Source organism: Fredinandcohnia quinoae (assembly GCF_022427965.1).
Lineage (GTDB): Bacteria > Bacillota > Bacilli > Bacillales > Bacillaceae_L > Ferdinandcohnia > Ferdinandcohnia quinoae.
Window position 1 is genome coordinate 1 of sequence record NZ_JAKTTI010000024.1, and the last position, 57,671, is coordinate 57,671.

60 protein-coding genes and 1 other annotated feature (1 of these 61 running past the window's edge) are annotated in these 57,671 nt (G+C 35.0%); of the genes, 9 read left to right on the forward strand and 51 right to left on the reverse strand.

Annotated features, from left to right (window positions below):
- Window positions 1–93: 93 nt before the first annotated feature.
- Window positions 94–2,355, reverse strand: coding sequence for a protein translocase subunit SecDF (secDF, locus tag MJG50_RS14440; protein ID WP_240256453.1), 2,262 nt, complete (start codon window positions 2,353–2,355; stop codon window positions 94–96).
- A gap of 123 nt (window positions 2,356–2,478) precedes the next feature.
- A complete protein-coding gene (locus tag MJG50_RS14445) occupies window positions 2,479–2,781 on the reverse strand; it encodes a post-transcriptional regulator (RefSeq protein WP_240256454.1) in 303 nt (100 codons plus the stop codon).
- Window positions 2,782–2,934: 153 nt separating this feature from the next.
- Between MJG50_RS14445 and spoVB the strand changes: the two genes are divergently transcribed.
- On the forward strand, window positions 2,935–4,509 hold the full coding sequence (gene spoVB, locus MJG50_RS14450) for a stage V sporulation protein B (RefSeq protein ID WP_240256455.1): 1,575 nt from the start codon (window positions 2,935–2,937) through the stop codon (window positions 4,507–4,509).
- Window positions 4,510–4,532: 23 nt separating this feature from the next.
- On the opposite strand, the gene MJG50_RS14455 is transcribed toward spoVB, so the two are convergent.
- Window positions 4,533–5,225 (reverse strand): DUF421 domain-containing protein, encoded by a 693-nt coding sequence (locus MJG50_RS14455; RefSeq protein WP_431307294.1) that lies wholly within the window; start codon window positions 5,223–5,225, stop codon window positions 4,533–4,535.
- Between the two features lie 155 nt (window positions 5,226–5,380).
- Here MJG50_RS14455 and MJG50_RS14460 point away from each other — a divergent pair, with 155 nt between their 5' ends.
- Window positions 5,381–5,755 (forward strand): TIGR04086 family membrane protein, encoded by a 375-nt coding sequence (locus MJG50_RS14460; protein ID WP_240256518.1) that lies wholly within the window; start codon window positions 5,381–5,383, stop codon window positions 5,753–5,755.
- Between the two features lie 41 nt (window positions 5,756–5,796).
- On the opposite strand, the gene yajC is transcribed toward MJG50_RS14460, so the two are convergent.
- From yajC to MJG50_RS14545, 17 genes are all read right to left on the reverse strand, one after another.
- Window positions 5,797–6,054 carry a preprotein translocase subunit YajC gene (gene yajC, locus MJG50_RS14465; protein ID WP_240256457.1) on the reverse strand — a complete coding sequence of 86 codons (258 nt, stop codon included), beginning with the start codon at window positions 6,052–6,054 and terminating at the stop codon, window positions 5,797–5,799.
- A gap of 45 nt (window positions 6,055–6,099) precedes the next feature.
- Window positions 6,100–7,290, reverse strand: coding sequence for a tRNA guanosine(34) transglycosylase Tgt (gene tgt / locus MJG50_RS14470; RefSeq protein ID WP_240256458.1), 1,191 nt, complete (start codon window positions 7,288–7,290; stop codon window positions 6,100–6,102).
- A gap of 11 nt (window positions 7,291–7,301) precedes the next feature.
- Window positions 7,302–8,330, reverse strand: coding sequence for a tRNA preQ1(34) S-adenosylmethionine ribosyltransferase-isomerase QueA (queA, locus tag MJG50_RS14475; RefSeq protein ID WP_240256459.1), 1,029 nt, complete (start codon window positions 8,328–8,330; stop codon window positions 7,302–7,304).
- A 26-nt stretch (window positions 8,331–8,356) separates the two neighbouring features.
- The gene (locus MJG50_RS14480) at window positions 8,357–8,548 is read right to left on the reverse strand and encodes a DUF2905 domain-containing protein (protein ID WP_240256460.1); all 192 of its coding nucleotides are present in this window, start codon (window positions 8,546–8,548) and stop codon (window positions 8,357–8,359) included.
- Window positions 8,549–8,557: 9 nt separating this feature from the next.
- Window positions 8,558–9,559: a Holliday junction branch migration DNA helicase RuvB gene (gene ruvB, locus MJG50_RS14485; RefSeq protein ID WP_240256461.1), complete on the reverse strand. Its 1,002-nt coding sequence runs from the start codon at window positions 9,557–9,559 to the stop codon at window positions 8,558–8,560.
- A 13-nt stretch (window positions 9,560–9,572) separates the two neighbouring features.
- Window positions 9,573–10,187, reverse strand: a complete 615-nt coding sequence (gene ruvA / locus MJG50_RS14490) for a Holliday junction branch migration protein RuvA (RefSeq protein ID WP_240256462.1) — start codon at window positions 10,185–10,187, stop codon at window positions 9,573–9,575.
- A gap of 98 nt (window positions 10,188–10,285) precedes the next feature.
- A complete protein-coding gene (locus MJG50_RS14495) occupies window positions 10,286–10,813 on the reverse strand; it encodes an intercompartmental signaling factor BofC (protein ID WP_240256463.1) in 528 nt (175 codons plus the stop codon).
- 112 nt (window positions 10,814–10,925) lie between these two features.
- On the reverse strand, window positions 10,926–11,672 hold the full coding sequence (locus MJG50_RS14500; RefSeq protein WP_240256464.1) for a YhcN/YlaJ family sporulation lipoprotein: 747 nt from the start codon (window positions 11,670–11,672) through the stop codon (window positions 10,926–10,928).
- 160 nt (window positions 11,673–11,832) lie between these two features.
- On the reverse strand, window positions 11,833–13,167 hold the full coding sequence (gene safA / locus MJG50_RS14505) for a SafA/ExsA family spore coat assembly protein (protein ID WP_240256465.1): 1,335 nt from the start codon (window positions 13,165–13,167) through the stop codon (window positions 11,833–11,835).
- Between the two features lie 171 nt (window positions 13,168–13,338).
- Entirely contained in the window at window positions 13,339–14,196 is an 858-nt protein-coding gene (gene pheA / locus MJG50_RS14510; RefSeq protein WP_240256466.1) for a prephenate dehydratase, read from the reverse strand.
- A gap of 18 nt (window positions 14,197–14,214) precedes the next feature.
- Window positions 14,215–14,655 carry an ACT domain-containing protein gene (locus MJG50_RS14515; RefSeq protein ID WP_240256519.1) on the reverse strand — a complete coding sequence of 147 codons (441 nt, stop codon included), beginning with the start codon at window positions 14,653–14,655 and terminating at the stop codon, window positions 14,215–14,217.
- 38 nt (window positions 14,656–14,693) lie between these two features.
- On the reverse strand, window positions 14,694–15,983 hold the full coding sequence (obgE, locus tag MJG50_RS14520) for a GTPase ObgE (protein WP_240256467.1): 1,290 nt from the start codon (window positions 15,981–15,983) through the stop codon (window positions 14,694–14,696).
- A 36-nt stretch (window positions 15,984–16,019) separates the two neighbouring features.
- Window positions 16,020–16,559, reverse strand: coding sequence for a sporulation initiation phosphotransferase B (locus MJG50_RS14525; RefSeq protein ID WP_240256468.1), 540 nt, complete (start codon window positions 16,557–16,559; stop codon window positions 16,020–16,022).
- A gap of 156 nt (window positions 16,560–16,715) precedes the next feature.
- Window positions 16,716–17,009, reverse strand: a complete 294-nt coding sequence (gene rpmA, locus MJG50_RS14530; RefSeq protein WP_240256469.1) for a 50S ribosomal protein L27 — start codon at window positions 17,007–17,009, stop codon at window positions 16,716–16,718.
- Window positions 17,010–17,037: 28 nt separating this feature from the next.
- The gene (locus MJG50_RS14535; protein WP_240256470.1) at window positions 17,038–17,364 is read right to left on the reverse strand and encodes a ribosomal-processing cysteine protease Prp; all 327 of its coding nucleotides are present in this window, start codon (window positions 17,362–17,364) and stop codon (window positions 17,038–17,040) included.
- Between the two features lie 12 nt (window positions 17,365–17,376).
- Window positions 17,377–17,685 carry a 50S ribosomal protein L21 gene (gene rplU / locus MJG50_RS14540; protein ID WP_240256471.1) on the reverse strand — a complete coding sequence of 103 codons (309 nt, stop codon included), beginning with the start codon at window positions 17,683–17,685 and terminating at the stop codon, window positions 17,377–17,379.
- A 17-nt stretch (window positions 17,686–17,702) separates the two neighbouring features.
- Window positions 17,703–17,779 (reverse strand) — a sequence feature (ribosomal protein L21 leader region).
- A 69-nt stretch (window positions 17,780–17,848) separates the two neighbouring features.
- Entirely contained in the window at window positions 17,849–19,096 is a 1,248-nt protein-coding gene (locus MJG50_RS14545; protein WP_240256472.1) for a helix-turn-helix domain-containing protein, read from the reverse strand.
- Between the two features lie 113 nt (window positions 19,097–19,209).
- Here MJG50_RS14545 and MJG50_RS14550 point away from each other — a divergent pair, with 113 nt between their 5' ends.
- Entirely contained in the window at window positions 19,210–20,514 is a 1,305-nt protein-coding gene (locus tag MJG50_RS14550) for an MFS transporter (RefSeq protein WP_240256473.1), read from the forward strand.
- Window positions 20,515–20,571: 57 nt separating this feature from the next.
- Here MJG50_RS14550 and MJG50_RS14555 read toward each other — a convergent pair whose 3' ends face one another.
- From MJG50_RS14555 to MJG50_RS22340, 20 genes are all read right to left on the reverse strand, one after another.
- Window positions 20,572–22,053, reverse strand: coding sequence for an Rne/Rng family ribonuclease (locus MJG50_RS14555; RefSeq protein WP_240256474.1), 1,482 nt, complete (start codon window positions 22,051–22,053; stop codon window positions 20,572–20,574).
- Window positions 22,054–22,112: 59 nt separating this feature from the next.
- Window positions 22,113–22,979 (reverse strand): M50 family metallopeptidase, encoded by an 867-nt coding sequence (locus MJG50_RS14560; protein ID WP_240256475.1) that lies wholly within the window; start codon window positions 22,977–22,979, stop codon window positions 22,113–22,115.
- Window positions 22,972–23,745, reverse strand: a complete 774-nt coding sequence (locus MJG50_RS14565; protein ID WP_240256520.1) for a M23 family metallopeptidase — start codon at window positions 23,743–23,745, stop codon at window positions 22,972–22,974. Before MJG50_RS14565 ends, MJG50_RS14560 begins: the two co-directional genes overlap by 8 nt.
- Before the next feature lie 101 nt (window positions 23,746–23,846).
- A complete protein-coding gene (gene minD, locus MJG50_RS14570) occupies window positions 23,847–24,647 on the reverse strand; it encodes a septum site-determining protein MinD (protein ID WP_240256476.1) in 801 nt (266 codons plus the stop codon).
- Window positions 24,648–24,649: 2 nt separating this feature from the next.
- A complete protein-coding gene (minC, locus tag MJG50_RS14575) occupies window positions 24,650–25,342 on the reverse strand; it encodes a septum site-determining protein MinC (RefSeq protein WP_431307295.1) in 693 nt (230 codons plus the stop codon).
- Window positions 25,343–25,404: 62 nt separating this feature from the next.
- The gene (gene mreD / locus MJG50_RS14580) at window positions 25,405–25,914 is read right to left on the reverse strand and encodes a rod shape-determining protein MreD (protein WP_240256478.1); all 510 of its coding nucleotides are present in this window, start codon (window positions 25,912–25,914) and stop codon (window positions 25,405–25,407) included.
- A complete protein-coding gene (mreC, locus tag MJG50_RS14585) occupies window positions 25,914–26,780 on the reverse strand; it encodes a rod shape-determining protein MreC (protein WP_240256479.1) in 867 nt (288 codons plus the stop codon). The genes mreD and mreC overlap by 1 nt, the downstream gene beginning before the upstream one ends.
- A 32-nt stretch (window positions 26,781–26,812) precedes the next feature.
- A complete protein-coding gene (locus tag MJG50_RS14590; RefSeq protein WP_240256480.1) occupies window positions 26,813–27,835 on the reverse strand; it encodes a rod shape-determining protein in 1,023 nt (340 codons plus the stop codon).
- 264 nt (window positions 27,836–28,099) lie between these two features.
- Complete coding sequence (gene radC, locus MJG50_RS14595) at window positions 28,100–28,771, reverse strand: RadC family protein (RefSeq protein WP_240256521.1); 672 nt, start codon at window positions 28,769–28,771, stop codon at window positions 28,100–28,102.
- 110 nt (window positions 28,772–28,881) lie between these two features.
- Window positions 28,882–29,448 (reverse strand): Maf family protein, encoded by a 567-nt coding sequence (locus tag MJG50_RS14600; RefSeq protein WP_240256481.1) that lies wholly within the window; start codon window positions 29,446–29,448, stop codon window positions 28,882–28,884.
- Window positions 29,449–29,649: 201 nt separating this feature from the next.
- Window positions 29,650–30,264, reverse strand: a complete 615-nt coding sequence (locus tag MJG50_RS14605) for a hypothetical protein (protein WP_240256482.1) — start codon at window positions 30,262–30,264, stop codon at window positions 29,650–29,652.
- 39 nt (window positions 30,265–30,303) lie between these two features.
- Window positions 30,304–31,074, reverse strand: coding sequence for a hypothetical protein (locus tag MJG50_RS14610; protein WP_240256483.1), 771 nt, complete (start codon window positions 31,072–31,074; stop codon window positions 30,304–30,306).
- A complete protein-coding gene (locus MJG50_RS14615; protein ID WP_240256484.1) occupies window positions 31,075–31,767 on the reverse strand; it encodes a PilN domain-containing protein in 693 nt (230 codons plus the stop codon). It lies immediately after the preceding gene.
- Complete coding sequence (gene pilM / locus MJG50_RS14620) at window positions 31,767–32,741, reverse strand: type IV pilus biogenesis protein PilM (protein ID WP_240256485.1); 975 nt, start codon at window positions 32,739–32,741, stop codon at window positions 31,767–31,769. The genes MJG50_RS14615 and pilM (MJG50_RS14620) overlap by 1 nt, the downstream gene beginning before the upstream one ends.
- Window positions 32,742–32,769: 28 nt before the next feature.
- A complete protein-coding gene (locus MJG50_RS14625; RefSeq protein WP_240256486.1) occupies window positions 32,770–33,528 on the reverse strand; it encodes a prepilin peptidase in 759 nt (252 codons plus the stop codon).
- A gap of 56 nt (window positions 33,529–33,584) precedes the next feature.
- Complete coding sequence (locus tag MJG50_RS14630) at window positions 33,585–34,067, reverse strand: type II secretion system protein (RefSeq protein WP_431307296.1); 483 nt, start codon at window positions 34,065–34,067, stop codon at window positions 33,585–33,587.
- A 162-nt stretch (window positions 34,068–34,229) separates the two neighbouring features.
- Window positions 34,230–35,435: a type II secretion system F family protein gene (locus tag MJG50_RS14635; RefSeq protein WP_240256488.1), complete on the reverse strand. Its 1,206-nt coding sequence runs from the start codon at window positions 35,433–35,435 to the stop codon at window positions 34,230–34,232.
- Window positions 35,436–35,437: 2 nt separating this feature from the next.
- Window positions 35,438–36,478, reverse strand: coding sequence for a type IV pilus twitching motility protein PilT (locus MJG50_RS14640; RefSeq protein WP_240256489.1), 1,041 nt, complete (start codon window positions 36,476–36,478; stop codon window positions 35,438–35,440).
- An 11-nt stretch (window positions 36,479–36,489) separates the two neighbouring features.
- Window positions 36,490–38,145, reverse strand: a complete 1,656-nt coding sequence (locus MJG50_RS14645) for a GspE/PulE family protein (RefSeq protein WP_240256490.1) — start codon at window positions 38,143–38,145, stop codon at window positions 36,490–36,492.
- Window positions 38,146–38,170: 25 nt separating this feature from the next.
- Complete coding sequence (locus MJG50_RS22340; RefSeq protein WP_240256491.1) at window positions 38,171–39,439, reverse strand: VanW family protein; 1,269 nt, start codon at window positions 39,437–39,439, stop codon at window positions 38,171–38,173.
- Between the two features lie 331 nt (window positions 39,440–39,770).
- Here MJG50_RS22340 and MJG50_RS14655 point away from each other — a divergent pair, with 331 nt between their 5' ends.
- Genes MJG50_RS14655 through MJG50_RS14665 form a run of 3 tightly spaced genes read left to right on the forward strand, consistent with a single transcriptional unit; the run spans window position 39,771 to window position 42,253 of the window.
- A complete protein-coding gene (locus MJG50_RS14655) occupies window positions 39,771–40,241 on the forward strand; it encodes a type IV pilus modification PilV family protein (protein ID WP_240256492.1) in 471 nt (156 codons plus the stop codon).
- The gene (locus MJG50_RS14660) at window positions 40,228–40,644 is read left to right on the forward strand and encodes a prepilin-type N-terminal cleavage/methylation domain-containing protein (protein WP_240256493.1); all 417 of its coding nucleotides are present in this window, start codon (window positions 40,228–40,230) and stop codon (window positions 40,642–40,644) included. Before MJG50_RS14655 ends, MJG50_RS14660 begins: the two co-directional genes overlap by 14 nt.
- 4 nt (window positions 40,645–40,648) lie before the next feature.
- Window positions 40,649–42,253 (forward strand): pilus assembly PilX N-terminal domain-containing protein, encoded by a 1,605-nt coding sequence (locus MJG50_RS14665; protein WP_240256494.1) that lies wholly within the window; start codon window positions 40,649–40,651, stop codon window positions 42,251–42,253.
- Between the two features lie 82 nt (window positions 42,254–42,335).
- Here MJG50_RS14665 and MJG50_RS14670 read toward each other — a convergent pair whose 3' ends face one another.
- The 8 genes from MJG50_RS14670 to MJG50_RS14705 form a co-directional block, all read right to left on the reverse strand.
- Window positions 42,336–43,391: an SPOR domain-containing protein gene (locus MJG50_RS14670; protein ID WP_240256495.1), complete on the reverse strand. Its 1,056-nt coding sequence runs from the start codon at window positions 43,389–43,391 to the stop codon at window positions 42,336–42,338.
- Window positions 43,392–43,525: 134 nt separating this feature from the next.
- The gene (locus MJG50_RS14675; RefSeq protein WP_240256496.1) at window positions 43,526–44,233 is read right to left on the reverse strand and encodes a pilus assembly protein PilO; all 708 of its coding nucleotides are present in this window, start codon (window positions 44,231–44,233) and stop codon (window positions 43,526–43,528) included.
- Window positions 44,234–44,235: 2 nt separating this feature from the next.
- Window positions 44,236–44,913, reverse strand: coding sequence for a PilN domain-containing protein (locus tag MJG50_RS14680; protein ID WP_240256497.1), 678 nt, complete (start codon window positions 44,911–44,913; stop codon window positions 44,236–44,238).
- 2 nt (window positions 44,914–44,915) lie between these two features.
- Complete coding sequence (gene pilM / locus MJG50_RS14685; RefSeq protein ID WP_240256498.1) at window positions 44,916–45,887, reverse strand: type IV pilus biogenesis protein PilM; 972 nt, start codon at window positions 45,885–45,887, stop codon at window positions 44,916–44,918.
- 73 nt (window positions 45,888–45,960) lie between these two features.
- A complete protein-coding gene (locus tag MJG50_RS14690; protein WP_240256499.1) occupies window positions 45,961–46,449 on the reverse strand; it encodes a competence type IV pilus major pilin ComGC in 489 nt (162 codons plus the stop codon).
- Between the two features lie 23 nt (window positions 46,450–46,472).
- The gene (locus tag MJG50_RS14695; protein WP_240256500.1) at window positions 46,473–47,678 is read right to left on the reverse strand and encodes a type II secretion system F family protein; all 1,206 of its coding nucleotides are present in this window, start codon (window positions 47,676–47,678) and stop codon (window positions 46,473–46,475) included.
- A 2-nt stretch (window positions 47,679–47,680) separates the two neighbouring features.
- Window positions 47,681–48,721, reverse strand: a complete 1,041-nt coding sequence (locus MJG50_RS14700) for a type IV pilus twitching motility protein PilT (protein ID WP_240256501.1) — start codon at window positions 48,719–48,721, stop codon at window positions 47,681–47,683.
- Window positions 48,722–48,732: 11 nt separating this feature from the next.
- Window positions 48,733–50,388 (reverse strand): GspE/PulE family protein, encoded by a 1,656-nt coding sequence (locus tag MJG50_RS14705; RefSeq protein ID WP_240256502.1) that lies wholly within the window; start codon window positions 50,386–50,388, stop codon window positions 48,733–48,735.
- A gap of 192 nt (window positions 50,389–50,580) precedes the next feature.
- On the opposite strand from MJG50_RS14705, the gene MJG50_RS14710 reads away from it, so the two are divergent.
- The 3 genes from MJG50_RS14710 to MJG50_RS14720 are packed head-to-tail and all read left to right on the forward strand — an operon-like array spanning window position 50,581 to window position 52,975.
- On the forward strand, window positions 50,581–51,060 hold the full coding sequence (locus tag MJG50_RS14710; protein WP_240256503.1) for a hypothetical protein: 480 nt from the start codon (window positions 50,581–50,583) through the stop codon (window positions 51,058–51,060).
- Window positions 51,047–51,484: a prepilin-type N-terminal cleavage/methylation domain-containing protein gene (locus MJG50_RS14715; RefSeq protein WP_240256504.1), complete on the forward strand. Its 438-nt coding sequence runs from the start codon at window positions 51,047–51,049 to the stop codon at window positions 51,482–51,484. The genes MJG50_RS14710 and MJG50_RS14715 overlap by 14 nt, the downstream gene beginning before the upstream one ends.
- A 6-nt stretch (window positions 51,485–51,490) precedes the next feature.
- On the forward strand, window positions 51,491–52,975 hold the full coding sequence (locus MJG50_RS14720) for a DUF7305 domain-containing protein (RefSeq protein WP_240256505.1): 1,485 nt from the start codon (window positions 51,491–51,493) through the stop codon (window positions 52,973–52,975).
- A gap of 245 nt (window positions 52,976–53,220) precedes the next feature.
- Here the strand turns inward: MJG50_RS14720 and MJG50_RS14725 are convergent, their stop codons facing one another.
- From MJG50_RS14725 to MJG50_RS14735, 3 genes are all read right to left on the reverse strand, one after another.
- Window positions 53,221–54,939: a sensor domain-containing diguanylate cyclase gene (locus MJG50_RS14725; RefSeq protein WP_240256506.1), complete on the reverse strand. Its 1,719-nt coding sequence runs from the start codon at window positions 54,937–54,939 to the stop codon at window positions 53,221–53,223.
- A 108-nt stretch (window positions 54,940–55,047) separates the two neighbouring features.
- A complete protein-coding gene (locus tag MJG50_RS14730; RefSeq protein ID WP_240256507.1) occupies window positions 55,048–56,367 on the reverse strand; it encodes a bifunctional folylpolyglutamate synthase/dihydrofolate synthase in 1,320 nt (439 codons plus the stop codon).
- Window positions 56,368–56,426: 59 nt separating this feature from the next.
- A protein-coding gene (locus MJG50_RS14735; RefSeq protein WP_240256508.1) for a valine--tRNA ligase crosses the window boundary here: on the reverse strand, window positions 56,427–57,671 show its end. The gene runs 1,398 nt beyond the window's last position; 1,245 of the gene's 2,643 nt are visible here — the last part of the coding sequence; its start codon lies beyond the right edge, outside the window; its stop codon occupies window positions 56,427–56,429.

Below are 57,671 nucleotides of genomic sequence, written 5' to 3' on the forward strand. Positions count from 1 at the left end.
CAAGCCTGTAGTGGACTTTCACCACCGAGTATTCGCCCATGCAGGGCGCACAAAGTAAAAAGTCGTGAAAGTTACTTCCACGACTTTTTATTCTTAAATTTGTGGTTCTGGTTGAGATTTTGCTTCTCTTTTTCTTGTTAACTGCTTATGCTTCCATACTAACCATAGCTGTGCTGCGATAAAGATGGATGAATACATACCAGCAATCAATCCTACTAAAAGACCAAATGAGAAATTAAAGATTGATTCACTTCCAAAAATCAATAATGCGACTACAGTAATAATAACTGTAAGAACAGTATTAATTGAACGTGTAAGTGTTTGTCTTAGTGCCATATTAACAATTTTCGCAAGGTCCTCATATGTCTTAATCTTTTTCTTCTTCTTATAAAGTTCTCTCATCCTATCAAATGTAACAATTGTATCATTTATCGAATAACCTATTATCGTTAAAATTGCAGCGATAAAGGTTAAATCAACTTCAAGACGAGTTACACTGAATAGTGCAATGATAAAGAATGCATCATGAATAAGAGCGACTACTGCCGCAACCCCCATTATCCACTCAAAACGTATTGCCACGTAAATAATGATCCCTATTGAAGCAATTAGAGAAGCATACAATGCATTACGTGCTAATTCCTTCCCTACCGTAGGTGAAACTGTACTAACATTAGGATCAGAACCATAAAGATCTTTAAAGTGGTTTTTCACCTTATGAATTTGATCTTGATTGAACTCACCAATAAATCTAGCAACACCAATTTCACTTTCATTACCTGAGATAACCACCTCATCAGGTTTTAAATTCAATTTTTTAAATTCATCGGTCATTTCCTCTTTTGTTAAAGCCTCATTTGCAAGAATCTCAACACGAGTCCCAGATGCAAAATCGATACCTAGATTTAATCTAAATGTCGCTAATACTCCTATACCAATAATAATCATAATAGAAGATGCAATGAAAAACTTCTTATGGTGTTTTACAAAATCAAACTTATCGAATTTAGTAGGTATATATCCTTCCTCATCCGCGTCAGCTAGATTTCGTATTTCACTTTCCTTAACACCAAAATATCCTGGCTTTTTATTTAGAAATCGACTATTCACCCATAAACCTAATAATAAACGACTTCCATAGACTGCTGTTAAAAAGCTTAACAGAATACTGACAATTAACATTACTGCAAACCCTCTAACAGAGCTTGTACCAAAGACAAACAATACTCCAGCAGCTAATAATGTTGTGATATTTGCATCAAAAATTGTCCAAAATGAGTTCTTATTACCTGATTTATATGCAGATAAAATGGATTTTCCTGATTTGAGTTCTTCTTTAATCCGTTCGTACGTTATAATATTGGCATCTACAGCCATTCCGACCCCGAGGATAAGTGCCGCTATTCCTGGCAGAGTCAATACTGCATTCATCCAATCAAAAATGAGTAATGTTAAATAAATAAAAGTACTTAATGTAACAACTGCTATCATACCAGGGAAACGGTAGAAGACAAGCATGAATAAAAATATAATTCCAATCCCAACAAAACCAGCAAAGATTGTCTTTTGTAGTGCTTGTTCACCAAATTTTGCACCAACAGATGTTGAATATGTCTCTTTCAAATCAACTGGTAATGAACCAGCATTTAGAAGTGATGCTAATTCATTAGCAGATTCAACAGTAAAATTTCCTCCAGTAATGGATACTGACTTCCGATTGAATACTTGGTCAACTGTAGCAGCAGAAAGATATTTCGGGTTCTCACCGGCTTGTGCCTTAGCAGCCTCTGCTTTATATGAATCTTTACCTTCTTCAAAGTCTAACCAAATAACCATAAGGTTACGGCCAGCACCCTTATTGAGTACAGTTTGGGTTGCATTTTTCAAGTCATCAGAATCTTTTACAGTTAATGAAACACTTGGTCGACCTGCTTCATCAAAGGATTGGTTGGCACCACCTTGTGCCAATCTAGACCCATCTAGGACAATATTATCATCCACATCTCTAAAGGTTAATTTTGCTTGAGTTGATAAAATTTCGCGGACTTTTTCCTGATCCGTAACACCGGCTAGTTGAACGCGAATTCGATCCTTTCCTTCAATTTGAATATTAGGTTCACTAACACCCAAGACATTGACACGTTTATTTAATGCATTAACCGTGCTTACTAATGCATCTTTATCAATAACATCGCCTTTTTTAGCAGGTAGTACCTCATATAGGACTTCAAATCCACCTTGAAGGTCGAGCCCAAGTTTAATATCCTTAACAATATCCTTAGTTGTAACTCCCATTACACTTGCGATTAGAAGTAGTACTAAGAAAAACGCAACAATGCGGCCTCTTTTAACCATAAATATGTATATCCTCCTTTTTCTAGCTGAAAAAACCTATCAATAAAACTATCAACACTCAATAAACCAATTATGAAACATTGATTTATACATGTCAATTTGAAATAGTATAAGCAACTATGCTTACAATAATTTTTCCAATACTTCCTTCCCTTCCTCATCAAACCAACTTGGGGATTTAAAAGCTTCAACAGTTGCATAATTCATATAATCTCCAATTTTTACGGCTAAAATGTCATTCACAATTTGGTACAGCATTTTTTCGTCTTGAACCCGTTTCCAAGTCTTTTTTTTGAGATATTCCCAAATTTCATCTTCCTTCACCTGATCATATCCATATAGGATAAATTCTTCTAATTTACTTTTTAACGCAGGTCCAACTGTTTCACGATATTTCTCATGAATATGAACGTCTTGATTATCCAATGTACTCTCCCCTTCTAATGAATCATAATCTATTTTCGATTAGACATCCCAAAATTAATTACGGCTATGTAATACTTGTCATGCTTGGCCACCTATCTTGCATATAGTTAATTGTAAATGATATCACCTTTTTTGAGAAGGTAGGGAACTCAGATGTCGAAGCAAACATTTTTAAAAGGAACCTTAATCTTAATCGTAGCAGGTTTTATTACTAGGATTTTAGGTTTTATTAATAGAATTGTCGTTGCTAGGTTAATTGGTGAAGAGGGAGTAGGCTTATACATGATGGCAGTTCCTACAATGGCTCTCACAATTACAATTACCCAATTGGGCTTGCCTGTTGCAATTTCTAAGCTAGTTGCAGAAGCTGAAGCAAAAGGGGACAAAAGAAGGATTAAAAAAATCTTAGTTGTTTCTCTTGCAACAACAGGTGTTCTATCGATTTTATTTACACCTGCGATGATATTCCTTGCACCGATCTTATCTGAAACATTATTAACAGATTCAAGGACATATTATCCATTGCTAGCCATCTCTCCTATTGTACCAATCGTTGCGTTGTCATCGGTGCTGCGAGGTTATTTTCAAGGCAGACAAAATATGAAACCTGCTGCCATTTCACAGGTTATTGAGCAAGTAGTCCGTATCACATTAGTTGCTGTTTTTACAAAAGCTTTTCTTCCTTATGGAATTGAATATGCAGCTGCCGGTGCTATGCTTTCTGCTGTAGTTGGTGAACTAATGTCACTACTCTATATGTTGTATATGTTTAAAATGAACAAACATATTAAAGTACGAAGAAACTTTTTCAAAGCTGCTAAATCTGGAAAGCAAACCTATCATGATTTGATGAGGATTGCATTACCAACAACGGGGAGCCGCCTAATTGGTTCGATTAGTTGGTTTTTCGAACCAATTGTCGTCGCTAACAGCTTACTTATTGCCGGAGTCGCAACCCAAATTGCGACACGACAATACGGGGAGTTAACAGGCTTTGCGATGCCACTACTTATGCTTCCCTCTTTTATCACGTTTTCACTTTCAACTTCACTTGTTCCTGCAATAAGTGAAGCTGCAGCAAAAAGGCAAACATTGTTAATCGAACACCGATTACAGCAAGCATTACGTTTATCACTTGTCGCTGGAGGTATTTCGATTGTCATCTTATATATTTTCGCAACACCACTCATGCAATTAATGTACGGAAATAGTAATTCAGCCATTTATGTAAAAGTAATGGCTCCGTTTTTTATCTTTTATTATTTTCAAGGCCCACTTCAAGCGACGTTACAAGCACTTGATTTAGCAAAAGCCGCGATGATCAACAGTTTTATTGGAGCATTCATTAAAACGGCAGTTATTTTCTTATTGGCTACAAGACCTTCGCTTGGGATAATGGGAGCTGCACTCGGAATCGTTATTGGTATGGTTTTAGTAACCATGCTCCATTTTTCAACAATTATTAAGGCCATTTCCTATAGCTTTTATGTAAAAGACTATGTAAAGAGCTTTGTTACAATGATTATATCTGGATTTGTTGGTCATTATTTCTATTCAAACTTCATGTTCGAAGCACATCTTGCCTTAAAAACAATCGTATCCATCGGATTAACTACACTTGTTTATTGTGTGCTCTTAATTTTGTTTAATCTTATAAAAAAAGAAGAAATTAATAAGATACCAGTGATTGGTCCTATACTTTCTTTCTTTCTACCAACCAAAAGGTAACCACAATTATAGTGGTTACCTTTTTATCTAGTATCTTTGAGGTCAATATGGAACTTCCCATTATGATAACTGCAATAGGATATTTTTTTTATATCATGATACCCAAGTTTTTCAAGTTTTTGCTCAAGCCAAAACTTCGTTTTATTTATTTGATCTAAGTGATGTTCTTGGATAGAGCCATCAAGTATTAATGGTAAATCAATTGACGGTTCGGAATCTTTTATTGATTGATTATCGCTTTTTTCTAAGACAGATAATTTTCCAGAGGATTCTAAAATTGCAAACTCAACATCTGCAACATTTTTAATACTTTTTTCACGGAGCTGCATCAGTAGATCATCAAAATTATACCGTTGTTGCTTCATTGCTTCCTCATCAATCTTCCCATTATTGATAATAACAGTAGGGCGACCATCGACAATTTCTCTAAATTTTTGGCTTTTAAGAGAGACTATTGCTAAGCAATATTGAATCACCATTAGTATTGCCATCGGTATAACAGTATGAAGTAAAGGATCCTTCGTATCTTCAATACCGATTACTGCCATCTCAGCAATCATCATAAATACAACCAAATCAAGTAAACTTAACTCTCCTATTTCTCTTTTTCCCATTACACGAAATATGACTAATATTAATATATAGAGAAAAACAGTTCTCCCTATCATGATTATGTATATGTCCAATACAACAGCCTCCTCACAGTAATAATACATAGATGATTCGATCTGCTACCTATTATTTTAGACAATTCCAAGCAAAACATAATTCGAATCTTTTTCCAATTACGATTCTAAAATTAATTGGACATGAATATGCTCGTACTAAGGGTGAATGGAACAATTAAGAAGGAGGAACTATCGTGAGAAAAATGGGGGTTGCAATTTTTTATGGGGTGATAGCAATTTTTATTATTGTTATCCTATTTAGTCTGCTTTTTTCATTACTATTAAAATTCACATCAGTACAAGAATCTTCATTATCATGGGTTATTCTAGCGTCTTCGTTTATTGCCTTATTTATAGGTGGTTTCGTTTCTGGTGGAAAAGGGAAGGAAAAAGGTTGGTTGATTGGAGGAGGAACAGGGCTATTATATTCGGTGATCGTCTTCCTCATTCAATATTTAGGATATGATGCAACTTTTACTGCAGAACAAGCGATGTATCATTTAGGTTTCTTGGCTATCGCAATCATTGGTGGAATATTCGGAGTGAATATGTCAACACCGTCAAGGAGAGAGGCTTAATTTATAAAAGAGCGTTTATTAAACGCTCTTTTTTCATTACCTTAATCATTACGTACTTCACGTACAGCTTGTCTATCGTATGTAAGACGAGAGTCACCTGCTTTAATTACAACCTTGTTCTCATCAAGTGAGTCTACAATACCGTGAAGACCACCAACAGTTACTACTTTATCGCCTTTTGATAATCCAGCTTGCATTTGTACAGTAGCCTTCTGACGCTTCTGCTGTGGACGAATCAACAGGAAATAAAAAATAGCAAACATAAGTATTAATGGGCCAATTGTTCCTAATAATTCCATTCATTTCACCTCTTTCCTCGTTATTTCATTTCAATCAATTTATATTTAGAAGTTTTTTGCGTTTGGTTTGTTAAAACCGTATCGCTCAAAAAATTCTTGGCGGAAGTCACCAAGTCGATCTTCACTAATCGCTTGTCTGACCTGCTCCATTAATTTTAACAGAAAATGCAGATTATGATAAGTAGTAAGTCTTATTCCGAATGTTTCGCTTGTTTTAATTAAATGACGAATATAGGCACGACTATAATTTTTACAAGTATAGCAGTCACAATTCTCATCAATTGGCCTGAAATCACGAGCGTATTCTGCATTTTTCACAACCAAGCGCCCTTCACTCGTCATCAGTGTTCCATTTCGGGCAATTCGAGTTGGAAGCACACAATCGAACATATCAATTCCACGAATTGCACCGTCAATTAATGAATCTGGGGATCCAACACCCATTAAGTATCTCGGTTTGTTCGTAGGAAGGAGTGGTGTCGTAAATTCTAGCACCTTGTTCATAATGTCCTTCGGTTCTCCAACTGAAAGTCCACCAACTGCATAGCCAGGGAAGTCCATTGAAACTAAGTCTCTTGCACTTTGCTTACGAAGTTCTTCATATTCACCACCTTGGACAATTCCGAACAACCCTTGATCATTTGGTCTAGAATGTGCCTGTAAGCATCTCTCAGCCCAACGGCTTGTTCGTTCAACCGACTTTTTCATATAATCATATTCAGCTGGATATGGCGGGCATTCATCAAATGCCATCATAATATCCGAACCAAGCGCATTTTGAATTTCCATTGCTTTTTCAGGTGACAAGAAAAGCTTATCTCCATTTAAATGGTTGCGGAAATGTACACCTTCTTCTTTTATTTCACGGAATTGACTGAGACTGAATACTTGGAATCCACCTGAATCAGTTAAGATTGCCCGATCCCAGTTCATAAATTTGTGGAGGCCACCCGCTTCTTTGATGATTTCATGACCAGGTCTGAGCCAAAGGTGGTATGTATTACTTAGAATAATACCAGCACCCATTTCCTTCACTTCCTCTGGTGCCATCGTCTTAACTGTCGCTAATGTACCAACTGGCATGAAGGCAGGCGTGTCGAACGATCCATGTGGTGTATGAACCCTTCCTAATCTCGCACCTGTTTGCTTACATGTCTTAATAAATTCATATCTAATTGCTGTCAAAAGTAAATCTCCTTTCAAACTTAACGTGCATTTGTTTGCAATGTCGATCATATAACAATCCTTTATAAGATTAGCATTGCATCCCCGAAGCTGAAGAAACGATATCGCTCCTTTACCGCTTCTTCATATGCATGAAGAATATTGTCTCGCCCTGCAAGGGCACTAACTAGCATAACTAACGTTGATTTCGGCAAGTGGAAATTGGTTACCAACCCGTCAATTGCTCCATACTCATATCCTGGATAAATGAATATATTTGTCCATCCACTAGATTCAGCAAATATACCATCATGTTTCTTCACAATTGTTTCTAGTGTTCTTGTAGAGGTTGTCCCAACAGAAATAATCTTTCCACCATTTTCCTTTACTTCATTTAAGAGTTTGGCTGTGGGTGCAGACATTTGATAAAACTCTGAATGCATTTCATGTTCATCAATTGAATCAGCACTAACTGGACGAAATGTTCCTAAACCAACATGCAATGTAATAAACGCAATATGGACACCTTTTCCAGCAATATCTTGTAAAAGCTGTTCGGTAAAATGTAACCCTGCAGTTGGTGCTGCAGCTGAACCGCGATGCTTTGCATATACGGTTTGATATCTCTCTTGATCATCAAGTTGTTCCCGTATATATGGGGGTAGAGGCATCTCACCTAAAGCATCTAAGATTTCATAAAATATACCATCATATTGAAATTTAAAATGACGACCACCATGTTCACTCTCAGATGTACAAATTGCCTTTAATCGCCCGTCACCGAAAGATAGAACAGTACCTTCTTTTACCCTTTTTGCTGGTTTAACGAGAGTTTCCCATATATCTTCTTCCTCTTGTTTTAAAAGTAATACCTCGACTTTTGCTCCGGTTTCCTCTTTCACACCATAAAGTCTAGCTGGTAACACTCTAGTATCATTCAGTACTAAACAATCCCCTTTTTTTAAATACGAAAGGATTGATCTAAAATTAGAATGCGAGATCTCCCCAGATTTTTTGTCCACGACCATTAATCGAGATGCCTCGCGATTTTCTAATGGAGTTTGTGCAATTAATTCCTCTGGTAAATTAAAATCAAATAAATCTACTCTCATCTTTTTCACCTTTTTCTCTATCTAACTCATTTAAAGCGACCTATTATATAAAAAATGAGTGATAATATGATGCTAATAACAATTGATGTTACAATTGGGAAATAGATTGTCGTGTTTCCCTTTTTAAAAACAATATCACCAGGTAGCTTCCCGACAAAATGCCATAATGCGCCGATTATTAATAAAATGATTCCCGTAACCATTAGCATTTTCCCCATCTTCCCAACCTACTCCCTTGGAATTTCCATATGGAAATGCTTATATACTAAATCTGTTACAATTCTACCACGTGGAGTTCTTTGTAAAAAGCCAATTTGCAGTAAGTATGGTTCGTATACATCCTCAATTGTGTGAGACTCTTCACCAATTGTAGCTGCAATTGTCTCAAGGCCAACTGGGCCACCACGAAATTTTTCAATAATCCCTCTAAGTAATTTATGGTCAATATGGTCAAGTCCTAAACGGTCAACCTGCAGTAATTCCAAGGCATCATGTGCAAGTGACTCGGTGATAATTCCATTTCCACGTACTTGGGCATAATCCCTTACCCGTCTTAATAAACGATTAGCAATTCGAGGAGTCCCACGGGATCGTCTAGCAATCTCAAATGCTGCTTTATCTTCAATTTCGACATCCAATAGCTCAGCAGTTCTCTCTACAATATTTTCAAGTTGGATTTCATTATAATATTCTAGTCGACTTAATACACCAAACCGATCACGTAACGGCGCTGATAAAGCACCTGCCCTTGTTGTTGCACCAACAAGTGTAAATGGAGGTAAATCCAGGCGTACAGATCGTGCACCTGCCCCCTTACCAATTACAATATCCAGACAAAAATCTTCCATTGCAGGGTAGAGCACTTCTTCTATTGAACGCTGTAATCGATGAATTTCATCAATAAAAAGGACATCTCCAGGCTCAAGCGCAGTTAAAATTGCAGCCAAATCTCCAGGTCTTTCTATTGCAGGGCCGGAGGTAGTACGAATATTCACACCCATTTCATTTGCAATTATAGTAGCAAGTGTTGTTTTACCCAAACCGGGTGGCCCATATAATAATACATGATCGAGTGTTTCTTGTCTCATCTTTGCGGCTTCAATAAAAATCGATAAGTTTGACTTCACTTTGTCTTGGCCAATGTATTGTGAAAGTGTTTGTGGTCTTAGGCTTTGCTCGATTGTTGACTCTTCAATATTTGTTGCACTAGAAACGAGTCTTTCCTCCATTCAAGCATCCCCCCTATTTTAATAGCTTCTGTAATGCTCGTTTTATATATTGGTCTGTCCTTAATTTTTCCTTTCTTAAATCAGGGATTATTTTGTTAATCTCCCTTTCTGCATAACCTAACACTTTCAATGCCTCTATCGCTTCATCCAGTTCATTATAAACAATATCACCAGTTATATTTATTTCATGATCCTCTGAGAAAAGGTCAAGACTCGCGCCCGGGAGAAGTTCCTGTAACTTTCCTTTCAAATCTAAGATCATTTGTCGGGCAGTCTTTTTACCGACACCTGGGAATTTCACAAGGAATTTTTCATCTTCTTCTTCAATTGCCCGGATAACCTGTCCCGGTTCTCCAGCGGCTAATATTGCTAAGCCTCCTTTTGGACCAATTCCAGAGACATTAAGAAGTTTGACAAATAATGCTCGTTCTTCTCTCGTTTTAAAGCCGTATAATGCGAGTATATCTTCGCGAACATATTGATATGTATGAATTACCTCTCTACTCTCTTTATTTATTTTAAAAAGATATGGATTGGGCGTGAATATCTTATAGCCAATTCCGTTATTTTCAATTACTATATACTCAGGATTTACATATTCAATATGACCCCTTATAAACTCTATCAATCGTCTTCTCTCCTCTTAATTGCTGTACCTCATTTTATCATATACTAAAAAAAAAGGCATGGAAAAGAGAGACTGCTTTCGCTAGTCTCTCTTTAATCTCACGGTGAGGATGTGAATGTTTTATACGTTTCGATAACATTTATATATTCGTCCTTCGTTCCAACTTTTATACCTTTTTTCAATAATTTATGCTGATAGCTTTCAAGTTTTCCTACATCAATTTGAAAAAAAGATTGAATCACCTTATTTTTAGATTTATTTGGTTTCCCATTAAAAATAGTTAAAATTCCATCTTCTGTAATACCGAAATAGCCATTTGATTTTAACAAAGGGGAAATATCATCAATTCTTTGTTGAAAAACAATTTGCTCTTCATCTTGATGAACAAGCTGCCAGTCTTCATATTCCAACCAAAAATCATCCATCGATGTAATAGTTTCCTTGACAAGTTCTTCACTTACCTCACCATCAACATACACACGCTCAAGAATAACAGTTATCTCCAGAGGGCCCTCTATACCATGTGGATCTTCCTGTATCTCGCTTAGCCCTATTCCATTTACTAAAAAACTCGGTAGAATTAAAAATATAACAACACAGACAAAGATTTTAACTATCATTTTCATTTGGCATCACCTCTTACTAATAGTTGCCATATTTTTATACAATAATAGTGTAGCCATAAATAAAATTGTTATTCGTAAAGAAACCAGCCCTTTATAAGGACTGGCTAATGGCTTATCGATTATTATTAAATGGACGACTTAGAGTATCCCCGATGTTGTCTAAAAGATTTTTAATATCCGTATCAATTGTATCTCTTGTATTTCCGTTCCGGATATTATTATCAATATCACGTACACGTGTAAAAGTACCTTCGTCTGTTATGATATTGATATTTTTCCCGTTAGCAAGAGATTGTACGGCCTTACGAACATCATTTTTCACATTGTTATCATTATTGTCCGAAGTATCAACAGCAACGATAATATTATCTTTTGTCACAAGTACACGAGCATCATCAACATTTGCTACTTTAGATGCTCTGTTGGCTATTTTCTTAGCAAGCTTTCCATCATAGTTATTGTAATAACCAGCTGATCTCACCCTTGCATTATTATCATTTAAATGACCATGATAATTTAGATCTGCGTCATTACCATCGTTTCGAACACGATTAGTGTTCCGATCATTCATTATACCTGCATTATTGTTTCGATTATTATTAAAGATCCTATTATCATTATTGTTATTGCCAGTACGATCCATAATCTCTGTTAAAGGTCCATCATTATCATCCACTCTATATGCATTACCATTTCTGTCAGTTCGGTCATTCATACCTTCATTCGAGTAGTAACCAATTGGTCTTGCATTGTCGTTATATGATTTTGTTTCCATTGCACCATGATCATTATTATTACAAGCTGTAAGTCCCCCTAATATGATCGCCGCTGTTGAAATTGTATATAATGCTCTCCTCAATACAATTACCCCCCTGTGCAATTTGAGCAATCTAATGGTCGCTCAAGTTTAGGTTGGCTTTTTGCAGCAATTTTATATCTGTTATATATCGGAAAACATTTTTAAAATAAAATAATAAAAAGGACGAATCCCTCATTCGCCCTTACATGTTTATTTTTTATCAATCATCTAAATCATTATCAAAATCTGGCATTGAAAATGGATTATATGGCATTGGTTGATTTGGATTTACACCAAATGGGATTGGCTGGAATCCTCCATAGTAGCTATGTGGTTGAAATTGCGCTGGTGGAGTCGGGTGTGCAAATTGATTACCTGGAAATACACCTTGTTTAAACTGAGGGCCTCCACAACCACAATCATTCTTTTTATAATGATGTGCTACTCCCCTAAATTGAGGTGCAACTGGCATTTGTTGCATTTGACCAGCAAAAGGCATTGCTGGTGGAAATCCATTAAAACCAGATCCCGGCATTACTGGTGTAAATGGAATACAATCTCCCATAAATGGAGGTTGCATTGGATACATTGGTTGCATTTGCGGCATTGGGCCTATATTTGTAGGTAATACATCATCTACTTCCGGTAATACATTTGGTGTTGGTTGAGGCATGCCTGACATTTGCATATTCATCAAATTATAATTATTTATATCTAATTCAAATGGCGGAAACTGTTGCATCTGTGGCATTTGTGGTATAGTTGGCACTTCCGTTTGAGCTCCAGCAACGTTTTCTTCTACCCTTTGAAAGCCTTGTACTGGATATCCAGGGAATCCACCTTGTACTCCTGGGAAATTATGAAAACCAGAACCTGGCATTACAGGTGAAATAGGTACACAGTAGTTACCCATGGGCATCATTGGTTGGAATGCGGGTGGCGCTTGTTGTGGCATCTGTGCCGGCATTCCTGGTGGTAATTCCTCCTCTTCACCTAATACATCTTCATCTGGAGCCATCATACCAGGAAGTACATTTGTTGGTGGTGTTGGCATCTGTGGCATAGACATATTCATTAGATTATAATTGTTAATATCAATTTCAAATGGCTGATACTGTGGCATCTGTGGCATCTGTGGCATCTGTGGCATTTGCGGCATTTGCGGCATTTGCGGCATTTGTGGCATTTGTGGCATTTGTGGCATTTGTGGCACTTGCGGTACAAACGGCATTGTCTCCACTCCAGCAACCTCCTCTTCTACCTCTTCCTCCATTACCGGAAGTGGCTGTGGTGATACATCAGAATATGGATGCTCAACAATCTGTTGTTCTTTAACTGGCGCTATATTAATTTGAGTTTCTTTTTGCATCCCACCAATCTGCGCTTCCTTCTTAACATGTACATTCCCAGTAGGTACTTTGATCTTCATTCCAGGCATTAGCATTTCTGGATTACTTAACTGTGTATTCATTCCCTTTAATTCTTCGAAGTTTACGCCATACTTCTGTGCAATATTCCAAAGAGTATCGCCTTTTTGAACGATATGGATTTTCACGCGATTTCCCCTCCTATACATAAGTCTTTACATAGTATGTGGTAATAGGCAAATTGCCACTATTCTTCATCACAACATATGCAATGGGCGGCTTAATTATGAATAGGGAGAACGATTGCCAAGCTTTTAAAAAATAAAAAAATAAAAATCCCAATACATATAGTATTGGGATTATATACGAAAATATGGATAACTACCTAGTACTTTAACTCCACATTCTAATGCTTCTAATTCAGCGATTGTACTAGGAATTAGGACATCATCCATTCTTTGTTCAATATCAATTAAGAAAAAATAATTTCCTAATCCAGTTTTCATAGGTCTTGATTCAATTTTTGAAAGATTAAGCTTACGCCATGCAAACGCCGATAATACTTGGTGAAGTGCTCCAGCACGATCAGATGGCAGTGTAATCATAAGCGTAGTCTTATTGCCACTACTTTCCTTTACAACATGATCAAGTTCGACAAAGTTCTTATGTAGAACGACAAAGCGTGTATGATTATTTTCAAAATCATGGATATCCCGCTTCACAATGGATAAACCATATTCCTTTGCAGCAAGCTCATTTGCAATTGCTGCAAATTTTTGATGCGGATTTTCACTGATATATTTCGCAGCAGCTGCAGTTGATGTTGTATATTCAAAATGAGTATGTTGAAATTCATCATATAAAAATTTATGGCATTGGGCAATTGCATGAGGGTGTGAATATACCCCTTCAATTTCTTTCCAATTTGAGGAATGGTATGGATGTACCATTAAATGCTGACTAATTGGAATAATAACTTCCCCAATAATTTTTAACGGTTGTTCATGGATTAAATAATCAATTGTGAGATTAACTGAACCTTCAATTGTATTTTCAATCGGTACTACCGCCACATCTACTTCTCCATTTACTACAGCATCAATGCATGCCGGAATTGTTACTAATGGTTTACTTTCTTTTTCTGGAAAAAGAGTTGTAACTGCTTGAGCTGTAAATGTTGCACGTGGACCTAAATATCCTATTTTTTTTATATCCATTTTAACCATTCCCACTCCCTATGCACCAGTTCCAAGTATTTCTACTTTATCAACGAATTCGAGTCGTCGTAATTTTGCAAGCAGATCTGTAACCTCTTCTTTTATCCCTGCGGTATTTAGCGATAGGGTTACATTTGCTCTACCCCGTAGTGGAATCGTTTGGTGAATCGTTAATACATTACATCCTGAACCTGCTACAACTGATAATAATTGGGAGAGAGTACCTGAACGGTCTTCTAAATGAAAAAACAATGAAATTATTTTTTCCTTAACTGTCGTATGAAAAGGAAAAACAGAATCTTTGTATTTATAGTAGGCACTTCTACTTAAATCTACCTTTTGTGTCGCATCGGCAATTGAATGAGCTTTCCCGCTTTCTAATAATTCCTTTGCATCTAACGTTTTACGGACTGCTTCTGGCAATACATCCTCACGAACTAGGTAGAATTTGCCGTCTATATGAACCAATGCATCTCCCTCCCTTTGCTTTTTTATCTCTATTCTATAAATTCGAATTCAAATTCAAGTAATCGAACTGTATCACCATGCTTTGCACCTCTTTCACGAAGTGCATCGTCGATTCCCATGCCCCTTAGCTGACGGGAAAATCTTTTTATAGATTCATCTCTCGTAATGTCAGTCATTTTGAAGAGCTTCTCTACTTTATCCCCAGAGATTACAAAGGAGCCATCACTATCACGCGAAATAATAAAGTCAATTTCTTCTTTTTGATGACGATACATTACCCGATGAGTTGTTGTTTGTTCTTCTTCTGCCTCTAACGGGAATTCTGGAGTTGTTTCAACAAGATCTGCAATCGTAAATAATAAATCTCGAAGGCCTTTCCTCGTTATTGCAGATATTGGAAAAATCCTAACATCTTCCTGTAATTTTTCTTTAAATACTGCAAGATTTTCTTCCGAACCAGGAATATCCATTTTATTCGCCACAATAAGTTGTGGACGTTCTGTTAACCGTAGATTATATTCTTTTAATTCTTCATTAATAGTTACATAATCCTCGTAAGGATCTCTTCCTTCCATGGCTGACATATCTATGACATGAACGATTACCCTAGTCCGCTCAATATGTCTTAAAAATTGATGTCCAAGGCCAATTCCTTCGTGTGCACCTTCAATTAAGCCTGGTAAATCTGCCATCACAAAGCTGCGCCCATCTTCTGTTTCAACAACGCCAAGGTTTGGAACAATTGTAGTAAAATGATATTCAGCAATTTTTGGCTTCGCAGCAGAAACAACGGATAATAGTGTTGATTTCCCTACACTCGGAAAACCTACAAGACCTACGTCTGCTAATACCTTTAATTCCAAATTAACATATCTCTCTTGTCCTGGTTCACCATTTTCAGCAATTTCTGGTGCTGGGTTAGCTGGTGTTGCAAAACGACTATTTCCTCTACCACCCCGGCCACCTTTCGCAATAATGGCTTGTTGACCATGCTTCGTTAAATCAGCAATAACTTCACCAGTATCATCATCTGTAACTACTGTTCCAGGTGGAACTTTAACAATCATGATTTCAGCATTTTTACCGTGCTGGTTTTTGGACATCCCATGTTCTCCACGTTTTGCCTTGAAATGTCGTTGATATCGAAAATCCATTAAAGTTCGTAAGCCCTCTTCAACCTGGAAGACTACATCAGCACCTTTACCTCCATCTCCTCCAGCAGGACCACCCATCGGAACATATTTTTCACGGCGATATGCGACCATACCATTTCCACCGTCTCCACCCTTTACAAACACTTTCACTTGATCAACAAACATGATTTCCCTCCGGTCATTAAACCACTTGTGTAATTATTACGTTATTTCAATCGAAACCGTCATTTCTTCTTTATGTACCTTGTTCTCTTTGATTTGAATTGACTCAAACATATTTTTTGATTCTTTAAGCCAATCATTGAGCATTTTAGCATCATTTATTATTCCACTAAAGTCAAAAAAGAAACGAGCATTCTGGTTTGAACAATCAATAGATATAGTTAAGTGGTTCTCCCCAAAATGATCAATCGTACTTTCAAGAAAAGTAAAGAATTGCTCACACCAATTCGTAATTACTTCATCATGATTTGATAAATCTCTACTCTCACTAAGAACCTCGAAATCTACTCTACATTTTCGTGATTCCCAATTATAAGTCAAAATAAAGGCAGCAAATAAAGGTAGTTGTAAATTTGTTAATTTTGATTCATTTTGCGCATCTATCACAATTTCTTCTATAATTGCATGAACTCGATCTATTTTTTGCATTGTAAGATTACCTTTTATAAGCTGAATTTTATTTAACCAATCATGCCGGGAATGCTTTAATACTTCAACAGTACTCCAGTTTTTTCTCATAACAATTTCCCCTAGTAAAGAATCTTGTGTGAAAATTATATCAAACCTTTGAAGATAACACTAACATTCCTTCACAATATAGTAAAATCATCCTAATGTCATCAATCTCGGGTCAAAAATAAAACTCTAACCACTTGGTTAGAGTTTTATAAGGAATTACGCTTCTTGCGCAACTGGGTATACACTTACTTGTTTACGGTCACGACCTAAACGCTCAAATTTAACAACTCCGTCAACTTTTGCGAATAGTGTATCGTCACCACCACGACCAACGTTTACACCTGGATAAATTTTAGTTCCGCGTTGACGGAATAAAATTGAACCACCAGATACAAATTGACCGTCAGCACGCTTAGCACCTAAACGTTTTGACTGAGAATCACGTCCGTTTTTAGTACTACCTACTCCCTTTTTAGAAGCGAAGAATTGAAGGTCTAATCTTACAAACATGTGTTCCACCTCCTATAAGATGAAGTTTTTATGAGTTAATTTTAATATACTGTCCGTAGTCAAGTTCAATCGTTTGAAATGATACAATCATACCTTCAAGGAGAAGTTGAACTTTTTCCATTATCACATCATCCTCAAGATGAGGAATTTGACAGTGAAGAAATCCTTTTTTCTCTTGATTCAAACTAGGCTCTACCTTACATAGAACATAGATTGAATTAATTGTACCAAATGCGATAGCCGAAGCACCTGCACAAACGATATCTTTACCTGGTTCATCGAACTCAGCATGTCCACTCATTGTAAATGAATCGATTTTACCAGCACTATTCCGTTTAATAGTTACTTTTATCATTTACAAATAGCCTTATGCGTTGATTTTCTCAATTACAACTTTAGTATAAGGTTGACGGTGTCCTTGCTTTTTGTGGTAGTTCTTTTTAGCCTTGTATTTGAAAACAATGATCTTTTTAGCGCGACCTTGTTTTTCAACTTTAGCTGTAACAGTTGCACCTTCTACTGTAGGGCTTCCAACTTTAACATTGTCTCCACCTACGAATAAAACTTTGTCAAATGTAACAGTACCACCTTGTTCTACGTCTAATTTCTCAACATAGATTGCTTGGCCTTCTTCAACTTTAACTTGTTTACCACCAGTTTCAATAATTGCGTACATACTTGCACCTCCTATTAGATTGGACTAAGACTCGCCAGGATATAGGCGCTTCTTTCGAAAACTTAGTACCTATTCTGTGCGGTTGTAGCAATGGGTGCTACAAACATAACATGAAAATATTATCACATCGGTTTAGTCATGTCAATAAGAAAACGGATAAGATCTATTCATCCACCTCAAATACCTTTTTAATTTTCTCATAGGTGTTGTAAATAAATTCTGTATATAGATTAGGCGGTAATGAATTTATTTTATTGACTGCATTCTCTGCTGTTTCATAAGCCTTCTTTAAACTTCCAAGTTCAAGATAACAAAGTCCCTTATATGCATCGACAACATAAAAACTTGTCAGGTCAATCGGATGATGGATAGCTGATGGGATATGCACCTTATTTAGACATTCAACTGCATCCTCAATATGACCCAATTTATAAAGTGCAATCCCTTTTGTGAGGAAAAACCATGTACCGAATTTCTCTATAGCATTTGTATCAAATGTCCTAAGGTGATGATCAATCATTTCTATAGCTTTTTCGTAGTTACGGTCGTTCATAATAAGATTTTCGATGTTCATGATTTCATAGGACAGCTTTGAAAATGTATCCCCTGTAAATTCCATGTAAAGTTTTAACTTGTTCAAATAATACATTCTTTTTTCTTCATCCCGAGCTACCATCGCGTATCCTGCGGCAAGTCTATACAAATCATCAATTCGGTAAAAAATTCGATTTTCAATTGAATAATCAATGGCTGATTCCATGACTGTATATGCGGAATCATAATCACCAACAGCAAAATACAAAATGGCTTCATTATAGTCAAAGTCAACCCTTGTCATAGGGTCGATATAAACATAGTTTGATTCGATTTCGGCACGTTCCTTGAGAAATATTTTTAAAGACTCAGCGTAGTCATGCTCTGTGAACTTCACCATCGCACGAAATATTCCAATCGCAGCACGTCTGCCACTTAAATTTAATTTTTCATAAATAATCGCAGCACGATCTGATAACTCTTGCCACCCATCCAAATTTTCAAAGTAAAGACAATCGCTATACATTTCCAATAGACGAGCTGATTCATATCCTTGTGTTAATTTTGGGACATAAGGCTGTACTAATTTTATCAATTGCCTGTGTTCATCCCTCAAATCAGTATAATCTGTATTAAAAAGTTTCTCCGCCTCTTTGAGTACTTCCCTTAATTCTTGAGAATTAACCTCCTCTAAAAGACTCGAAACGTCCACACCAAGCCTCCCTGCAATATAAGTCAAGCTTTCCATTGATGGATTTGCCTTATTATTTTCAATAAGGCTTAACATTCCCTTTGTTAACTCTTTACCTGCGAGTCCTTCTAATGTCAAACCTTTTTCTTTTCTTAGCTTTCTTATGCGTTCACCTAACGTATTCATTTCCATAGCCTCCATTAGTTTAATTATATTAAACTTTTCCTTGCGAGGGAAGTAGTATCGTGTTATGATTTGTTTAATCAAATTAAACTTCCTTATGAAACGGAGTGTTTTCAATGGATCAAGCTCTTAAGCTACAAAGAGCAACCTATCATTTATGGACATTTACAATTAGTAAACTCATTTCTACATTTGGAGCACAGGTATATGCATTTGGGATTAGCTTTTATATCCTTCAGTTGACAGGTTCCGCAACCAGCTTTGCATTGAATCTCATCTGCAATCTATTGCCAAGGGCATTGATTGCACCTGTTGTAGGCTATGCAGCTGATAATTATTCTCGTAAAACTATTATCATTAGTGCTCAGATAGGTACGACTTTTGCAATTGGCGGACTACTTTTTGTAAGCTTAACTTCAGGATTATCACTAATCGCTATCTATATTACGACATGTCTACTATCTATCGCATCGACATTTTCAACAGTTACATTTACATCGTCTATTACAGGCCTAATTGACGAGGAAAGAATACAAAAGGCAATGTCATTGAATCAAATGTCAATTTCTTTTGCATCAATCGGTAGTCCAGCTGTTGGTGGACTTCTATATGGGGTAGTATCAATGCCAGTATTCCTTATCATCTTCATATTAGCCTCTGTTCTAGCCGTTATTCTTGAATCGACGATGAACTTTAAGCTTTTCTCGAAGAAAAACGAAGAACAAAATAAAGAAAATGGTAAGGAACCAATATGGGCAAGTATGAAAGCAGGTCTTGTTTATTTAAAAAAGCAAGAAGTGATCATGACAATTATATGGATTTCGCTATTAATCAATTTTCTATTTGCCTCATTTGAGGTTGGGTATTCATATATTCTAATTGAAAAATTGAAAATGTCCTCAGAACATTTTGGCTTTACTGAAGGAGCATTTGCAATTGGTATGTTGGGAATGTCCATTTATTTTTCAATGCGCAAAGAGGTAAAATTCCCGCTCCTCGTTTCAAAACGTGGAATTCTAATGATGGGCATAATATTGGGGTCAGTCAGCGTTCCGTTAATTATTTCGATGCCATACGGGGTTATGTTCGCATATTATGCATTCGTAATGTTTTCTTTTGGATCAATGGTTATTATCGTAAATACCCCTATTCAGGTAATGATGCAAAAGAAAATTGATGAAGAATACAAAGGACGCGTCTTTTCAATCCTTGAAACGATGTCAATTGCCCTTATGCCACTTGGAATGGTGATATTTGGATTTTTATATGATATTTTACCAGGTCAATGGATTCTTCTTGGTTCATCCACAATCCTTATCATTATTGTGCTAATCCTGGCAAGACCATCTGTCGTAAAAAAAGCCCATCCAGAACTTGCAAACAAGAAGGAAATTAGTAATGAGGTTAGTTCTGCACTATAAAACAGTAAAAGGGCACGAAAACAGGATATTACATTACCTGTAATCATGCCCTTACTATTATTTTTTGATGCTCTGAATCCTTTCAACAATTTCAGCATTCATTCCAAAATGTCTTACTAAATAAGAGGGAATAGGCGACTCAAGCTCTGTAATATGTATTTTGAATAAAAGGGTCTTTTCAAGTCTTTCTGTATGCTCATTACTTTTACCTTTAAAGACTGTACTAACATCCTTGGTAGCTTCTATCCAGACTGCTTCATGGTCCATTCCACGTAACTCCCACAATTCTCGCTCTAACTTAAAGGCAATTGTCTCTGGAGAGCCAACCCTTCCTGTACCACTACATACTGGACAATTCATTTGTACTAATTCAGAAATATTTTGCCGAAGCTTTTTCCTTGTTAGTTCGAGGATTCCAAGCTTTGTAAATCCAAGAATTCTAATTCGATTTCTGTCATTCGTAGAGGCTCTTTTGAATGCCTGAATTACTTTTTGTTTATCACCCTCATCCTTCATATCAATAAAGTCAACAAGGACAATTCCACTCAAATCCCTAAGCTTTAACTGGTAGGCAATTTCCTTTGCAGCCAGTATATTAGTCCGCAATACTGTATCTCGTAAATTTTCTTTCCCTTGAAATTTCCCGGTATTTACATCTATCACCGTTAATGCTTCTGTTTGCTCAATGAGTAAATAAGCACCATTATCCAACCAGACAATATGCTTTAATGCTTTTTCAATTTCATTATCAATTCCATAAAAAGAAAAAATATTTTCCTTATTTACAAAAAGAGAAACCCTCTCCTCATGTTCGCCTAGTCTTTCTTTTATTTGTCTATAAACTAAAGAGTCATCGACAACAATTTCCACTAATTTTTCATTCGATTGTTCAGCAAAAATCCGCTCAACAATATCATTTGCCTCATAGAGGATACTTGGTGGTTTCTGCTGCTTTTGTCTCGCCAAAATACTTTCATATTTCTGCCTTAAATATTTCAGTTCTTCTAAAATAACTTGATCATCCTGTTTTTCACATACTGTTCGAATGATAAGTCCTTCCCGGGATCGCCGATATGTTTCACCTATCTCCCGCCAGCGCTCTCTCTCTTCTTCTAGTTTCATTTTACGAGAAACAGCTACATAATCACCATTTGGTACATAAACAAGATAAGAACCTGGTATTTCAATAATTCCAGTTAATCTTGGTCCTTTTCGGTCAGAGCCTTCTTTTGTCACCTGAACAATGATTTCTTCACCCTGTCTGACAAAGCTTGATATACTCTTTTTTTCTTTTTCGGGTAGTGATGACTGCTGATATTCAAGCAATTGATCCCGATGAATAAAACCATTTTTCCCAAATCCAATATCAATAAACGCAGCTTGCATCCCTGGAAGAACATCAATCACGCGTCCACTATATATATTACCAACAATATCCTCATGCATTGGCTGGTGTAGATGCAGTTCAATCACTTCATTATTTTCCATTACAGCAATTCGTTTTTCACTTGTTGTTACATTCATTATTACTTTTTTCAAGCCTAATCCCCACTTTGACGTTCTATTGTATACCATTCAATGTAACTCATTATTAAACGTCAATACAAGTATAGTAGTTCACCAACTGGTTGAAAAAAATTTTTTTCAGTAAAATAGGCATGCAATAATTCATTTTCATCAAGGGGCATTTGTTTGGTCCCATTCTTTTTTATTACGATTGGATGCTTATATCCCCGTTGGAACATCGAAAGGACATGATAGACTTTATCATTTTCATCAACCACTAATGGTTTTAATTTAGTTAATTCTGTTTGCCTGCCATAATAGCGTTCTAAAAGAAATCTCATAAAAACAAAATGTCTCTTTCTCCATTCCATATATAAGGAAAAGAGTAAAAATAAAATAATCACCCATAAATTCACATTAATTGGATTATAAAATAATAACCAAGTAATAAGTAAGGATACCCCAAAAATAGATGCAATTAACATCCTTTTATGTGCATCAAAGAAAGAATGTCTTATCGAAAAAAATAAATAGAGCAACTTACCTCCGTCTAATGGCCAAATTGGGAGTAAATTAAAACCACATATAACTAGATTTTGATACAAGAAGAGATTAAATGTATCTGTAGATATGATGGACAATAAGGATAAAAGATAAGAAATCCCTACCAACCAAACATGCTGAAGCGGTCCAGCTAGTATGACAAATAATTCTTCATGAAGCGGACGATTGCCATGCTCATCCATTTCGGCAACTCCACCAAATGGTAGCAGAGCTATTTTTTTTATTCTCCATGAAAAAAAATGGGCACAAATTGCGTGTCCCATTTCATGGACCAATATGATAAAAAAGAGCATTAACAATTCCCTAAAATTCGCTGTGATAACTCCGATTCCAATAATAAGCCATAGCAATGGATGGATTTCAATCTTAAATAGTAATTGAAAGTATTTACTCAAATTTAATCACCTGTATTGGATCGATAAATTTTTCCCCTTGTTTAATCGCAAAATAAAATGTCCCACTTTCATCACCAGCATCCATTACCTTCCCTAGCTCCTGGCCAGTTTGTACGAAATCATACAACTTTACATCGATTGATTTCAAATTTCCGTACCATGTTTCACTACCATCTGCATGCTGAATCACAACAGTTTTTCCTAGTTCCTCTTTATTTGCAACTTCTAGTACTTTTCCTTCATTCATAGCTTCAACAATTTTACTATTCGTTTCGACCATAATTCCTTGCCCATTTACTTCAAAACTCTCTGTGATTTTACCGAACGCTGGTGCAACGTATTTACCTGTAACTGCTTTTTCCTCTTGCCCCTTATCTTTACTTGCAGGTAAAATCGCTAAAGGACTTCCAAATTTCTCCTCATACCATGTAGTTACAGCAGCAAATTGAAACTCGTGATTCATCGAGCTCGAGACAAAGGTTCGTACCTTTTCAAACATTGGAGACTGATTTTTAAAGATAATCCCAATTCCTAATACTAAAATAACCGAGAGAAGAACTTTGAATAAAAATACTTCCTTTTTAAATAATGGATGTCCTCCTTCACTACCCCCACCTTCATACGTTGGATACGGGCTTCCTCCGAATTTCTCCTCATCCTTTACTAAATACGAGGTCATATCTCTTCTATTAGAGGTTGAAATTGAATTTCTTTCTCTCTTTCTTTTAGCAATGCGCTTTCTTATTTCATTCGCACGATTCGACATTTTATAGATCATTCCCTTATCGATTGAGTTTGTACAATTTTATGACTCGTCCAACCAATATATGCCCGAAACATCGAAAAACCACCTTAATAATAAGGTGGTTAGCGAACGCCGAAAAACTTTTTAATTTTTGAGAACATACCTTTTTGATCTTCATCTAGTGATTGTAATGGAATTGATTCACCAAGAATTCTTCTAGCAATATTTCGATAAGCAATCGCTGTCTTGCTACTTGAATTTAACGCAAGTGGTTCTCCACTATTTGAAGCCTTTATCACATCATCATCATCCGCTACAATACCAATTAGGTCTATTGAAAGATGATTGATGATTTCATCAATATCTAACATATCCCCAATTTTAACCATATGATTTCGAATGCGGTTAATGATCAATCTCGGGGGTGGAATCTCCTCTTTCTCTAGTAAACCGATAATTCTATCAGCATCACGAACTGCCGATACTTCTGGTGTCGTAACAACGATTGCCTGATCCGCACCAGCTATAGCATTTTGAAAGCCTTGTTCAATCCCCGCTGGGCAATCAATTACTATATAATCAAAATCTTGCTTAAGCTCCTCAACTAATTTCTTCATTTGATCAGGTGTTACTGCTGATTTATCACTTGTTTGGGCAGCTGGAAGTAAATATAAGTGGTCTTCAAATCTCTTATCCTTCACGATAGCCTGTTTTAATTTACAACGATTTTGAATGACGTCAACCAAATCATAAATAATTCGATTTTCAAGTCCCATGACAACATCTAGATTACGCAAACCGATATCTGTATCTACTAAACAAACTCGCTTTCCTAAAACAGCAAGTGAAGTTCCTACATTTGCCGATGTAGTAGTTTTTCCGACTCCACCTTTTCCTGATGTTACGACTATTGCCTCTCCCACAGCTAGATTCCCCCTTCTAACCTTGTTAAATTAGGTCTCAAATGAGTTAACTGTTGCAATCTATCAACTACAATTGTCTCATTTTCATCAATATACGCACATTCCATTTCATTTCCATCACTTTGTGTATAATCTGGTGCTCTATTCATTATATCACTAATTCGAAGTTGTGTAGGCTTCATGATAGAAGCTGCAATGACTGAATCATTTCTTCCATTATACCCTGCATGTGCAATTCCACGAAGGGAACCTAAAATAAATATATTTCCATCTGCAATAACAGTACCACCAGGATTAACGTCACCTATAAGCATTAAGTCACCTTCGACTTTTAGTACTTGTCCCGATCGAACCATGCGAGCAACCGAAACGATTTCCGTTTTTCTCTTCATTTCTAGTGCTTCTTGCTTTGAAATCACATCACTGTCAATTCCATCTACTACGAGGTGCTTTTTATTCCTGATGATTGTACGAATTTCTTCATCCTGCTTACGAGTGAGATAACGGTTTCCTATCTTAACATGAACAGGGACGATAGGTACATCATCGTTCTGCTTTTGATTCAATGACAATTTATCCTCTAAATCATTAATGAGCTCTTTAAATGAACAAGTATCATCGAGATGTAGCGTTAACCCGTCCTTTGTCCCTTTTATTGTAACAAATTGTTGTTTTTGACCTTTCACTACGTTCACCTCAATGATTAATATATTTCAACGAAGGACACATCAATTCCTTTAAAAAAATGAAACAAATTTTATTCGGATACTTGTAGCTTACCTAATAATCTCTTAATTGGGTAGGCAAAAAGAATGACAAATATACTATTTAATATCATTGTTGGTAGTAAGCGATCTTGAAGAAAAAGTTCGATATGCATATCAGTAATTCCTATTATTAGATTAATGGAATAAACAGCAAATTCTTGAAAAATGACACCAACAATACTAAGAAACGAAATGATAATAATATTCGTCTGCAGGACTTTGCCCGCCTTCGAAATGATATAACAAATAAATGGCATACTAAACATATATACACCCAAAATCTCTGTGTATACAATATCATATAGTAATCCAAAAACAATTCCATATATGAACCCGTGAATTTTATTATGATATACTGCAATAAATATAATAAAGATTATTAGAAACCGTGGTACAAATACACGATTTATATTCCAATCTTCCACAGGCATAAGCTCTACAAAACTACTTTCAAACACAAATAAAAAAAACATGACAAAAGGAAGAATGAATCGTTTCACTATTCATCCTCCTCTTTTTTATCAGGTGGGTCACTCACTACTCTCTCTACAACAATGACATGATCCAGTTCATTGAAATCAGCTGCAGGTTTGACATAGGCAGTCTTAGTTAAGCCGTAATCATCAGGTACAACATCGATTACTTCCCCAATGTAAAGCTCTCTAGGAAAAACCCCACCTAAACCGGACGTTAAAACCTTTTGCTTCTTTTTCACTTCTGTTTCAGGAGTATTAATTTTAAATAATAAAGCTTTCTTTTCTTGATCGTAGCCTTCAATTAAACCAGTAATTTTTCCTTCTCCCTGAATATATGCCGATATTCTGTTAATTCGATCTGGCGAACTCAGTAATTGAATAGTTGAGGTAAATGGAGAAGCAAATTTCACTTTACCAATTAGCCCTTTTGATGTTATAACAGCCATATTTTCCTTAACACCGTGCTTTGCACCTTTATTAATGGTAATTATATCGTGCCATTGGTCTGGGTTTCTTCCAATTACGATCGCTTGTATTTTATTAAAATCACTAAGAGACTCTGTTTTACCTAAAACATCTTCTAGTTTTTTATTTTCATCTTCTAACTCTTGTACTTTTGCTTCAAGTTGACCATATGCTTCAAGTTTTTCCTTTAAAAGCTTATTTTCTTCATATGTATGCTTTAAATCATTCACATTGCTAAAGAATCCTGCTATGGATTGAGCAGGTTGGTGGAAAACACTTTGTACCCAACCTACTGAATCCTTCACAAATTGCTCTGGCCATGATAATTTATCACGCTCTTTTAAAGAAAATCCAATCAATGCCACTAAGACGATAATACAAACAAGTAAAAGAATTAAACGTTTATTCAGAAAAAATTGTGGCATGATTTTCACCCTCTTACCTAAACATTCTATTTTTATCTATAGTCTTTTGTTTTACCTTTAAATAAGTGAATATGATCTAATGCTTTACCAGTACCAATCGCTACACAATCTAATGGGTTTTCTGCAATTAAGACCGGCATACTTGTTTCTTCACTAATTACCTTATCTAAATTTCGTAATAATGCTCCGCCACCGGCCAATACAATACCGCGATCCATAATATCTGCTGCAAGCTCAGGTGGTGTCTTTTCTAGCGTATTTTTTACTGCTTCCACAATCGCATAAACGGTATCATGTAATGCTGCAGATATTTCTTCAGCAGTAATTTCAATTGTTTTTGGAAGTCCAGTTAATAAATCTCTTCCCCTGATTTCCATATTTTCGACACCTTCAGGTGAACCTGCCGAACCAATTTCAACCTTAATTGCCTCTGCAGTACGATCACCGATCATTAAGTTATACGTTTTGCGGATATATTGGATAATCGCATCGTCCATTTCATCACCAGCAACACGAATCGATTGGCTCGTAACAATCCCACCTAACGATATAATCGCAACCTCAGTTGTGCCACCACCAATATCAACAATCATACTACCGGTAGGTTCCCATACAGGTAGGTTTGCACCGATTGCTGCAGCAAAAGGTTCTTCAATTGGGTATGCATCCCTTGCCCCAGCTTGTCTTGATGCATCAATAACAGCACGTTGCTCTACAGCTGTAATCCCTGAAGGCACACAAACCATAATATATGGCTTTCTTGCAAACATACCTTTACTATTTCCGGCTGAATTTATGTAATATTTTATCATCGCCAACGTTGTTTCAAAGTCAGCTATGACACCATCCTTCATTGGACGAAGTGCAACAACATTTCCAGGGGTACGACCAATCATATTCTTTGCATCATTTCCAACTGCAACAATTTGCTTTGTATCAGTTTTCATGGCCACTACTGATGGCTCCCTAACAGCAATTCCCTTTCCTTTTACAAAAACAAGCGTATTTGCTGTTCCTAAATCTATTCCAAGGTCTCGAGTACCAATTCCAAACATAAGATGTATCTTCCTTTCTGATACGAAATGCTAAAGTAAAATTATATGAAGTTGAAAAAACTCATAACAAATATTATAACGTACTATATAAAAAAAATATAGTATAGGTTGTTCAAAATGTCCGGTAAAAATGACACATCGAATTTCTTCGTTGGCTTGCTTTTCCGCTGCTCACGTATACACTACATACGTTCCACTGCTCAAAGCTTCACCGCCTCGAACTTCTCGGTCCTTTTTATCCTCCTTTTGAACCATAATTAGTAGTTACACATACCCTTTTTCCTTAAGACTAACAAATTTATGCTCACCAATGATTAAATGATCCAAAAGCTCTATCCCAATAATTTTACCACATTCGACAAGTCTCTTCGTCACCTCTATATCCTCCCTACTCGGTGCTGGATCTCCGGAAGGATGGTTATGGATTGCGATTATTGATGCTGCTGAGCGTCTGAATGCCTCTTTATATACCTCCCTTGGGTGCACAATAGACGCATTTAAACTACCGATAAAAATAGTTTGGCGATGAATAACTTGATTCTTAGTATTAAGATAAAGGCATACAAAATGTTCCTGACTCAGAAAACGCATGTCTTCCATTACATATCTTGCACCATCTTCTGGGGATCTAATAACATATCGATCCTCATATTGCAGCTTACCTATTCTACGGCCAAGCTCAATTGATGCCATTATTTGAACAGCCTTCGCAATGCCAATCCCTTTTATCATCGTAATCTCTTCGACTGAAGCATCTTTAAGGAGACGCAAGCCTTCAAAATGTTGGAGTAATCGATTGGAGAGTTGAAGGACAGATTCCTCTTTTGTCCCTGTTCTTAATAAAATAGCTAATAATTCATGATTAGAAAGACTTTCAGGACCATCTGAAATTAATCGTTCCCTTGGTCTTTCCTCCTGTGGAAAATCCCGAATCATAAGTGCTGACGAATTCAAACCGGTTCCTCCTATCTATTTATTAGATACTTGGATCCGACAATCATTTTATAGCGGAAGTTCTATAAGTGTGATATTTCCTTCTTTTAGAACTAGCATTTAAACCCTAATTTTCTTAACTCCCGCAATGTCCTTGAGACTGGGAGACCAACAACAGAAAAATAGTCGCCACTTATGTGTTTCACGAGTGCAGATCCAAGCTCTTGAATTCCATATGAACCTGCTTTGTCCTTTGGTTCGCCAGTTGCAACATATTTAGTAATTTCATCCTCGGATAAATCCCAAAATGTCACTTCTGTTTTTTCGAAAAATGTTGTAGATTTGTCTTGATAGATGATTGCAACCCCAGTTATCACTTCATGCGTGTTATTCGATAATTTTTTTAGCACTTCAATTGATTCTGCCTCATTTTTAGGTTTTCCTAAGATTTGATTTTGAAACAATACGATTGTATCAGCACCAATAACGTAAGAATCAGGATACTGATTAGCGACTGCTTTTGCTTTTTGATACGCAAGTGACATAACCATTTCCTCTGGTTTAAGATTAGAATCGATGATCTCATCAATATTACTGACGAATATATCAAAGGAAAGTTGCAAATTACTAAGAAGTTCTTTTCGACGTGGAGAGCCAGAGGCTAAGACGAGGTGTTGCATATAATCACCCTTTACCATTAATCAGATTTGGAAGATACACTTGTATCGTAACAAAACTGAGATCAATATACAATTTACTAAAATTGAGTTTTTAACATACAAAATAGTTAGTAGAATTTTAATTCTTTATGGGAATTTTAGATTAACACAATAAAAAGGAAAGGAGAATCCTATGCTCCTTTCCAAAATTGAAAGTATTCATCAAAAATTTATTTTCTGAATTCTACTTTCCTCTTGTTCTAAATCATTATTTTCAATATGTTCTGTAGTACTTGCTACCTCTACCATTCCTATTTCCAGCTCATTATTCTGATTAGGATGATCAAATAATTCTAGTTCTTCTATTAATGCTTCAAGTTCATATTTCGATTCTGGTTCAGATACTTGTTCCTGCCTTAGGTCTTCTAACTCATTATCCAATTGTTGGATAGATACATTTGACTCAACTTTGTTATTTTTAATGAAATAACGATTTTCTTCATCAAAATTCTTTTCAAAAACTTTATCCTTTATATCTTCCACCAAATCAAATTTTATTACTTTTTTACTTGACTCTTTAAAGGCTTCCTTTTTTACGAAAATTTTAGAACCAAATCGATTTTCTATGAAATATGTAATTACGCCAATTAATAGGACTATTATAATAATTATTTGCCATATATTTAGTACTGTTTTTGCTGCTATTCCTAAGATTGATATCAAAAATGTAATACCGAAAAGAAATACTTTCCCAGATTTATTTAATCCAAGTGGAAACACAAACATAACTGGAATAAATAAAATAAGAGCTAAAAATGCTAACAAATATGGTACCATTTCCTCACCTCTTCTATAAAGAAAAAACCTAATACCGCATTATTCCCCGTCTTTTATATCATCTAAGCCTACTGCTAGCGGGTTCTTCTTGTTACTAGGATCTGGAATTTCAATTTTCGGTGTGTCACCCTCTAGTTCTACTAGTTCAGGCATATAAAAAGTTGAAATCGTTACGTTAAATATAAGTGGCGAAGACTCTTGATTTAATGAAAAAAGCTCAGGTCTCCCTGTAAAACTCAATGTATTTACTTTCGTAATTCTTGTTTGATGCTCAATTGTTGAAATAAACTTCTCCAGTTCATAATAACTTGGAGCTTCCACATTTAAAGTAATGACAATCTGTTTCAGACTATTAGCTAATGTAGGATCATTATTAATAGGCTGTTTCGTCTTATCGCTAGAACCTACATTTGTATTCTCTGTCGCAGAATCAGAATTCGAATTTTCTTCATTAGTTTCTGATGTAGCAGCAATCGATGTGTCATTTTCACTAAAAGTCATATCCGAAATTATACTTCCTGATACTGTCTCTGCACGTTCAAGGTCCAATATTAATTGTTCCACTAAAGGGATCACAGGAATTTTCTTCTGTATCTCCGTAGAACTAATAACTGGCTTATCCATCGTTTTCCGCTTCTCCACAACAACCTCAAACAACTTTTCTTCTATTTTCAAATCATTTTGAAGTTGTTTATTAGCTGTTTTTATTGGCTCTACTTTTAAATAATATAATAATGAAATGCTCCCAATAATTAAAATAATCACAAATAATAAAGTAATAAGTTGCTTTCTCGTGAAACGGAGAGTCATTTATTTCCCCTCCCTTTGAACGGATTTTAAGTATTCTTTATTAATTGTCAATTCTAATGACGCAACATATCTTGGGAGATATTCACCATTTTTAATCCCATTGTTTTTTGCATTAACATCGGCTGATTCTTCTATATTCTTGGTTTCTTCTTGATTTACTTCTTTTTCTTTACTTTCACTATCTTCTTTCTGTTGAGAAACTGTTTGTCCATCAATCGAATTCGCTGTAACTGAATTTAGTGTAGTCTTCGTGATAAAGGGTGACTCATTTAATAACCCCACATAATGAGCCACTTCTCTTTTTGTATCAAATTGAACGACTATCGATACTACACCATCCTCTACATATGAAAAGGTTTGAAAAAAGCCACGTTCAGACAGTAATCCCGTTAAATGATTTAATAATGGAACAGTCTCAATAAAATAATCATCTGCCCATTGCACAGCCTTTTCAAGCTTAATCACATCAGATGAATCTTGATCTGTTGCATACTTCATCTCTTCCTCAGCACGTTTTTTCTGCAAAATAGTAATCTGAGAGGTTAATTGTTTCTCATTTGATACTACTTTTTCATGTTGGAAAAATAAAAATAATCCCCCACTTAAAATGATTAGTAAAATAATAATTATTAATAGTAAAACGGTTCGATTTTTATTTTCTTTCTTAGGAAGCAAATTAATATCGACTAACATTACTGCACCTCTTTCAGTGCTAGTCCTAAAGGAAGATAATATTGAACTGGCAGCTCAACTTGTGTTTCTAATATTTGAACTGGAATTTCAAATCTCTCAAATAATGTAGACATTAACACATGGAGATATGGATGATCACCACTCATTAAAATATTGGTTACTTGTTCATTACCTTGTCTAATATTAAATCGATAAAAATTCAAGACATGCTCAATTTCCTTCATAATCTCGTCAATAATCATTTCAATTGCTTGATTAGGATTAACCCACTGAATTTCTGCACTTGTATTTTCAGGATTTTGACGAATATCCCAATCATCAATAGTCGAATCTATGGGAAGATGTCTCATAAATACAGGTAAATGTTGATTAAATATCGATAGATTGACAGTTTGCAGATCAAATTGAAGCAGCATTGTGTGATCAACTGCATCTACTTTTTCATAAAAATAAAATAGACGATACATACAAAGTGGTGATATATCGGCCGCTATCGGTCTTAGTGCAACCTCCTCAAGCAATGTTGCATAGTCTTGAGCGATCTCTTGGGGGGCTGCAAACATTAACACTACTTTTTTATTGTCTTCTTCACCTAATTTGATAAAATCAATAACTGGTTCATCAAAAGGCAAATGGATTGACCCACCTAATTCAAGATACAAATAGCCTAAAATCTCATCATCTTTTATTTCAATTGGAATTGATGTTTTTCGGATTACAACAAATGAATCTGGGATGACGAAACGTACTTCCTTTTTTTTTATTCCCCAATCTGTTACACATTCTTCAAGAATTAGTTGTAGGGTATCGCGACCTATTATTTTACCTTCGTGGATAATTCCTTTAGGAAGATAACGTTCTCGGAAGTTCCGAATCGTTAAGGGATTCGTTTGTTTTGCACCCACATAACGGATTACATGGTCTTTAATAACTATATTTGCAATTTGATTTGAGTGAAGTAAAGTAAAAGCCATATAGAAATCCCCTTATAAATAATATCAATTATCCGATGACAAATTGTAGATACCAGTCTAGTAAATCATTACCGAGGAAATAAGCAATTAATGTGCCGACAACAATAGCAGGACCGAATGGCATTGGCTTACCTTTTTTCACTTTTCCTATTACCATACCGATAACGCCGATAATTGTTCCGACAATCGTTGCGAAAAAGAATGAAAGGAGCACAAGCTTCCAACCAAGTGCCAAGCCGATAACAGCATATAGTTTAATATCCCCTCCACCCATACCTCCTTTGCTTACGATCGCAATTAAATAGAGGAGTATGAATCCTACTGCACTTCCTACAACCATATCCCACCATGGTGTAAGTGGAATAAAAAACCGTTCAAGTAAAAGTAATGATCCAAAAAACAGAAGAACCTTATCTGGAATAATCATGTAGGTAACGTCTGAAACAAACACAATCATCAAAAGAGAGATTAATGTCCAAGTTATAATCAATTCTTTTGACCAGCCCACCAACAATGGTGAAATCGTGAAAAGAATTGCTGTTATCATTTCAATTGATGGATATAAAGGTGATATTTTTGCTTTGCAAGCTTGACATGACCCCTTTTGAAATAGGAATGAGAAAACCGGGATAAGTTCTTTTGCAGTAAGCGCATGTTTGCATTTTGGGCATGCTGAACGTGGCCTAATGATTGATTCTCCATTAGGAATTCGGAGACCGACAACATTAAAGAAAGATCCTAGAACTAAGCCGTAAAGAAATATAATGATATAAAAAAGTATGCTCATGATATCGTTCCTTTTTTAAAGAGGACAACCAGAAGGTCGTCCTCGGTAAATTTTTATTATGGTGTATTATCCGTAACTTTTGATCTATCAATATCCCCAATTAATTCTGGCCCTATATGTCTATTTTCTCCTAGTAAGTATACAGAATACTCATATATGGAGGCTTTTTTTGTTATTAAAACATAGGAGGTTGTTGGTGCAGCTTTAAGAGCAATTACATCATCGTCAGATAATTTTGTTGTTCCTTTTGAATAATCTCCACCATCAGGATCAGAAAAAGCATCTAAATACCCACTATCAATTAGATATTCAAGTGGTATATATCTTACACCACTATCTTTAGCTGGTAATAAATCACTATTAGCTGAAACTGCAATCTTTGCTCCACTTACCATTTGCTGTGCATTGGCAATATGAGCGTCTTTTTTTGAATTATCAATGATACCTCCAATACTTGGTACAGCAATAGCTGCAATAATTCCTAATATAACGATAACCGCGAGCAACTCAACCAAAGTTAAACCGTTTTGATTCTTCAAATACTTTTTAAACATCAGTTCCCCTTCTTCCGTTTAATAGTTTGATAGTCGTAGTATATAAGTCCTTGCTACCCCATATTATAATGTAAATTTTGGTAGGTTACATCATCTTTTTTCAAAATTTATCAAATAATGCCACAATTTTCGCTGAATTATCGATTTTTACTGTATTTTGTTAAATATATCGAACATAGGGACCATTATGGAAGTAACGATTGTGCCAACAATCCCACTTAAGACAACTATCATTAATGGCTCGATTAATGATTTTAATTTATCAGTTGCAATTTCAACCTCATCCTCATAAAAGTTAGCTACCTTCCCTAGCATTTCATCTAGTGATCCAGTGCTTTCACCAACAATTATCATTTGTGTAATTAATGGCGGAAATGCCCAGTGTTTTTTCATCGGCACCGTCATTGACCTACCCTTCTCAAGTGAAGCTCTTGATTCCTTAATTACTTCTGCAATCACCTCATTTTCGACAATCGATTCAACAACTGCTAATGCTTGAAGGATTGGCACTGAACTACTTATTAAAGAACTTAATGTTCTTGTCATCCGAGCTAGTACAGACTTTTGTAGCATCTTCCCAAATATCGGCATCTTTAAAATAAAATAATCATAATAAAATTTTGTTTTTTTATTTTGTTTTATAATTACAATTGAAAGATAAAATAAAAAGGCAATTAGGATAAGTAACCACCATTTAGATTGGGTGAATTCACTTGCATGCAGAACAAATTTTGTTATCGCTGGCAATTCTGCTCCGAAATCCGAAAACATCCCAACAAAAGTCGGTACAACCGATGTTAATAAAAAAATGACTACACCAATTGCAACAACACCAATAACCGCAGGGTATGCCATTGCTGATTTTATTTTCTGTTTCGTTTTATGCTGTTTTTCAAAATGGGTTGCTAAACGTTCTAATGTCTCATCTAGTGTACCCCCGACTTCACCAACGCGAACCATATTCGTAAATAAGGTTGAGAATATTTTTTTATGTTTTGCTGTAGCAGTAGAAAGTGAAATACCCTCTCTTAAATCCGCTTCAACCTCGACTAAGGTGCGCCTTAATGCCTTACTACTCGTTTGATTTGCCAATATATCCATAGAATCGACTACCGAAATGCCAGCTTTAATTAAGGTTGAAAATTGACGTAGAAAGATAGTGAAGTCCTGTAATTTCACAGGATTACTAATTGATAAATCCTTTGTTAACAGTGTCTCTGGTACTTCATCTATTTGAATGACACGAATACCGGAGTCGCGTAATTTTATTACAGCTTCTCGTCTTGAAGTTGCATGTATAGTGCCTGATTTCTTACCTTTTGTATCCCGACCTTGATATCTATATCTAGGCATAATTATTCAACCTTCTCCTGTAAAAATGGCCGAGCGATGTCTTTTGCAATCACACCACTATTTATTAAATCACGAATATTACTTTCCAATGTTTGCATCCCTTCAGCTCGACTAGTCTGGATGACATTTCTTATTTGATGATTTTTTTCATTTCGTATTAAGTTAGCGACTGCTGAATTATTAACAAGTATCTCGGCTGCAGCACATCGTCCTTTTCGATTAATCATTGGAAATAGCCGTTGTGAAATAATCGAAACTAAAACAGATGCAAGTTGAATCCTTATTTGACCCTGCTGTGAAACAGGGAAGGCATCAATAATTCGATCAATTGTAGAAGGTGCACTTGATGTATGCAAAGTCCCTAATACGAGATGGCCTGTTTCTGCAGCTGTAATAGCTGTATGAATCGTTTCTAAGTCCCTCATCTCACCTACTAAAATAACATCCGGATCCTGTCTAAGTGCAGCACGAAGACCATTTGCAAAATTCTTCGTATCAAAACCAATTTCCCGTTGATCAATAATACAATTTCCATGTCTATGTAAATATTCAATCGGATCTTCAAGAGTAATAATATGTCTACTCATCGTATGATTCATATAATCAATCATTGCTGCCATTGTTGTAGATTTCCCGCTTCCAGTCGGTCCTGTTACGAGAATTAAGCCCTGCGGCTTCTCAGAAACTCTTTTTAAAATTTGAGGCATACCCAATTCATCAATCGTAGGAATATGTGATGGGACAACCCGAAATGCCAATGCAACACATCCACGTTGTTTATAAGCATTCACTCTAAATCTTGAAACACTAGGAATACCATATGAAAAATCTAATTCACCTTTTTCTTCAAAGCTCGTCCACATTTCATCAGATATAATCGATTTTGCCAATCCTTCTATAGCCGGGGGTAGCAATGTATCCTTGCCATATCTTTTTAAATCACCATGTATTCGAAAAATAGGGGGTACCCCAGCAGTTATATGAATATCAGATGCCTTCAGTTCATGTGCCGTACGCAAAATAAAATCAATTTTTTCTCTCATTATGTTCCCACCTATTCAGCAAATGCAACCCGGAGAATCTCCTCAGTTGTGGTAATACCTTGTTTCACCTTTAATAGCCCATCATCAATCAAAAAAATCATTTTATTTTTTATAGCGATTTCACGTAATTTTGAAAATGATTCAATATTCATGATCACTCTACGCATTTCATCATTAATTTCAAGTAATTCATGTATGGCAACCCGGCCTTTATAACCTGTCATATTACATGTTCCACAGCCTCTGCCACGGATGATTTCCTCAATTCTAATGCCATGCTTTGCAAAAATTTCAAGTTCGCGTTTTGTCGGTTCATGTGCTTCCGCACAATCTCGACATACCCTACGAACAAGCCGTTGTGAAACAACACCTGTTAACGATGATGCAACTAAAAATGGTTCAACACCCATATCAATTAATCGCGTAATTGTCCCTAATGAATCATTCGTATGCAGTGTACTTAATACTAGATGTCCAGTTAAAGATGCCCTAACTGCAATATCAGCTGTCTCACGATCACGAATTTCCCCGACCATAATAATATTTGGATCCTGTCGTAAAATAGCACGAAGTCCTGTTGCAAATGTCATTCCAATATTTGAATTAACATGAATTTGGTTTACACCTTCTAATTGGTACTCTACAGGATCTTCAATTGTTATAATATTTACATCCTCAGAGTTCAATTTATTAAGTGCTGCATATAATGTTGATGATTTTCCAGACCCCGTAGGTCCAGTCAGAAGAATAATTCCTGTTGGACGTTCAATTAATTTCATAAAACGCTGTAAATTAACTTTATTAAACCCAAGATGTTGAAGATCATTCAATTGATTACTTAAATCTAAAACCCTCATTACAATTTTTTCACCATAAACCGTTGGCAATGTCGAAATCCTTAAATCAACCGGGTGGAAATCTAGATTCATTTTTATCCTTCCATCTTGTGGAATGCGATTTTCCGTTATATCTAAATTAGCCATAATTTTTATTCTTGCAGTTAATACATTTTGCATATTTTTCGGTAGGATTCGTTCTGTCCGTAGAACACCATCAATACGATAACGTAGTGCAACCTTTGTTTCTTGTGGATCGATGTGAATATCACTTGCACGAAGTTGAACAGCATTTAATAAAATTTGATTAACAAGCTTCACGACAGGTGAGTCTTCATTGGTGATACGTTCCTTTTGTGCTTCCTCTGGGATATCATCCATAAATTCAATGATTCCTTCACCTAGATCATAATATTTATTAATAGCGTTATATATTTCATCCTTCGTAGCTATAGCTGTCTCAATTTGAAATCCAGTTGTTAGCCTAACATCTTCGATTGCAAAAAAATCAAGTGGATCTGACATTGCTATAAAAAGCTTATCCCCTTCTCTTTTCAGAGGCATTAAGTTATATCTTCTAGCAATTTCCTTTGACACTAATGAAGTTAAGCTAGAATCAATTGGATAACGAAAAAGGCTTATGTGAGGAATTCCAAGTTGAAATTCTAAAACCTCAATTAGTTGTTGTTCAGTAATAAATCGTTTTTGTAATAATACGTCTCCAATTCTTTGTTTCTCTGTTTTATCACGTAAAGCTTCTTGTAATTGTATTTCTGTAATTAAGCCCGTATCAACTAATAAATCACCAATTTTTTTTCGGGTTTTTCTCATGCTATATCACCCCTATTTCGACAATTTATTTTTCATCAACCGTCCCGCCCCACAAACTATCATCCTCACTGTTATCTTCATTAATATGAGTGCTATCAGGAACCTCTACATTAGAATCGTGAGAAGACTCTTGGTTAGACTCCTCGATATTGGGATCAGGAATTAAAATACTGCTTACTTTTACTCGTGGAATAGGAGCATAGTAATCTTGTGAAATTTTTATTTTTTCTATTTCATAGTTATTGTCTCGAATTGAGCGATACACAGTACCAATTTGGCCTTTTTCACCAGCTTCTTTAATTTCTTCTTTCCCTAGTTGCAGTAAGCTAGAGTATTGTATGATTGTTTTAGGGCTATATAACTGACTATCCTCAACTGTAATCTCATATTCATTTGGAAGTTCCGCACCAATTAATTCTATTTCCAAACCCTCATCTACTAATGAGAATAAGAGTTTATATTTGTAGGAGTTCACATTATAAATAATAATATCCTTATTTCCTTGGACTACTTTCGCATCAAAACCAAATTTTGCATACTCAGGTAAACGATCGCTAGTATGACGTTCAATTATTTTAAAATTTGTAGGTAAAATTGTTTCATATATTCCAGTTGCAACGACGCTTAAAGCATCATCTGTAAATGTTACTCCACTTTCGGTAACAAATGTTTCAAGAGAAAATACTTGTAATGGGTCAATATTAATTTCACCAATTTCCTTAACCCATTTACTCATCTCAGTTTCATCTTTAATATTAGTAATAATAGCTTTAGAAACGGTATGTGTTTCATCTACTTGTAGATAATTAACTAGATTTATTTCAATCGTTTCTGATGTTAGTAATGATGCCCTATTCTCTATTTCATTTAGTAATTCTTCTATTTTCATATGATTAAATTCTTTAGCGATAAGAGATTCGGTCGTTTCCTCAATAAACTCCTTATTAACAACAGCAGTTATAGGATTTGGTCCACTATTCTTGGCAGTATGAACAATCTCAATTAACGGAAATTCAACTAAGTCATATTTAGCAATCTCTTCTTTTCGATCACCGAATACTAAAATAATATTCCCGAGCTGCTCCCAACTATTAATCTCAGATTGAAGTTGTTTAACTGCTTCATCCTTAGAAAGTCCTGACACATCAATAGGACCAATCATTGTCCCATTTCCAAAGATTTCACCTGAAAAATAAGTGTCATAGGTTGAAGCACCAACGTGTGAAAGCGTAAACACAAATGCTGTACATGCAACCATAAAAACAAATATTTTAAACTTAATCTTGTATCTCACACATACACAGCCCTTTCAATGACACTCTCATCATATATTTTTTTCTACTTCAATTACATCAAATCTAGGTATAACATCATAATTTTCTGAAGAAAATTAATATCTTGTTACAGTAAAAATAGTTATAAATGGCTATTTACAAATAAAGAGATAGTAATTTTATTCTATATGAAAAAAGAAAATTAATAAAGTCGAATAAGCATGAATTTTACAATATTACGTAATTTTAGCAATATTTTATCTACAGCTTTAATAATATGTCGTATAATAGTAGAAATAGGTAAAAAGTAGTGATTAATATATGTTAGAAATTAAAGGATGAGCATACCCGATGAATATCTCATTAAAAAATATCACTTCACAAAAAGGGATTACATTAGTAGAAATTTTAGCTTCAATAGTTATTCTTACAATTATTATTTTTACTTTCTTATCAATGTACATTCACTCCGCTAAAACGAATAAAATTTCCAAAGATATTCTAGATGCAACTTATGTAGCTCAAAGTCAAATAGAGTCTATTTATAATATAAGTAATAATACTAATCTTATTGATGGCTTATCGGCATTACACACTAATCTAGGATTTAAATCAAATGGAGCAGATTGTAATACTGGCTGTGAGTTTGATAAACAGGAGAATGGTTATTATATCTTGTTATCGATTAGTGGTGAAAGCAATGATTTATATAAAGTGATTATTAACGTATTCAATAATCCTTCAATGGAACAGAAGGAGGCCCAAATTGAAACATTATTATCCTGGAAAAAAGCTGAGGTTGAATCAAATGATACGGAATAACAAAGGTGTAACCTTGGTTGAAGTTATTGTAGTTGTTGCATTATTATCAATGGTTCTGCTTCTCATAAATGCTGTCAATATTTTTGGCCATAAGCAACTATCAAATCAATCTTCTCATATCGAAAATCAATCAAACGCTAGGCTAGCAATAAATATACTTACAAAAGAGATTCGAAGTGCAAAAACAGTAAATGTGTTAGACAATGTATTAACAATCAACGACAGCGATACATATACACTTGATGATTATTCGATTATGAAAAATGATAATGTCTTGATCTCAAATATTTATGAATTAAAAATAAAAATGCAAAATAATAAAATAAATTTAAAGGTTACAAGTAATGAAGGAGGAAATCAGCATTCCATATCTCTTTCAACTATTATCTATTTAAGGGAGTGAAATCATGTTCGGTTCATTTCGACAGAATAAATATTTAAAAAATGAGCATGGTCTTTCATTATTCATAGTATTGCTTGTATTAGTAGTTGTCTCAATTATGGGAATTAGCTTAATGGGGATGGCTGCTTCAAATGTCAAAATGAGCACAAGTGATCGTGAATATCAATCCACCTTCTATATTGCCGAGGCCGGTGCAAACAAGGTAATGAGTGAAATAAAGATTAAATTAGAGGAATTATATAACGATATTCAAAGTAAATATAAAGAATCTGAAAGAGAAGAAATCTATTTATACCAGGCAAAAGTCCTATTAAATGGTTTCGTATTAGATGAGTATAAGTATGTAAATGCTAAGGCACAAACAATAACAAGATATGACAATTTTTCTGAAACATTTAATGAGGAACCATATGCAGACGTAGCAGTTAAGGAGATAGGAGCAAACGAATATGCATTAACATCAGCAGGAATAATTGGAAATCGCACTCGGACTGTTGAAACTACCTTTAAAGTAGAATGGGCCTCAAAAGGACCATCGCCTTCGCCCATTTTTAATGATAGGGTTGTATATTCAGATTCTTGTATCATACTAGAAGGTAGTGCAAGTATAGTTGGTAATGTTGGTTTAAATGGAAATTTGAGTTCAACTACAAAATGCACGAATAATTCCCCACTTATCACTATATCAGGCGGTAATAATGATAGGATTAGTGGAAATATATATATAAGTAAAGAAGCACAAAATAATGAAATTAAGCTAAATGATAATATTAAGTTGCCAAACCCAGATCCAATAAAGACCGATCCAATAAACTATAAAGAAATGATGCCTCAATTTCCAGTTATTCCAAGCTTTGAATTAGCAAAGGATAAACAAATCGTAAAAAATGATTCAGAAAAATATAATGTTATCTATAATGGGAAACTTAGGATAGATAACTATTTAACCGATCAATATCAACTTGATCTTAATCAAAATCTATACTTTCAGGAAATAAAACTTGAATCTAATTACAATCTTACTATTAATGTGGGAAATTCAGATAAGGAAATTGTTGTTGATCATTTGAATATAAAAAATGGCCATATTAACATAATTGGTTCCGGAAAACTAAAAATATATGTTAAAAATGATATTACATTGGGATCTGGTAGTACAATTAATAAAAAAGGTGACATTCATAATTTGGCCATCTATTTAAAAGGTTCCGGCAATACTTCATCCCCTAAAAATGTAACATTAGCGGGTTCCCAAGAAGTATATGGTTCCTTGTTTGCAGAAGATGCAAATATTAAGTTTACAGCTGGATCCGGTTTTCATGGTCATATTTATACTGGAGGAACTAGCTTTATCATTGATGGAGGTGCTTATGCTTATTCTAAAATGATATTTGCACCAATGGCTAGTTTTCAATTATTGGCAGGTGCTACGATAAAAGGTTCTGTTATCTCAGATTCATTTTATAGTAGTGGTGGGAGCAAAATTACATTTGAAACGATATACGATGATGATCTAATCGAATTACCTCTACCGGAGGATGATACTGAAAATGAATATACACCACCAACTGAACCAATATCAATTATAAGTCCAATAAGAGAAAAATAACTAACATGATGAGGCTGTCTTCAAAAGTCATTTTTCACCGACTTTTTGGACAGCCACAAAATTGAAAATATTCATCAAAAATTTATTTTAATTGACCGACCCATTGTCCATAGTTTTTATAAGCATCGAGTAATGATTGCTGTGATTGCCATAATGCTTTGTCATTATCGCTCTTTTTGTAAGTATGTAAATATTCTTGAGAATTTGAAAGTGAGTTTACGAAATTACTTAATTTTTCATTAACACCTTCAAGTTTTATACTCTTCAATTTTCCATCTAAACCTTCAAGCTGCTTTGATTGTTCTTCACTAATTGCCCCAGTATTGAATGCCTGTGAGGAGATGCTTAGCAACTCCTGAAATACTTCGATGCTATGACTAATTAAATTTGAGTCTGCTACTGGAACAGTTTTATATGAGCCCCCATTTATCACAAATTCCTTAGCAAAATATCCTGTATCCGGATCTGTATATTTACTTTTGAGTCCAGCTAAATCTTCCTTTACTAATCCAGCCCCAATTAACACGTAAAAAAAGCCATCTTGTTCAATCTCAATTGCCGCATAGCCTGCGGCTTTTAGCTCATTAACTATTACATCTGCTGCATCAGCAGTAGAAAATCGCCCCCCTTGAATTACACCTATTGAAAGTGGCTCCAATTGAAATGCACTAGTTTTACCAGCTTTTGCATCACTTTTATCTTCTGGTTTACTTTTTTCATTAGCAGATACTGAAGATGTCGTTGTATTTACTGGTTTTTGATTCGTATCTTTGACAACCATTAAAATCATTATTCCAAATCCGACTCCTATAAAAACGGCTAATATTGTCGTCATTACAATTTGTTTCAAAGTGAAAATTTGGTTGCCCTTTATTCTAGTTGGTCGAATCCCTTTTCTATTAGAACTTATCGCATCACGTAGGTCTTCAATCGGAATTATTGGCCGTTCATCTTTTTGCATCTTTTCATTTTGAATTGATTCATCTGGTAGCACCCATGTGAAATTTTCTTCCTCTTCTCTCGCAGCAGCAATTTCTTCATCTGCTTGGTGAAGTTGGAAATGTTCATTGTTCCTTTCAGGGACAGTTCGCTCTTTCCCGTTTATTTTTATTGAAATTTTATTTTGATGCTTGTCCATTCTTTCACCACCTTCAATCAAATACTCCTCGACTATTTTTACCTATGCTAACATATCCATAAAAAAAAATAACAAGACATTTGTCGTCTTGTTGTAAATGGTTTTCGTCAAATTTTTTAGAAATACTAGCCTTCTTACTCTTTGTCCAAACCAATAGCCAACGGATCCGTCTTATTACTTGGATCTGGTATATCAATTTTTGGAGCATCATCCACAAGGTCAACTAGATCAGGCATATATAACGATGAAATTGTGACATCAAAATTAAGTGAAGTTGGTTCTTGATTCACCGAATAAAGCTCAGGTCTTCCAGTAAAATTCAAAGAATTAACTTTTGTGATCCTCGTTTGGTGCTCAATAGTAGCTAAGAAATCTTCAAGTTCATGGTAACTTGGAGATTCTACAGTTAAAGTTACAATAATCTGTTTTAACGCTTCAGCTATTTCTGGTTCGATAATGATCTGCTGATTTTTCTTTACAACAGTACTTGCGTCTGAATTTATTTGAATTTTATCACCTTCACCAAAAGTCATATTAGTTATTTTACAATTTGATGTAGTCTCAGCACGTTGGAGATCAAGTATTAATTGCTCAACTAACGGTATAACTGGAACTATTTTCTGGACTTCCGTTGAACTTTTGATTGGCTTATCGTTATATTTCTGTTTATCTACTACGGTATCATATAACCTCTTTTCCATTTTTAAGTCTATTCTCAGTTGTTCGTTTGTCGTATGAATAGGCTTTATTTTTATATAGTAAAATAGCGAAAAGCTACCGACTAGTAAAACAATGAGTAGTAGTAAAGTTATAAGTTGTTTTCTCGTAAATTGGAGAGTCATCTTCATTTTCCCTCCCTTTGTATCGATTTCACATATTCCTTATCTATCGTAATTTCTAATGTGGCATAATACCTTGAAAAATAGTCAACCTTATCCATTTCCAACTTAGTATTGACTCCTTGTTTTTCTTCATTTTCATTAGTAGCAACTTTTGAAGCATTCGTTTCAGTAATTGGTGCTTCTTCGACTTCTACATCATCGATTTTTCTTGTTGTCACTGAATTAATTTTTGTTTGTTTGAAATAAGGTGAGTTAGTTAGGGAAGCTAAATAGTAAGCAACTTGATTGTTTGTATCAAATTGAACAATTAATGATATGATCCCATCATCAACGTATGAAAAGGATTGAATATAACCCTGTTCAGGTAATAATGCAGTTAAATGATTTAATAATGGTACTGTCTCAATAAAATAATCATTTGCCCATTTTACAACTTTCTCAAGCTTGATTACATCTGAGGATTCCTGTTCAGTTGCATATCTTTGTTCTACCTTAGCACGTTTTTTTTGAAGCATAGAAATTTCTGAAGATAATTGTTGCTCTGTAATGATTGCTTTTTCATGTTGCATATATAGAAAAATAGTGCCACTGAGCCCAATAAGGAACATAATCATAAAGATAAGATAATTAGCTCGATTTTTATATTCTTTTCTTGCTAATAAATTGATTTCAACTAACATTGCTATCCCTCTTTCAGCGCTAAACCTAATGGTAGCAAAAAGTGAACTGGCAGTTTTTCTAAAGTATCAATCGTCTTAATTGGAAGTTCAAAACGGTCTATTATGGCTGATATCAAATTTGAAAGGTATGGGTGGTCACCACTCATTAAAATATCGGTTACCTGCTCATTACCCTGCCTAATATTAAAGCGATAAAAATTGATTAAATGCTCAATTTCCCTCACAATTTCTTCAATAATGATTTCGACACTTTTGTTATGATTGATCCAGTTAATTTCAGCAATTGTTTGTTCGGGATTTTGACGTATCTCCCAATCGGCAATCGTGGAATCTAATGCAATATGTCTCATAAAAATCGGTAAATGCTCGTGAAATATACTTAAATTTACAGATTGCATATCAAATTGTACGAGTAATGAATGGTTATCAATTTTTGTTTTATTATAAGAGTGAAATAAACGATACATGCATAGAGGAGAAATATCGGCGGCAATTGGTCTTAAAGAAACCTCCTTAAAAAGTGAAGCATAGTCTTGGGAAATTTCACGAGGAGTAGCAAACATTAATACATCCTTATTACGATCCCCTTCCGATATCTTTTTAAAGTCAATGACAGGTTCGTCAAATGGTAAATGGATTGAACTGCCTAGTTCTAATAGCAAATAACCAATTATTTCGTTATCTTTTATATCAATCGGAATTGCTGCTTTTCGTATCACAACAAATGGATCTGGAATTACAAATCGTACTTCTCTTTTTTTGATTTCCCATTCTGAAACACACTCATCCAAAATTAAATGTAATGTATCTCTGTCCATTATTTTACCTTCATTAATTATCCCTTTAGGAATATATCGTTCACGAAAATTTCGAACTGTTAACGGACTGTTTTTTTTTCCTCCAACATAACGAATGACATGGTCCTTTATTATGATATTCGCTATTTGATTTGAGAAAAATAAAGAAAAAGCCATCTTGATAATCCCCTTATATAAAGAGGACAACCAAAGGATCGTCCTCAATTGTTTTTAGTCATTTATATGGAGCTTATTTATCAGCTATTACATCTCTAGTTAAATCATTGGAAGCAATTGGATCACCAGCAGAACCTACAGATCTTTCGGATCCAGCTAAAAATACTGAATAGATATATGTGTTACCGTCTTTTGTAATCCTCACATATGATGTCGTTGGTTGACTTGCTGGGATTTGGTCAAGATTTTCTCCAACTATATATTCGCCCCCATCAGGATCTGTAAATTTATCTAAATATCCTTGGTTTATTAAATACTCAAGTGGCAAATAACTTTCACCACCTTCATTGGATGGAAGTAATTCGCTATTACCAGTTACGGCAATCTTTGCTCCACTTACCATTTGTTGTGCATTTGCAATATGTGCATCTTTCTTAGAATTATCAATAATAGCACCAATACTAGGTACGGCGATTGCAGCGATTATCCCTAAAATTACGATAACTGCAAGCAACTCAACCAAAGTTAAACCCTTCTCATTTTTCACAAGCTTTTTAAGCATATTATCATCCTACCTTATCAGTTTTATTGTATTTTATTGAAGATGTCGAACATTGGAACCATTATTGAAGTAACGATTACTCCAACAATACCACTTAATATGACGATCATTATTGGTTCTATTAATGATTTTAGTTTATCAGTTGCATTTTCTACTTCATCCTCATAAAAGGTTGCTACCTTTCCTAGCATTTCATCAAGTGAACCAGTATTTTCACCAATAACTATCATTTGAGTTATAAGTGGTGGGAACGCCCAATGCTTTTTCATTGGTATCGTCATTGATTTTCCCTTTTCTAAAGAATCACGTGATTGCTTCAATACCCCTGCTACTACTTCATTTTCAACTATCGTTTCAACAACTGCTAAAGTTTGTAGAATAGGAACAGAGCTGCTTAATAAGGAACTTAAAGTTCTCGTCATTCTCGCTAATACCGCTTTCTGTAACATCTTACCGAATACTGGTATTTTCAAAACAAGATAATCATAATAATATTTTGATTCTTTATTTTGCTTAATCATAATTATCGATAAATAAAATAAGAAAAAAATAAGGATTACTACCCACCAATATGATTGCATGAACTCACTTGAGTGAAGAACAAATGTTGTAATTGGTGGGAGGTCTGCCCCAAATCCTGAAAACATCGTAACAAATGTCGGTACGACTGATGTAAGCAAAAAAATAACAACTGCAATTGTAACAACCCCTATCACTGCTGGATATGTCATTGCAGATTTAACTTTTTGTCTAGTTTTATGTTGTTTTTCAAAATGTACCGCTAGACGTTCCAATGTTTCATCTAGAGTTCCTCCAATTTCGCCAACTTTTACCATGTTAGTAAATAGGGTTGAGAAAACTTTTTTATGCTTTGCCGTGGCCTTTGAAAGCGAAATACCTTCACGCAAATCTAATTCAACTTCTACAAGTGCACGTTTCAAAGCTTTACTACTTGATTGACTAGCTAATATCGCCATAGAGTCTACAACAGTAATCCCTGCTTTTATTAGTGTTGAAAATTGTCGTAAAAAGATTGTAAAATCCTGTAGTTTCACAGGATTCCCAATTGACAAATCCTTCGTAAAGAGTGTTTCAGGTACTTCATCCATTTGTATAACTCGAATTCCAGAGTCTCGAAGCTTCGTTATCGCCTCACGTTTAGAGGGTGCATGAACTTTACCAGACCTTTTCCCTTTCGTATCTCGACCTTGATATTTAAATCTAGGCATAATTATTCAACCTTCTCTTGTATAAATGGTCGTGCAATTTCTTTGGCAATCACTCCATTGTTGATTAGCTCATGAATACTATGATCTAATGTCTGCATACCTTCTGCTCGGCTTGTCTGAATGACATTTTTAATTTGATGATTTTTCTCATTGCGTATTAAATTTGCTACCGCTGAATTATTAACGAGAATCTCAGTCGCAGCACGTCTACCACTCCGATCAACTGTAGGAAATAATCGTTGTGAAATAATTGAAACTAATACAGAAGCAAGCTGAATCCTAATTTGTCCCTGCTGTGAAACCGGAAACGCATCAATGATACGATCAATTGTAGATGGTGCACTTGATGTGTGCAAAGTACCCAAAACAAGATGACCCGTCTCTGCTGCTGTAATAGCAGTATGAATTGTTTCCAGGTCTCTCATTTCACCTACTAATATTACATCTGGATCCTGTCTCAGCGCTGCACGTAATCCATTGGCAAAATTCTTAGTATCGAATCCAACTTCACGTTGGTCAATAATGCTGCTGCCATGCTTATGCAAATACTCAATTGGATCCTCTAGTGTAATGATATGTTTACTCATCGAATGATTCATATAATCAATCATAGCAGCCATCGTTGTGGACTTCCCGCTCCCGGTCGGTCCTGTTACTAGTATTAAACCTTGGGGCTTTTCTGATACCCTTTTTAAAATTTGTGGTAGTTTTAATTCCTCAATAGTAGGTATATGTGTTGGTACTACACGGAAGGCGAGAGCGACACATCCGCGTTGTTTATATACATTCACCCGAAATCTTGATACTCCTGGAATTCCATAAGAAAAATCTAATTCACCTTTTTCCTGAAAAATCTCCCACATTTCTTCAGAAATAATTGATTTAGCCAAACCTGCAATAATTTCCGGGATTAAAGATTCTTTGCCATATCTTTGTAAGTCACCATGAATCCGGAAAATAGGAGGAGTACCTGCTGTTATGTGAATGTCAGATGCCTTAAGCTCGTGTGCAGATCGTAAAATAAAATCAATTTTCTCCTTCAAATTTTTCCCACCTATTCAGTATATGTTACGCGAAGAATCTCCTCAGTTGTAGTAACCCCTTGTTTCACCTTGATTAATCCATCGTCAATCAAAAAGATCATTTTATTTTTGATTGCTATTTCACGTAATTTCGAAAAAGATTCTTTATTCATAATAACTTTACGCATTTCATCTTTTATCTCAAGCAATTCATGGATAGCAACACGGCCTTTATAACCGGTCATATTACATGTTCCACAACCTCTTCCACGGTTGATTTTATCAATGTTAATATCATGCTTTGCAAATATTTCAAGTTCTCGTTTTGTCGGTTCCTGTACATTCGCACAATCACGACAAACTCTTCGAACTAGCCGCTGTGATACCACACCCGTTAAAGAAGAAGCAACTAAAAATGGTTCCACACCCATATCAATTAAGCGGGTAATTGTCCCAAAAGAATCATTAGTATGTAATGTACTTAAAACTAAATGCCCTGTTAAAGAAGCTCTGACCGCAATATCGGCAGTCTCGCGATCGCGAATTTCCCCGACCATTATTATGTTTGGATCTTGACGTAAAATTGCACGCAATCCAGTTGCAAATGTCATCCCTACGTTTGGATTAACATGAATTTGATTGATCCCTTCCAATTGGTACTCTACGGGATCTTCAATCGTAATAATATTTACATCCTCCACATTCAACTTATTAAGTGCTGCATAAAGTGTAGATGATTTTCCCGATCCTGTAGGACCGGTAAGTAAAATGATTCCAGTTGGTCGTTCGATTAACTCCTTAAATCGTTGTAAATTGACATTATTAAATCCAAGATTTTGAAGATCATTTAATTGATTGCTTAAATCGAGCACCCTCATTACAATTTTCTCACCAAATACAGTAGGTAATGTCGATATACGCAAATCGACAGGGTGAAATTCAAGATTTATTTTAATCCTTCCATCTTGGGGAACACGATTTTCTGTTATATCCAGATTAGCCATAATCTTGATTCTCGCAATTAATACATTCTGCATATTTTTAGGAAGAGTACGTTCTATGCGTAATACACCATCAATTCGATAGCGTAATGAAACTTTTGTTTCTTGTGGATCAATATGAATATCACTTGCTCTTTGCTGAACTGCGCTTAATAAAATTTGATTTACAAGTTTTACAACAGGGGAGTCGTCATTAATCATACGTTCCTCTTGCACTTCTTCAGGCACATCATTAATAAATTCGTTAATACCTACATTAAGTTCATAATATTTTGTAATTGCACGATATATTTCGTCTTTTGTCGCAATTGCCGTCTCAATTTGAAATCCTGTAGTTAGTCGTAGATCTTCAATTGCAAAAAAGTCTAAAGGGTCAGTCATTGCAACGAATAGTTTATCTCCCTCTCTTTTAAGTGGCATCAGATTATATTTTCGTGCAATTTCCTTAGGTACTATCGCAGTCAGGTTTGAATCAATTGGGTAGCGAAAGAGGCTTACATGCGGAATTCCTAATTGAAATTCTAGGACCTCAATAAGTTGATGTTCAGTTATGAATCCTTTTTGTATCAGCACATCACCAATTTTCTGTGTATCTGATTTATCGCGTAAAGCTTCTTGTAACTGTTCTTCATTTATTAATCCTGTTTCAATTAGTAAGTCACCGATTTTTTTTCGGAATTTTCCCATGTTGTATCACTCCTAATACGACAAAATGATTTCAATCGACCGAACCATCCCATAAGCCATCATTTTTATCACCTTCGATCGAATCATAAATTCATTTGATTCAGATGATACTAGTAATGACTATATTTAATTTCATTAAGTAGATCATTTCTTTATATTTTGTACAATTTAAATTAAAAGGATGATGTCATATTGAACTCCAGGTTTAAATCAATTTTTTCAGAAAAAGGGATAACTTTACTAGAAGTTTTAACATCAATTGTAATTTTAACAATAATTGTAATTACTTTTTTATCAATGTATATTCAATCCGCAAGTACCAATAATGTCTCAAAAGACATATTAGATACTACATATATCGCACAATCAGAAATGGAAGCTATTTATAATATAAATAAAAATGAAATAAATATTACAGATGGATTATCTCGTATACAAAATGGACTAGGTTATCGATTAATTCGAGGGGATTATAATGCTGACTTCAATTTTTATAAAATAGTAAATGATTATTATATTTTGCTATCTATTCAGGCTGAAGGGAATGAAAGTGAATTATATAAGGTAATAATAAATATATTTAATGATTCTTCAATGAGTCAAAAGGAAGCTCAAATTGAAACACTATTCTCCTGGGAAAATTCAAAGGATGTTTCAGATGTTAAGGAATAATAAAGGTGTGACCTTAGTTGAGGTTATCGTAGTTGTTGCACTTTTATCACTCGTGCTAATTCTCATAACTTCGGTGAATATTTTTGGTCATAAACAACTAGCGCAACAATCTTCACAAATAGAAAATCAATCAAATGCGAGAGAAGCAATCAATTTAATTACGAAGGAAATTCGACGAGCTAGCACGGTCGAAGAATTGAAAGATGGAATTTCTATTGATGGCATCAAGTATATATTTGAGGATCATTCGATCAAGAAGAATAATACAATACTAATTTCAAACATTGATGATTTAGAAATAATAATAACAGATGGAGATACGGAAACTGAAGGGAGGACAAAAATTAATATAAAAATTACAAGTAAAGAAGGAAAAAATCAACAATCTGTTACCCTTTCTACAACACTTTATTTAAGGGAGTAGAATCGCGTGAGACGTTTTGTTTTTTATAACAAATATTTTAAAAATGAGCATGGCCTATCTTTATTTATCGTATTATTAGTTTTAGTAGTTATCTCAATAATGGGAATCAGTTTAATGAGCATGGCAACTTCAAATATAAAGATGAATGCTAGTAACCGCGATTATCAATCTACTTATTATATTGCAGAGGCCGGTGCTACCAAAGTTTTGTATGATATTGAGAAAGAATTAGAGCGCCTATATAATGAAAATGAAAATAAGGATGATTTTTTAGAATTAGCTAGGTATGAATTAGATGGGAAAGTTATCATTTATAATAAATTTGAAAAATCATTTGGTAAGAAGCCCATTGCCACAGTAACAGTAAAAAAAAATGGAGATAATGCGTATTTATTAACTTCAGTCGGTAAAATCGGAAATTCTACTCGTACTGTAGAAACAATCTTTGTAGTAAAATGGACCTCAAAAGCAACACCCACTTCACCAATCTTTACTAATCGTGCTGTATATTCCGATTCATGTATTGAATTAACTGGAAGTGCAAGCATTGATGGGAACGTTGGTTTGAACGGAAATTTGAGATCATCTGGAAATGCAAATTTGAGATGTACGAAAAATTCTCCTCTTATATCTGTATCTGGTGGCGGAAATAAGAGGATTAGTGGAAATATTTACATTAGTAAGGACGCAATTAATAAGGAAATAATGTTACATAATAATATTGTGTTGCCTAATCCTAAACCAATTATGACCGATTCAATAAACTATAAAGAGTTGATGCCAGCATTTCCACTATTCCCAAATTTATCAAGACACCCGATTATAGATTGTAATAGAAACTTCACTCTAGTATTAAACCAAGATTATTACATTCCCGAAATTAATATATTCTCAAATTCTCAACTTAACATTAATGTTGGGAATTCAGATAAAGAAATCGTAGTTGATAACCTTAACATTACTAACGGACATATTAATCTGCTTGGTTCCGGAAAACTTATCATATACGTAACAAAAGAAATTACATTAGGCGCTGCAAGCACAATTAATGAAAATGGTGATAGTAATCAATTAACCGTCTATTATAAAGGTTCACGGTATACTACGTCCCCTAAAGAATTTACTTTAGGAGGTTCACAAAAAATGTTTGGTTCTTTGTTTGCCGAGGACGCAAATATTAGATTTACTGCTGGATCCGTTTTTCAAGGTAATATTTACTCTGGGGGTACAAGCTTTATTATAGACGGTAGTGCTAATGCAAAATCAAAGGTGATTTTTGCCCCCAATGCAGATTTCCAATTATTGTCCGGCGCATCGATAAAAGGCTCCATCATAGTAAATTCTTTTTATGGAAGTGGTGGGAGTAAAATAACATTTGAACAATTTGACGGTGATGACTTCGAATTACCTCTTCCAGAAGTGGGATCTAATCATGCAAATTCACCATCGACTGAGCTATTATCTATCGTAAAACCCATTAAGGAAAAATAAGGTATGTATCCTATTCTTTATAAAGATAAGGGAGATAAATGAAAATCAAATGCGTCTTGGCGTATTTGCGCCCAGATTTTTTCGAGCTTGCTCGAAAAGCTTCCTTTAAAAATCTGAGGCATCCGCCGGAGGCTTTTAACTTTATTCAGTCGGGGTTTGAATCCACACTGAATTGGAAACTGATTTGCATTCAACTCACCACTTATAGTTGTGGAAGACTTTTGCTGAATAAAGTTAAACCTCCCTTATTTCACATACTCGGCAACTCGATTCCTTCCCGCTTGCTTTGCCCCAGTATACATCGCACGATCTGCATGACGTACTAAATCTAGGGATGATTCCGCATCATAAGGTGCAGTTGCAAATCCAATACTTGCTGTAATTCTGACCATGATCTCCTCACCAGAGTATAACAGATCATCCTGAACACTGAATGGACGATTAGCAATCATTTGTCGGATTGTTTCTGCTAAACCTCTGCATGAATATTTATCGATATTTGGTAATAATATTACAAATTCTTCTCCACCGTATCTTGCTACAATACCTAATTCTCCGATAATATTTTGTAAACGATTAGCTAACTCACATAATATATCATTTCCACTTTGGTGACCGTATGTATCATTTATTGTCTTAAAATGATCAATATCAAGTAATATTAAGGACAATGGGCCAGTTTTGTTATCCTGCAACTGTTGATATTCTGCTTCTAATACTTGTTCAAAATATCGGTAATTATACAAATTAGTTAAAGAACATCTTTCACTCTTATTTTTCGCTTCTTCATGATGTCTAGCATTTTCAATTGCAACTGCCAAATAAGAGGCTAAAATATCAACAATCATTACCTGATATTTTTCATAGCATCTTCTTTTATTGGATGCAAGTGCGAAAACACCTACAACCTGTTGATTACGTAAGACTGGAACACATATTACACTTTCAACCGATACCGGCATAAACCCCATTGTGATTGACTTATATTCTTTCTTCGTATGAAATAGGACTGCTCTACTTGATTCCCACACCTTCCCAGCAATACCTTCTCCCCTTTTCATGGGTAATACTTTGTCTTCGTTTCCTTCCTTTGAAAAATATCTAATTACTTGAAGTTGTTCGTCCTCCGCAACCAAATCAAGAATATACGCATAGTCTACTGGCAGCATTTCGCTTATTTTTTCTATAAAAAGATCTAGTACCTCAGCAACCTTTTGTCTACCTGCTAATTGGTGCCCAAGTTCAGTTGCCTTTTGCAAATAAAAATTGATTCGTTGACTAGAGTAGTAGAGTCGGAGCATAAAAGAAAGACTTATAAGGGGTATTCCTACATATAAAAGTGCTGCTAACCCAACCTCAACATAAAGCATGTATAAAACAAGACCAACAGGAAAGTGAAGTAATGTGGTCATCCCTTCCCATAAAAGGTCTTTTGTTATTATCGGTAACTTTCTACCTTGTAAATACTGTCTATACAATCTTAATAATGAATGATTGACTATAAACCTTGTTATTTGATAACCCACCAATGGAAGGATAAAGAGAGGTGATGACATATCAATTACACCATGTTCTCCACCGAGTAAATAGTAGACAAAAGCCGCGGCAACCGATGTCCCTAAAAATAATAATGAATTGAGGGGTAGCCGAAATGAATCTTTCATTCCTATTCTAACTTTTATTAATAAAATAATGATTGCTATAAAAGATAGTACAATTTCAACGAATAATCCAAAAAAAAGAAAAACAGCCAGAGAAACTCCTTCGGTAAACAATATTGTTGTATCATTTACAACAATAGGAAGAATTGAAATGAATCCAGTTAACACGACAAAGCTCACAATATCCCATTCATATCCCATTATAATCGGATTTGAATATTTATATATAAGCCACATACTTATTGGAAAGACGAATAGCCAAACAATCCAAAGCATATTTTTTCCCAACTTGCTAACTTCCATTTCAATCCCTCCCTTCTACTAAGGTTTGATAATCTAATAAAGTTAAAAATACTCACTTAATTTTCTGATACTTGCCCTTATTATAGTTCTAATTTCCTGTGTTTTCAATTATTTATGTAATTTATTTTTTATGATATAAGGCCTAATTTCAGATATAAAATATAGAGACCCAGTAATTAACAATACTACATTTTCTTTTTGAGAAAGCTCATTTATTTTACTATCGACAGCATCCTTCCAGTTATCCTTCATGTGAATATAATCTTTTTTTGATGATAATTCGTATAGGTCTTTAGTAGTAGATGCTCTTGGATAATCGAAGGATGTAAATGTTAAAGAAGCTGCGATATTTTCAAGTTGGCTAATCATATTATCAAGCTTTTTATCCTTCAACGGGCTAAATATGATATGAATTTCCTTACCAGTTAGGTGTGTCCCAACAGTATCTACAAGACTTTTAATCCCTTGCGGATTATGGGCACCATCAATAATGACTTCTGGTTTAGAACTAAGTTGTTCAAAGCGTCCAATCCACTTTGTCTTTTCTATCCCTTTCATTATCTTTGTTTCATTCATTTTTATTATTCCTTGAAATACTAGAAGACTAACGGTCATTAATGCTAGACTTGCATTTTTGACTTGATGAAAGCCTTTCATCGTAATATTAACTTTTTCGAAGGTATGAAATGGAGTCTTTATCGTAAAAATTTCGCCATGACTACTTGATTCATGATGCGTTGTAAAATAATCAAAATTAGCCAAGTATAATTCTGATGAGCATTGTTTTGCCTTATTTTGAATCACTTGAATTGCATCCTCTTGCTCAACACTTGTGATTACAGGTACTGCTTTTTTAATGATTCCTGCTTTTTCAAATGAGATCTCAGAAATTGTATCTCCTAAAATGTCCATATGGTCGAATCCAATATTAGTAATAATCGACACAATCGGTCTAATGACATTTGTTGAATCCAATCTTCCTCCTAACCCAACCTCCATAATGACGAAATCAATACTCTCATTCGTTGCAAAATAATACAGAGCCATTGCAGTAATTACTTCAAATTCTGTTGGTCCTCCTAATTCGGTATCTTCTAGTTCTTCCGCTAAAGGTTTAATAATGTTGAGGAGCGTTACGATTTCTTCATCCTTTATCGGTTCTCCATTAAAGCTAATACGTTCATTAAAAGTTTCAATATATGGAGATGTAAAAGTTCCAACATTATAGCCAGACTCTTGAAAAATATTTCGTAAATAACTCACAGTTGAACCTTTACCATTCGTTCCTGCAATATGAATTGCTTTTATCTTTTTTTCTGGATGATTGAGCCGTTCCATCATCCACTCCATCCTTTTTAATCCTGGCTTCATTCCAAGTCTTAATCTTGAGTGAATCCACTCAAGAGCCTCTTCATAACTATTCACCATGATGACTCCTCCAATAAGTGGAGACGAATCCTTTGTAAGATTCGCCTCCATCATTATTCTTAGCCTTTTAATTCTGTTATTCTTGCACGTACTGCATCGCGTTTTTCAATATAGTCTTTTGCTTTCGCTTTTTCTTCTTCAATTACTTTTGCCGGTGCCTTTTTTACGAAGCCTTCATTGCCAAGTTTCTTCTGAACTCTTTCTACTTCTTTATCAAGCTTATCGAGTTCCTTTTCAAGTCGCTTAATTTCTTCTTCAATATTGATTAAACCTTCAATTGGAAGTATCAATTCTGCACCTGTAACAACTGCAGTCATTGATTTGTCTGTTGATTTAATTTCTGTATCAATTATCAATTCACTTGGGTTACAGAATCTTTCTAAATATGAACGGTTTTTTTGTAGCTTTTCTAAAATACTTTCATCTTTCGCCTTGATTTGTAAGTTAATCGGCTTGCTCATAGGTGTATTTACTTCTGCGCGGATATTACGTACAGCACGAATGATATCAACTAATAGATGCATTTCTGCGGCAGCATCTTGATCAGTGAACTCTTCTCTTACTTCTGGCCATTTAGCTACTGTAATGGACTCACCTACATGAGGAAGATTCTGCCATATTTCCTCGGTAATGAATGGCATGAACGGATGTAGCAATCTCATCGTGTTATCGAGTACATAAGCAAGAATCGAACGGGTTGTTTTCTTTGCTTGCTCATCCTCTCCATATAATGGTAGCTTCGCCATTTCAATATACCAATCACAGAAATCATCCCAGATGAAGTTGTAAAGAACGCGCCCCACTTCTCCAAACTCATATTTCTCAGCTAATTTTGTAACCGAGGCAATTGTTTCATTTAACTGGGTTAATATCCACTTGTCAGCAACAGACTTTTCTCCAGTTATGTCGATGTCCTCGAATTTCATTTCACCCATATTCATCATTGCAAATCGAGATGCATTCCAAATTTTATTGGCGAAATTCCAGGTTGCTTCAATCTTTTCCATACTAAAGCGTAGATCTTGACCCGGAGAGCTTCCAGTAGAAAGGAAGTAGCGTAATGAATCAGCACCATATTTAGCAATGACATCCATAGGATCCACACCATTACCAAGTGATTTACTCATCTTCCGTCCCTGTTCATCACGAACTAGACCATGAATAAGAACATCTTCAAAAGGACGCTTACCTGTAAACTCTAGACCTTGGAATATCATTCGGGAAACCCAAAAGAAAATAATATCATAACCTGTTACTAATACATTTGTTGGATAATACCTTTTAAAGTCCACTGCGTCTATATC

Bases quoted from the DNA above. Each gene is read 5' to 3' on its own strand.
- MJG50_RS14565 (WP_240256520.1), bottom strand. From the start codon at position 23,745: ATGTCGAATCGTGCGAATGAAATAAGAAAGCGCATTGCTAAAAGAAAG.
- MJG50_RS14680 (WP_240256497.1), bottom strand. From the start codon at position 44,913: ATGTTAGTTGAAATCAATTTATTAGCAAGAAAAGAATATAAAAATCGA.
- MJG50_RS14525 (WP_240256468.1), bottom strand. From the start codon at position 16,559: ATGAGAAAAAACTGGAGTACTGTTGAAGTATTAAAGCATTCCCGGCAT.
- rplU (WP_240256471.1), bottom strand. From the start codon at position 17,685: ATGTACGCAATTATTGAAACTGGTGGTAAACAAGTTAAAGTTGAAGAA.
- MJG50_RS14535 (WP_240256470.1), bottom strand. From the start codon at position 17,364: ATGATAAAAGTAACTATTAAACGGAATAGTGCTGGTAAAATCGATTCA.
- MJG50_RS14690 (WP_240256499.1), bottom strand. From the start codon at position 46,449: ATGCTTAAAAAGCTTGTGAAAAATGAGAAGGGTTTAACTTTGGTTGAG.
- MJG50_RS14605 (WP_240256482.1), bottom strand. From the start codon at position 30,264: ATGGTACCATATTTGTTAGCATTTTTAGCTCTTATTTTATTTATTCCA.
- rpmA (WP_240256469.1), bottom strand. From the start codon at position 17,009: ATGTTTGTAAGATTAGACCTTCAATTCTTCGCTTCTAAAAAGGGAGTA.
- spoVB (WP_240256455.1), top strand. From the start codon at position 2,935: ATGTCGAAGCAAACATTTTTAAAAGGAACCTTAATCTTAATCGTAGCA.
- MJG50_RS14590 (WP_240256480.1), bottom strand. From the start codon at position 27,835: ATGTTTGGAATTGGTACTCGAGACCTTGGAATAGATTTAGGAACAGCA.
- mreC (WP_240256479.1), bottom strand. From the start codon at position 26,780: ATGCCACAATTTTTTCTGAATAAACGTTTAATTCTTTTACTTGTTTGT.
- tgt (WP_240256458.1), bottom strand. From the start codon at position 7,290: ATGATCGACATTGCAAACAAATGCACGTTAAGTTTGAAAGGAGATTTA.
- MJG50_RS14665 (WP_240256494.1), top strand. From the start codon at position 40,649: ATGTTCGGTTCATTTCGACAGAATAAATATTTAAAAAATGAGCATGGT.
- radC (WP_240256521.1), bottom strand. From the start codon at position 28,771: ATGATTCGGGATTTTCCACAGGAGGAAAGACCAAGGGAACGATTAATT.
- MJG50_RS14670 (WP_240256495.1), bottom strand. From the start codon at position 43,391: ATGGACAAGCATCAAAATAAAATTTCAATAAAAATAAACGGGAAAGAG.
- queA (WP_240256459.1), bottom strand. From the start codon at position 8,330: ATGAGAGTAGATTTATTTGATTTTAATTTACCAGAGGAATTAATTGCA.
- pilM (WP_240256498.1), bottom strand. From the start codon at position 45,887: ATGGCTTTTTCTTTATTTTTCTCAAATCAAATAGCGAATATCATAATA.
- MJG50_RS14455 (WP_431307294.1), bottom strand. From the start codon at position 5,225: ATGTATTATTACTGTGAGGAGGCTGTTGTATTGGACATATACATAATC.
- MJG50_RS14640 (WP_240256489.1), bottom strand. From the start codon at position 36,478: ATGAGAGAAAAAATTGATTTTATTTTGCGTACGGCACATGAACTGAAG.
- MJG50_RS14625 (WP_240256486.1), bottom strand. From the start codon at position 33,528: ATGAGCATACTTTTTTATATCATTATATTTCTTTACGGCTTAGTTCTA.
- pilM (WP_240256485.1), bottom strand. From the start codon at position 32,741: ATGGCTTTTACTTTACTTCACTCAAATCAAATTGCAAATATAGTTATT.
- MJG50_RS14550 (WP_240256473.1), top strand. From the start codon at position 19,210: ATGGATCAAGCTCTTAAGCTACAAAGAGCAACCTATCATTTATGGACA.
- MJG50_RS14645 (WP_240256490.1), bottom strand. From the start codon at position 38,145: ATGAGAAAAACCCGAAAAAAAATTGGTGATTTATTAGTTGATACGGGC.
- yajC (WP_240256457.1), bottom strand. From the start codon at position 6,054: ATGGAATTATTAGGAACAATTGGCCCATTAATACTTATGTTTGCTATT.
- MJG50_RS14545 (WP_240256472.1), bottom strand. From the start codon at position 19,096: ATGAATACGTTAGGTGAACGCATAAGAAAGCTAAGAAAAGAAAAAGGT.
- MJG50_RS14715 (WP_240256504.1), top strand. From the start codon at position 51,047: ATGTTAAGGAATAATAAAGGTGTGACCTTAGTTGAGGTTATCGTAGTT.
- MJG50_RS14600 (WP_240256481.1), bottom strand. From the start codon at position 29,448: ATGCAACACCTCGTCTTAGCCTCTGGCTCTCCACGTCGAAAAGAACTT.
- MJG50_RS14660 (WP_240256493.1), top strand. From the start codon at position 40,228: ATGATACGGAATAACAAAGGTGTAACCTTGGTTGAAGTTATTGTAGTT.
- secDF (WP_240256453.1), bottom strand. From the start codon at position 2,355: ATGGTTAAAAGAGGCCGCATTGTTGCGTTTTTCTTAGTACTACTTCTA.
- obgE (WP_240256467.1), bottom strand. From the start codon at position 15,983: ATGTTTGTTGATCAAGTGAAAGTGTTTGTAAAGGGTGGAGACGGTGGA.
- MJG50_RS14725 (WP_240256506.1), bottom strand. From the start codon at position 54,939: ATGGAAGTTAGCAAGTTGGGAAAAAATATGCTTTGGATTGTTTGGCTA.
- MJG50_RS14460 (WP_240256518.1), top strand. From the start codon at position 5,381: ATGGGGGTTGCAATTTTTTATGGGGTGATAGCAATTTTTATTATTGTT.
- MJG50_RS14480 (WP_240256460.1), bottom strand. From the start codon at position 8,548: ATGGGGAAAATGCTAATGGTTACGGGAATCATTTTATTAATAATCGGC.
- MJG50_RS14695 (WP_240256500.1), bottom strand. From the start codon at position 47,678: ATGCCTAGATTTAAATATCAAGGTCGAGATACGAAAGGGAAAAGGTCT.
- MJG50_RS14675 (WP_240256496.1), bottom strand. From the start codon at position 44,233: ATGACTCTCCAATTTACGAGAAAACAACTTATAACTTTACTACTACTC.
- pheA (WP_240256466.1), bottom strand. From the start codon at position 14,196: ATGGATATAAAAAAAATAGGATATTTAGGTCCACGTGCAACATTTACA.
- MJG50_RS14615 (WP_240256484.1), bottom strand. From the start codon at position 31,767: ATGTTAGTCGATATTAATTTGCTTCCTAAGAAAGAAAATAAAAATCGA.
- MJG50_RS14495 (WP_240256463.1), bottom strand. From the start codon at position 10,813: ATGAAAATGATAGTTAAAATCTTTGTCTGTGTTGTTATATTTTTAATT.
- MJG50_RS14610 (WP_240256483.1), bottom strand. From the start codon at position 31,074: ATGACTCTCCGTTTCACGAGAAAGCAACTTATTACTTTATTATTTGTG.
- MJG50_RS14655 (WP_240256492.1), top strand. From the start codon at position 39,771: ATGAATATCTCATTAAAAAATATCACTTCACAAAAAGGGATTACATTA.
- MJG50_RS14730 (WP_240256507.1), bottom strand. From the start codon at position 56,367: ATGGTGAATAGTTATGAAGAGGCTCTTGAGTGGATTCACTCAAGATTA.
- MJG50_RS14705 (WP_240256502.1), bottom strand. From the start codon at position 50,388: ATGGGAAAATTCCGAAAAAAAATCGGTGACTTACTAATTGAAACAGGA.
- ruvB (WP_240256461.1), bottom strand. From the start codon at position 9,559: ATGGAGGAAAGACTCGTTTCTAGTGCAACAAATATTGAAGAGTCAACA.
- MJG50_RS14635 (WP_240256488.1), bottom strand. From the start codon at position 35,435: ATGCCTAGATATAGATATCAAGGTCGGGATACAAAAGGTAAGAAATCA.